Raw genomic sequence first — 50,937 nt, 5'->3', positions numbered from 1 at the left:
TTTACGGGAGGGGGCTAGGGGGTGGGCTGGACGTCGCGACAGCCCACCCCGCTGCGACTAACGCGCTGCGCGCGCAAGTCTCGCTGCCCCTCCCGCAGGCGGGAGGGGAATGGCCGCTCTCCACCCAAACCGGCCACCCGCACTCCCGTGCCTGACTATTTCAGCAAAATGCCGCTGACCGATCCGTTGCGGACCGAGCAGACGAAGGGCATGTCGCCGTCGGCCGAACCCACCACGCCTTCGACCTCCCAACCGGTCGACATGGTGCTCGCGCGGGCAGGGCCGATCAGGCGGGAGGCTGGCCCCGCCTGATAGAGTGCCTTTTCCGCGCAGGCGTCGCGTGCGGCGGCAGCGGTGTCGATCGGGCCATAACCCGGCGCGGCATAGGGCGTCTGCCGCGCGTCGCGCTGCGCCTGACGGTCGGCCACGATGTCGCTGACGATCGCAGCCCCCACAACATGGCGCGGCACGATGACGACCTGCGCATGCAGGGGCGTGGTCAGCAGGACCATCGCTGCACCTGTCCAACTCGCTGTCGCTTTCATGTCGATCATCTCCCTGTCGTGCCCCGGCGTCGGTCAGGACAATAGCCTATTTGAACAGGCTGCCCAAGATGCCGCGCACCAGTTTGCCGGCGATCCCGCCCGACGAGGATTTGCGGCTCGACCCGCCGAACACGGCCTTGCCCAGCTCATTGGCGACCTGCCGCCCGACCGAGGAGCCGGCGGCGCGGGTGGCCGACTGGACCGCCTTGTCGAAGGCGCTGGGCTTGGCGGCCTCACGGGCTTCCGCCGCTTCGCGCCGGGCCTGTTCCTTCAGTTCCGCCTCGCGCTGCTTGGCCTCCACCTTGGCCTGCGCGGCGGCGGCCTTGTCGGCTTCGGCCTGCGCTTTAGAGGCTTGCGCAGCGGCAGCGGCGGCTTGCCCGCGCGCGGCCAATATCTCCTCTGCCGACTCCCGGTTGACGGCGGTGTCATATTTGCCCGCGACCGGCGATATCGACTGGATGATCGCGCGTTCCTTCGCATCGAGCGGGCCGAGGCGCGAACGGGGCGGGGCGATCAAAGTGCGCTGCACGATGCCCGGCGATCCATCCTCCTGCAACAGCGACACCAAAGCCTCGCCGACCTTCAATTCGGTGATCGCCGTCTCGACATTCAGCTCGGGATTGATGCGGAAAGTCTCGGCCGCCGCCTTGATCGCCCGCTGGTCGCGCGGGGTGAAGGCGCGCAGGGCGTGCTGCACCCGGTTGCCGAGTTGCCCCGCCACATCTTCTGGAATGTCGATCGGGTTTTGCGTGACGAAATAGACGCCCACGCCCTTCGACCGGATCAGGCGCACGACCTGCTCGATCTTGTCGGTCAGCGCCTTGGGTGCGTCGTCGAACAGCAGATGCGCTTCGTCGAAGAAGAAGACCAGCTTGGGTTTGTCCGGATCGCCCACTTCCGGCAGCGTCTCGAACAGTTCGGACAATAGCCACAGCAGGAACGTCGCATAGAGTTTGGGCGACTGCATCAGCTTGTCGGCGGCAAGGACGTTCACATAGCCGCGCCCCTTGTCGTCCACCTGCAACATGTCATGGATATCGAGCGCGGGTTCGCCGAAGAAATGGTCGCCGCCCTGCGATTCCAGTTGCAGCAATTGCCGCTGGATCGCGCCGACGCTGGCCTTGGTCACATTGCCGTAGCGGGCGGAGAGCGTGTCGGCATTTTCCGCGCAATAAGCCAGCATCGCCTGCAAATCGCCGAGGTCGAGCAGCAGCAGCCCTTCCTCATCGGCATATTTGAAGGCGATCGATAATACGCCTTCCTGCGTTTCGTTAAGGCCCATCAGGCGGGCGAGCAGCAGCGGTCCCATCTCGCTGACGGTGGTGCGCACGGGATGGCCCTGTTGCCCGTAAAGATCCCAGAAGATCGCCGGATTGTCGGCATAGCTATAGTCGGCGATGCCGACTTCGGCCGCGCGGGACACCAGCTTGTCGGCATTTTTGGCAGTGGGGGAACCGGCCATGGAGATGCCAGCGAGGTCGCCCTTCACATCCGCCAGAAACACCGGCACGCCAAGCGCGGAAAAGCTTTCGGCGATGCCCTGCAACGTCACCGTCTTGCCGGTGCCGGTCGCCCCGGCGATCAGCCCGTGCCGGTTGGCGCGGCGCAGGTTCAGCGTCTGGGGCACGCCGCCATCCCTGTCCGGTGCGCCAAGTCCGATGAAGATACCGTCGCTCATTGCTGCAACTCCGAAAAGAAAAACCCGTTCGCCCTGAGCCTGTCGATGGGCCTTTCTGTTCTTCGAGGGAAGAAGAAGGCTTCGACAGGCTCAGCCCGAACGGGTCTGATAGGCGCCCTCACTCTATCGCGTGAGGGCGGTTGGGCAAGCGCCGCTTACTTGTCGCGCAGGCGCACCGGCAGGAAGATCGCCGGCTGGCCGCGGCGCAGCACCTGCAACAGGATGGCGTTGCGACCCTGTGCCGCGACCGCCTTGGCCTGTGCATCCAGCTGTGCCTGGGTGGCGACAGGCTGGTTGTTGGCGCTGATGATCACATCGCCGCGACGCAGGCCCTTGGCGCCGGCATCGGTCGATCCGTCGACGGCGGTGATGACGACGCCCTTGGTATCGGCAGCGATACCCAGCTGGCGGATGATGCCGGGCGTCAGCGGGATCGCCGAAATGCCCAGCGCCTGCTGCGTTGCCTGACCCGGATTCTGGTCCTGCTGGCTGAAATCCTCGTCGCCCTGCGGCTGCGCGAAGTTGTTCAGCTCGTCTTCCGACGGGCGCTCGCCGACGATGGCGGTTACGGTCTGGCGCTGGCCGTTGCGGATCAGCACGATCGGCACCTTCGCGCCGATGCCCTGATTGGCGACGATCGAGGACAGATTCTGGTCGGCGGTCACTTCCTGCCCGGCGACGCTGACGATCACGTCGCCGGCCTTGATCCCGGCCTTCTCGGCGCCCTTGCCCGGCTCCACACCCTGCACGAATTCGCCGCGATTCTTGGCAAGGCCCAACGAGTCCGCCAGATCTTCGCCCAGCGGGCTGATCTGCACGCCCAGATAGCCGCGCTTGATCGCCTGACCCTTGCGCAGCGTCTCCACGATCGGGGCGGCCTGTTCCGACGGAATGGCAAAGCCGATGCCGACATTGCCACCCGAGGGCGAGAGGATCTGGCTGTTGATGCCGATCACATTGCCGCGCATGTCGAACATCGGGCCGCCGCTGTTGCCCTGATTGATCGACGCGTCGGTCTGGATGAACTTGTCATAGCTGCCGCCAGTGCCGCGATGCAGAGCGGAAATAATGCCCGCCGTGACCGTGCCCGAAAGCGCAAAGGGGTTGCCGATCGCAACGACCCAGTCGCCCACGCGCGCCTTGGTGCTGTCGCCGAACTTCACGAAGGGCAGGGGCTTGGGCGATTCGATCTTCAGCACGGCCAGGTCGGTCGCGGGATCGCGGCCGATCAGCTTGGCCGGGAATTCCTGCTTGTCGGTCATGGTGACCGTGATCGAATCGACGCTCGCGCCTTCGGCACCGGCCGACACCACATGGTTGTTGGTGACGATATAGCCATCGGCCGAAATGATGAAGCCCGACCCCAGCGACTGCGCCTGACGGGTCTGCGGCTGGCCACCGCCGCCCTGACCGAACAGGTCGCCGAACGGCGTGCCGGCGAAGGGGTTCTGCACCTTGACCCGCTGCTTGGTCGAAATGTTGACGACCGCGGGTTGAAGCTTCTCGACCATGTCGGCCAGACTTGCGGGGGCGCCTGCCGGGGCCGCCGCCGTCAATCCTTCATTCTGCGCAACCTGTGCGCCGACATTGGAGCTGGTGGTGACGGCGATGGCGGTGCCGCCGAGCAGCAGGGCGCCGGTGATGGCATAAGCGTAACGCACTCGTGACGGTCCTCTTCAAAGCTTCGGGAATAAGGAAGGCGGGACTTTTGGAAAGTCCTCAGATGCTCCGCCTTGCCTTAACCCTCATTGAATGACGCTGGTTCCGTAATGATCCGGGGGGGATCATTACGAAAGTTTAACGGCGCCCCTGAAATTGCCGCAGGAACTCATTGTCCGGCGACAGGATGATGTTGGTCTGGCCCGGACGGTCGGGCGCGAAGGTGTAGCGATAGCTCTGCATCCCGCGATAGAAATCGTAGAAGGACGGGTCTTTCCCAAAGCTCTCGGCATAGATGCGCGCGGCGTTCGCGTCGGCCTCGGCGCGGATGATCTGGGCCTGCTTGGCGCCCTGCGCTTCGATCGTCAGCGCCTCCTGCTTGCGCGCCGTGCTCATGCGATTGAAGGCGCTTTCCAGCGGCGTGCCGTCGGGCAGGTCGGCGCGCTTGATACGCACGTCGACGATCTCGGCGCCATATTGGCGGGCGACGCGGTTGAGGCCGGTTTCGATATTCTGCATCACCTGACCGCGTTCGGGGCTGAGCAGGGCGGCGAAGGGCCGCTTGCCCAGTTCGTTGCGCAGGGCGGAACCCAGGATCGGGCGCAGGGCGTCGGACACGCGCTCCTCGCTGCCCGCCGCGATATACATCAACAGCGGATTGACGATGCGATAGCGGGCGAAGGCATCGACCTGCAAACGCAGCTGGTCGGTCGACAGCACCTGCTGCCGCTCCATCTCCACCGACAGGACGCGCTTGTCGATCCAGACGATCTGGTCGACGAACGGCACGCGCATGATGATGCCTGCCCCGGTCTGGCCGAAGCTTTCATTGGGACGATAGCTGTTGATGATTTCCTTGGGATCGCCAAAGCGGACGATCACGCCCTGCTTGGTTTCGGGCACGATCGCGACGGTGCTGCCGAGGATGATCAGGAAGGCCAGGATGGTCAGTGCGATAGCTACGGGATGACGCATGTCACTGGCCTCCCGCGCTGGCGGCGGCATCCTGCGCCGGGGTCGCCTGCGCCCGCTTCTTCAATTCGGGCAACGGCAGGTAAGGCGTCACATTATTGCCTTCGACGATGGTCTTGTCGACGTTCGACAGCACGCCCTCCATGGTTTCATAATACATGCGGCGACGGGTCACGTCGGGCGCCAGTCTATATTGTTCATAGACCTTGTCGAAGGCCGCGGCCTCACCCTGTGCCTTGGCCGTCACCTGCTGGGCGGCGGCCCGCGCCTGATTGAGATAGGTCTGCGCGGTCTGCTGCGCGGCGGACACGGCCTTGAACGCATCGTTGACGGCGGCCGGCGGGTCGGCCTGCTTGATCGCGACGCCCTGGATGCGGATGCCCGACTTATAGCTGTCCAATATCTCCTGCATGCGCAGCTCGACCTGTTGCTCGATCGCGGTGCGGCCCGCGCCCAGCGCATCGTCGAGGCTGACACTGGCCAGCACGGCGCGCATGGCGCTTTCGGCGACTTCGCGCACGCTGGCGTCAGGTTCCGACAACTGGAACAGGTAAAGCTCCGGATTGCGGATGTTCCAGCGCACCGAATAGGCCAGGTCGATGATGTTCTGGTCGCCGGTCAGCACCAGATTTTCCTTCTCGGCGCTCACCGACCCGATGTCGATGGTGCGGATTTCCTCGACATCGACCGTCGTCACCGCCTCAAACGGGGCAGGCAGCGTCAGGCTGATGCCGGGCGTGAGCGTGCGGCTATATTTGCCGAGGAAGGTCACGACGCCGCGTTCCTGCGGACCGACGCGATGGAAACTGGTCAGCACCACCCACAGGATGACCACAAGGCCGATCGCGATGGGCCACAAGGCCCGGCCGGCCGCGCGCGGGGGCAGGCCGCCAAAGCCGCCACCACCATTGCCGCCACCGCCCTGGCCAAAGCTTTCGCGGCCGCGACGCAGCAATTCCTCGATCGCCGACGGCCCCTTCTGGCCGCCGGACGGCTTGCCCGGCTGGGTCCACGGGTTGCGCGGGCCGCCATCGCCGCCTTTCTGTCCGTCCCCGTCGGGTCCGTCATTCTTGCCCCCCCAGGGGCCTTGGACCATCGCTGCGATCGCGGGCATCCACCCGAATTTTCTTCTCATACTGTCTTCTATAGGAAGGCTCTTCTCCGAAAAACAGTGCAAATGGCCGCGATTATTTCCTACAGGGCTTCGTCATGACCGATCTTGCCGATTTCACCGCCCGTCTGACAGCTCTCACCGATGGTCGCGCCAGCGCGCCGCGCATCAAGGATGGGGTCATGACCCTGGCCCTGGACGTAGGCGGCCTGTCGCCCGAACAGCGTGACGGACTGGCCGCCGCGATCCGCGAAGGCGGCCTGACCGTGCCGGACGTCATCGACGTCCGCATCGCCATGACGGCGGAGCGCAAGCCGGTGGAAGAACGCAAAACGCTGCGCATATTGGCGGTCGCTTCGGGCAAGGGCGGGGTCGGCAAATCGACCCTGTCGGCCAATCTGGCCGTCGCGCTCCACCGTCTCGGCATCAAGGTCGGGCTGGTCGATGCCGACATCTACGGCCCGTCGCAGGCGAAGCTGATGGCGAGCGAGGACCAGAAGCCGGTCGCACGTGACAAGAAACTGGTGCCGGTCACCGGTCCGATCGGCATCCCGATGCTGTCGATGGCGCATCTGGTGGAACCGGGCAAGGCGCTGGCCTGGCGCGGGCCCATGGCGGGCAATGCGCTCAGCCAGTTGATCGATGCCGAATGGGGCGACGCCGAACTGCTGGTGGTGGACATGCCGCCCGGCACCGGTGACATCCAGTTGTCGATGGTGCAGAAGCACAAGCCTGCCGGCGCGGTGATCGTGTCCACGCCGCAGGATCTGGCGCTGATCGACGCGACCCGCGCGGTCAGCCTGTTTGCGCAGGCTGGCGTGCCGATGGTTGGGCTGGTCGAAAATATGGCCGGCTATGCCTGCCCCCATTGCGGCGAAATTTCCGATCCCTTCGGGCACGGGGGCGCGGAAAGCGCGGCGGGCGACTTGTCCATGCCATTCCTGGGCCGTATCCCGCTGGCGATCGACATTCGCCGCCAGTCCGACGCGGGTGATCCGCCCGCAGCGGGCGAGGGTATCCATGCCGACGCCTTCCGCGCCATCGCGCAGAAGGTGGCGGACTGGCTGAAGTCCGCCTGATTACAGGCGCAGATGCAGGAACTGGCTGAAGCCGTTCACCCGATAGGCGCCGAACGGTCCGCCATCGACAAAGCCGTGGCGGCGATAAAGGGCGAGCGCGGGGCCGAAGGCGGTGCCGCGCCCGGTTTCGAGGCTGAGCAACGTGAGGCCGCCCGCCCGCGCGGCGTCGATGATATGCCGCAGCAGGGCGGTGCCGACGCCGCGCCGCAAATGATCGGGATGGGTCCGCATCGACTTGATCTCGCCCCGTTCGGCATCGAGCAGTCGTAATGCGCCCACGCCGGCAATCGCATCCCCGTCCCAGGCCGACCATAGCCTGATATCCGGCGCTTGCAGGCCCGACAGGTCCAGTGCAAACACGGCGTCGGCTGGCGAATGGTCGTGCATGCCGGACAGGTGCAGCGCCAGCAGTGCGCGGGTTTGCGGATCGGTCAGATCATCGGGGCGGATCGCGAACATGGGGCAGCCTAACCCGATGATGGCGCGATGGGAACGCCTTGCATGCCGTCGCGTCCTCCCCATGTCAGCACGGAAGGAGACAATCATGCCGCTCACCGCCCCGCAGGATATCGCCGCTTTGCTCAGCCGCACCCGCACTATCGCACTGGTCGGCATTTCCGATCGCCCCGACCGGCCCAGCTATGGTGTGATGAAATTTCTTCAGGACCATGGCTATCGCGTGCTGCCGGTCAATCCGCAGATTGCGGGCGAACATGTCCATGGCGAATTCGTCTGGGGCCGCCTGTCCGACATCGGCGTGCCGATCGACCTGGTCGATATCTTCCGCCGCAGCGAGGCGGCGGGCGAGGCGGTGGACGATGCCATCGCGGCCGGCGCAAAGGCGGTGTGGATGCAACTGGGCGTCATCAACGAGGCGGCTGCCGCCCGTGCCGAGGCCGCCGGATTGCAGGTCGTGATGGACCGCTGCCCGGCGATAGACATCCCGCGGCTGGGCATCGCGCCGATCACCGCCGATTAGCGCATAAGCCGGTTTGCCGCGTTTTCCGGGGCGGCAGGCTTCACCTGCCTTGAAAACGCTCTAGGCATCGCGCTTTTCCGCCTCTATCAGGCAGGCATGGCGCGCGCACCGCGGAAGCAATCCGGCCCGAACTTTTCTGGTACGAAAACAGGCATCAACCGCCGTACCCTTTTGGTGGGTGGGGGCGCGGCGGCAGGACTGCTGATTGCCTGGGGCATCTGGCCGCGCAGCTATGAACCCAATCTCAATGCCGGCGCGAACGAAACCATCCTCAACGCCTTCCTGAAGATCGACGCTTCGGGCCAGATCATCGTCATCGTGCCGCAGACCGAAATGGGGCAGGGGGTCACGACCGTCCTGCCACAGATCTTGGCGGACGAACTGGGCGCGGACTGGCGCACGGTGGCGGTGCAGAGCGCGCCGGTCAGTCCGCTCTACGCCAATACATTGCTGGCGCGCGAATGGCTGGCGAGCGACTGGACGCGGCTGCTGGGCGGGGCGGGCGACTGGGCGCTCAACCAATATGCCACGCGCGGCGCGCTGATGCTGACCGGCGGCGGCACCTCCATCCCCATGTTCCGCGACGCCTATCGCGATGCCGGTGCGGCGGCGCGCGTGCTGTTGTGCAAGGCGGCGGCAGCGCGCTGGAACATCCCCTGGGAAAGCTGCGATATCGCCGACGGCATCATCACCGATGGCGCCGCCCATCGCATGAAGATCGGCGATATCGTCGCTGACGCCGCGCGCTTCGACCTGCCCGACATATTGCCCTATCGACAGGGGCAGGATGGTCGCCTGTCGGGGCAGGATCTGCCGCGCCTCGACACCCCGTCCAAGATTGACGGCAGCCATAATTATGCCGCTGACATCCGCCTGCCCGACATGGTCTATGCCTCGATCCGGCAAGGGCCGATCGGGGACGCCCTGCTGGCCGGGGTAGACGAAAAATCGGCTGGCGGCGTCACCGGTTTTCTCCGGCTGATACGGCGGGACCGCTGGGTCGCGGCGATCGCCAGCAACTGGTGGGCCGCCAACAAGGCGCTGGATCTGGCCGACCCGGTCTTCACCCTGCGCGGGCCACAGGTCAGCAGCGGCAGTATCGATGAAGCGCTGGAAACCGCTTTCGAGAGCGACGCCGGCCGCCGCCTTTATGCGCAGGGCGACCTTGGCCCGGTGTTCGAGGGCGCGACGATCCTGGCCAGCGAATATCAGGTCGATGCCAGCCTGCATCTGGCGATCGAGCCGCCTTGCGCGACCGCGCGGGTGACCGAGGATGGCGCGGAAGTCTGGATGGCGACGCAGGCGCCGGGCCTGGCCCGCGCGGCGATCGCCAATGCGCTCGGCCTGTCGGAGCGGGCGGTGACGCTCTATCCGCTCCATGCCGGCGGTTCCTTCGGCCGCGCGATGGATTGGGACGTCGGCGTGCAGGCGGCGCTGCTCGCGCAGGAGATGAAGCGGCCGGTGCAACTGCTCTGGTCGCGGCTGGAGGATGTGATTCAGGATCGCCCCAGCGCGCCCGCCCATGCCCGCATGGCCGCGAAGCTGGGCCGGGGCGGCGCGATCGAGGGCTGGTCGGCGAAGGTCGCCGCGCCCTGCGCCATGACCCAGACATGGTCACGCATCGCGGACGGGAAACTGCCGCATGAAGCAGCGGCCGATGCAGCGGGCAAGACCACCCGGCTGGCGGTGGCCGGCATGGTCCCGCCTTATGCTATTCCGAATTGGGCGGTCGATCATTTCCCGACCGATGTCGGCCTGCCGCTCGGCTTCGTGCGCGGCAATGCGCATCTGCATGGCGTCTTTTTCACCGAGAGCTTCATCGACGAACTGGCGCATCTGGCGGGGATGGAGGCGATGTCCTTCCGCATCCAGATGCTCGGCGGCAATCCGCGCCTCGCTCATTGCCTGTCGACCGCCGCGTCGATGGGCGGCTGGCAGGGCGGCATCCCCGGCAGCGGGCAGGGGCTGTCCACCCATATGATGAACGGCGCCTATGCTGCGGTCATGGTGGAAGCGGCGATGAATGGCGACGCGCTCAGCGTCAACCGCATCGTCGCGGCGGTCGATGCCGGCGATCAGGTCAATCCCGACATCGCCCGGCAGCAGATCGAAAGCGGCCTGATCCATGGCCTCGCCTATGCGATGGGCGCCGCCGTCCCCTATGAAAAGGGCATGCCGACCCGCGCCATCCTTGGCCGCATGAACCTGCCGCGCCTCGCCGATATTGGCGAGGTTACGGTGGAACTGATGCGCAGCACCGCCGATCCCGCCGGCGTCACCGATCTTGCCGCGCCGCTGGTCGCGCCCGCTATCGCCAACGCCCTCTATACATGGACAGGTCAGCGCCTGCGCAGCCTGCCTTTGGTAGGAACCGCATGACCCTGCCTGCCGATCATCCCGCCCTTCCTGCGCCGAAGGTCGGCGTGCTGCTCATCAACCTCGGCACGCCGGACGCGCCGGACGTCAGATCGGTGCGCCGCTATCTGGCGGAATTTCTGTCCGACCCCCGCGTTGTGGAAATCCCCAAGCTGGTCTGGCAACCGATCCTGCACGGCGTGATCCTGACTACCCGGCCGAAGAAATCCGCCCATGCCTATCGACAGGTATGGACGGCCGAAGGCTCGCCGCTCGCCGTCCATACCCGCGCCACCGCGCAGGCGTTGCAGCAGGCGATGCCGCATGTCGTGGTTGACTGGGCGATGCGCTACGGCAATCCCGCCATCGCCGAAAAACTCGCGGCGATGAAGGCGCAGGGTTGCGATCGCATCCTGCTCGCGCCGCTCTATCCGCAATATAGCGGCGCGACCACGGCGACCGCCAATGACGCCGCCTTCGCCGCGCTGGCGGCGATGCGCTGGCAGCCGGCGGTGCGCACGCTGCCCCCCTATCATGACGACCCGGCCTATATCGCCGCATTGAAGGCGTCGATCGACACCCATGTCGTCATGCTCGACTTCGTGCCGGAGGCGCTGCTCGCCAGTTTCCACGGCATGCCCGAACGCACCCTGCATCTGGGCGATCCCTATCATTGCCAGTCGGTCAAGACCGTCCGCCTGCTGCGGGAAGCGCTCACTCTGCCGGTCCATATGAGCTTCCAGTCGCGTTTCGGCCGGGCCAAATGGCTTGAACCGGAAACCGAAGCGACGCTCGCCAAATTGGTACAGGATGGTGTCCGGAATATTGCTGTCGTAACACCCGGTTTTTCGGCAGATTGCCTTGAAACCCTGGAGGAAATCGCGCTGCGGGCAAAAGAGGTGTTTTTGCGCCATGGCGGCGAAAATTTTGCCTATTTGCCCTGTCTAAATGCGTCGGCGGAAGCTATCACTCTCTATCAGAGGCTGATGAGCCGCGAGCTTTCGGGTTGGATGGACTGACCCTGTTTGGGAAGAGGACGCTTTTATGTCGAGAGTGGCGATCGTGACGGGCGGAACGCGGGGTATCGGCGAGGCGATCAGCCTGGCGCTCCAGGAACTGGGTTATACCGTCGCCGCCAACTATGCCGGCAATGAGGAAAAGGCGAAAGCCTTCACTGAAAAGACCGGCATTGCCAGCTTCAAATGGGACGTGGGCGACCATCAGGCCTGCCTCGATGGCGTGGCCAAGGTTACCGAAGCGCTCGGCCCGGTCGACATTGTCGTCAACAATGCCGGCATCACCCGCGATGGCGTGCTGGCGAAGATGAGCTTCGACGACTGGAATGAAGTGATGCGCATCAACCTTGGCGGTTGCTTCAACATGGCCAAGGCGACGTTCGGCGGCATGCGCGAACGCGGCTGGGGCCGGATCGTCAATATCGGCTCGATCAACGGGCAGGCCGGCCAATATGGCCAGGTCAACTATGCCGCCGCCAAGTCGGGTATCCATGGCTTTACCAAGGCGCTGGCACAGGAAGGCGCGAAGTCGGGGATCACCGTCAACGCGATCGCGCCCGGCTATATCGACACCGACATGGTGGCCGCCGTGCCCCCGGCCGTGCTGGAAAAGATCGTGGCGAAGATTCCCGTGGGCCGTCTGGGTCAGGCGCATGAAATCGCGCGTGGCGTGGCGTTCCTTTGCAGTGAGGATGGTGGCTTCGTGACCGGCAGCACCCTGTCGATCAACGGCGGCCAGCATATGTATTGATGGACGCGGGCGACCCTGACCAAGGCCCCGATGGGCCGGAAGGGTCGCCCTTCTCCCCGCCGGTCAAGCGCAGCGTGACCATTGCGGGGCACCAGACCGCCATCAGTCTGGAACCGATTTTCTGGGACGCCCTGCGCGCCCATGCTGTCCAGCAACAATTGCCCGTCAACGCGCTCGTCGCCCGCATCGATGTGGAGCGGCTCGCCGCGCCGCATCCACCCAATCTGGCGAGCGCCATCCGCTGCTGGTTGTTTCTGCAACAATCTTGCAACACCGGTAATAATTAGTCGCAATAGCGTTGACACTGCGAGGGACTCTCAATAGCGGCCTGCCCCAACTACAAAAGGGGATCTGTTATCATGTCGAAGTCCGGGAATATGACGTCCTTTCTGGCGTTGGGCTGCGTTGGCGCCATGGCCTTTGCCGCAGGCGCGCAGGCGCAGGATGGCCAGCAGGGTGCGCGGCTTGGCGGCGTGACCGTCACCGATACGGCGATCGATGAATCGGCGATCAAGGTCGAAAAGGCGGAGTCGCCCAAATATACCCGGCCGCTGCTCGACACACCGCAGACCATCACCGTCATCGACAAGGAAACGATCCAGCAGCAGAATCTGCTCACCCTGCGCGATGTCCTGTCGACCGTGCCGGGCATCACCTTCGGCGCGGGCGAGGGCGGTTTCGGCTATGGCGACCGCATCATCCTGCGCGGGCAGGACGCCAAGAATGATGTGACGATCGACGGCGTCCGTTCGGGCGCGTTCCTGAACCGCAACGAAGTCTATAATATCGAGCAGGTCGAAGTCACCAACGGCGCCAACTCGGTCATGAACGGCGGCGGCTCGGTCGCCGGCACGATCAATCTCGTCAGCAAGCGCCCGCTGGCCGACGACCAGACCATCCTGAACGCCGGCATCGGTACCGATCAATATTACCGCGCCACGATCGACGCCAACAAGCGTGTGAACGACCTGATCGCCGTCCGCCTGAATGCCGTCTATCACAAGAATGACGTGCCCGGCCGCGACGTGGAATATTATGAGCGTTATGGCTTCGCCCCGGCGATCACCATCGGCATCGACGGCCCGACCAGCCTGACCGTGCAGGGCGAATATCTGCACGACGACGCCATGCCGCAATATGGCCTGCGCTATTATCCGCGCGAAGGCGGCTTCCTGAAGGAATTCGACCGGTCGGGCTATTATGGCTTCGCCAATCTGGACCAGCAGAACAGCAAGACCCGGTCGCTTCAGGCGATCTTCAGCCATCAGTTCAGCGATGCGGTCAAGATCCGCAACCTGACCCGCTACGAACATATTCGCCAGAACACGATCACCAGCCAGCCCAACGGCACCTTCTGCCTCGCCTCGACCGGGCTTCAGCCGCCCGACGTCAATACCGGCGTCGCCGCCGCCTGCACCACCACCGTCAACGGCGCGGCCTTCACCGTGCCGGCCGGCTATTATCTGCCCACCGGCGGCCGCGGCGTACAGCGCTTCATCAACAACACGACCGCCTATAACCAGATCGACCTCAGCGCCGATTTCGACACCGGCGGCGTCGGCCATACGCTGGTCATCGGCGCATCGGCGCTGTGGGAACAATATCGGCAGGAACAGGGCGCACTACCCCGCAATGCCGATGGCTCGACCCCGCTCTTTCCGCTGGTCAGCATCTCCAACCCCGGCGAAGTGGTGCAGGGGCCGGCCGGCTACAGCTATGGCAACAATGAATATACTGGCCCGATCAACTTCATCCGCGCCAGCCGCGCGCTGGGTGAACAGACCAGCTATGCCGCCTATCTGTTCGACACGCTCAAGTTCAGCGATTTCTTCGAGATCAACGGCGGCTTGCGCTATGAAAATGTGAAGGGCCTCAGCCACAGCTTCGCCTACAACACCACCGCCGGTTCGCCGACGCTGGGCCAGTTGACCACGGCGACCAGCTTCCCGCGCACTGACGACAATCTCTTCTCCTACCGTGTTGGCGCGGTGGTGAAGCCGACGCCGGACACCAGCCTTTATGTCGCCTATGGCAACAGCAAGCTGCCATCCAAGGCCTCGGTCGATGGCACCTGCACCGTGGCCAATGCAGCCGGCGGCAGTGGCACCTGCTTCGTGAAGCCGGAAACGACGAAAAACTATGAGATCGGTGCCAAGGCCGACCTGTTCGACAAGAAACTGCTGCTGACGCTTGCCGCCTTCCGCAATGACCGCGACCAGATCAAGGTGCTGTCGGGCGACCCGACCCTGCCGGATCAGGCGACCGACGGGCATCAGCGGGTCGAGGGCATTTCCTTCGGCGCGTCGGGCAATATCACCAGCAACTGGACGATTTCCGCCAACTACATGTACCTCAAGTCGAAGATCAAACAGGGCGTGTCGGACTATTGCATCGACAATCCGGGCGAGACCGATCCGGCGGCCGGCACTTGTGCCAACAGCGCTGCCTTCCCCGATCCGACGGCGGGCTATGCACTCACCAACACGCCGAAACATTCGGGCAGCCTGTTCACCACCTACCGCTTCGACTTCGGTCTGGAGCTGGGCTACGGCCTGACCTATCAGGGCAAGTTCCTGCTGAACCAGCCGACCCTGGCGCAGCTGACGGCCGGCAACTATGTCGCTTATCATGTGCCGAGCTACACTATCCATCGCCTGATGGTGAATTACCCGATCACGCCGAACCTGAAGGCGCAGGTCAACGTCCAGAATTTCACCAACGAGAAATATGTGACGACCGTGCGCAACGCGGTAGGTGGCAGCTGGGCGCAGCCGGCGCCGACGCGGTCTGCGGTGTTCAGCCTGAACTATCAGTTCTGATCCCAAAAGTCCCCGGCTCGTCCTGGCCGGGGGATGGACGGGCGGCGACAGTCTCTCCTCTGATCGTGGCCCGTCCGAATGTCCAAACTGTTTCTGGTGCGCAATTGATTCGCATTAGTCTTCGCGCTAAGGGCGAGGGGAGGGAGGCGCTTTCATGTTGCAAGCTGCAAGTCTGCTGATCGACGACGACGATACCGCATCGGCGCAGTTGGTTCAGCCTGCGCCGGTCCCATCTCCGTCGCTGGTCGCATCCGGCACCATAGCGGCTAGCCGCTATGGTGCCCGATCCCGCCCCAACCTGACCGCTATCGCCGCTATCCTTGCGATCCATGCGCTGGCGATCGGCGCGCTCATCCAGGTGCGCCAGCATGTGCAGCGTGCGGAAGAAGCGAAGCTGACGGTGGTCAACCTGACCCCGCCGCCACCGCCCCCCGCCGCCGAAGCGCCCCCGTCACCGCCATCCAAGCCCGAAGTCGTGGCGCCGCCACCGATCGTGCAGACGCCGGTGCCGCCTGTCCAAACCGTGCAGACCACGCCTGATCCGTCGCCGGTGCCGACGCCCGCGCCGGTCACTGTCGCGGTACCGGGGCCGCCTGCCCCCGCCGCGCCGGCGGCGGCGCCCAGCATCGTGCAAGGCGGCGACCTCGGCGCGCAGATGGTCGCGGGCAAGCCACCCCGCTACCCGGTAGAAAGCCGCCGCAAGCATGAGCAAGGGACCGTGCTGCTTAGCCTGATCGTCGGTCTGGACGGCGCGGTCGAAAGTATCAACGTCGCGCAAAGCAGCGGTTCCTCCCGGCTCGACAATGCTGCCCGCGACGCCGTGAAAGGCTGGCGCTGGAAACCGATCCTGCGCAGCGGCCAGCCGGTGCGGGTCAAAGGCGTGGTCGAAATTCCCTTCATCCTGCGGACCGACGCCGCCTGACGGATACGCTTTTCCATGTTGATTGCCATACCCGACCTGATCGACGCCGCCGGGGTCGCCGCCATCCGCGCCGTTATCGACGCTGCCGACTGGGTGGATGGCAACATCACCTCCGGGCATCAGTCTGCGCTCGCCAAGCGGAACCTGCAACTGCCGGAGGACAGCGACGCGGCGCAGCGAGCGGGGCAGATGGTCCTTGATGCGCTCGGCCGATCGCCCCTGTTCATCGCCGCCGCGCTGCCGCTCAAGATATTTCCACCCCTGTTCAACAGCTATGCTGGCGGCCAGAATTTCGGCGTCCATGTCGATAATGCCGTACGCATTCAGGCGGGGACGGGCTTTCGCGTCCGCTCGGACCTCTCCATCACCGTCTTTCTGGAGGCGCCCGACGCCTATGATGGCGGCGAACTGACGATCGAAACCAATTTCGGGGTGCAGCAGGTCAAGTTGCCGGCGGGTCATGCGGTGCTCTATCCCTCCTCCTCGCTGCATCGGGTGGAACCGGTAACGCGCGGGCGGCGTGTGGCCAGCTTCTTCTGGCTGCAATCGATGATCCGCGACGATGGCGCGCGCCAGATGCTGTTCGACCTCGACCGCAGCGTACAGGGCGTCGCCGTTGCCATGGGGCAGGACCATGACGAGGTGATCCGCCTGACCGGCGTCTATCACAATCTGCTGCGCCGCTGGGCGGACGCCTGATGCTTCTCGCGTCGGCTTGAGTATTACTCAATAGCGGCAGCGCGAGCCCATGCACATGATGCGCCGGAAATGGAGCGCATATGAGCAAGCAAGCCATCATCGTCGTCGATCTTCAGAATGAATATCTGCCGTCTGGCAAATTGCCATTATCGGGTATAGAGGCGGCAACCGCCCATGCGGCCCGCGTGATAGCCGCCGCCCGCGCACGGCAGGCTCTCATCATCCACATCCGGCATGAAATCCCCGATCCTGCTGCGCCGATATTCGCGACAGGATCGGCTGGCGTGGAGATTATCGCCGATGTCGCACCACTCGAAAGCGAGGCGGTGGTAGTGAAACAACATCCCAACAGCTTCCGTGACACCGGGTTACAGTCTTTGCTGAACGAACATGGGATATTATCCGTGGTGATCGTCGGCGCGATGAGCCATATGTGTATCGAGGCAACGGCGCGCGCTGGCGCCGATCTGGGGTATCAGGTCACGGTCCAGCACGATGCCGCCGCCACGCGCGATCTGGATTTCGGGGATGTTTCCGTTCCCGCGCAGCAGGTGCATGCCGCGTCGATGGCGGCGTTGGCCTTTTCCTATGCACAGGTCATTTCCGTCGAGGCGTGGCTGGCGGATCTGGAGGGCTGAAGCGAGGCGCGGCTGTTTTCTGTCCTACACCAGGCTTTTCAGCTACAGACGGTCCAATGCGCTTCATTCGGCGCGCATGGACATATAATTTCCAAATCTTGTAATGAAATGTCAAAATTGGCGGGAAATGTGAGAAGTTAAGCGCGGAATATCCTATTTCCGTTCATTCCAGCATCGCGGCCATGGCCGGCGTCATATATTCCTGCGCGCCGCTGTCTGTCCGCATCACCAGCCGGACAGCGAGGCCATGGCGGGTGGCGAGGTGCATGCCGCGATCCTGCCCCATCACCGTGATGGCGGTCGCCCAGGCGTCGGCCAGCATGGCCTGATCGTGCAGCACCGTCACGGAGGCGACGCCTTGCGCGATCGGCTGGCCCGTCGCGGGATCGATGCTGTGGGACAGGCGGGTGCTGTCCTCCATGCGGAAGCGGCGATAGTCGCCGGATGTGGCGACGGCCATGTCGCACAGCGCGATGCGCAGCGTGGGGACGGGCAGGTCGGTCGGCGGTTCGACATCGACCCACCATGGCTGAAGGTCGGGCTTCACGCCATCGCCACGCAGTTCGCCGCCAATCTCGATCAGGAAGTTCGCAACACCCATGTCGCGCAATTCTTCCGCGACGGCATCGACGGCAAAGCCCTTGGCGATCCCGGAGAAATCGAGCGCCACATCGGCCAGCCGGCGGGCATGGCCGCGTTCCACTTCGATCCGGCTCCAGGGCCGGGCGATGGCATAGGCGGAGGAACTAATATTCGGCCCAAAGCCCCAATGATCGACCAGCCGGCCGATCGCGGGGTCGAAGGCACCGTCCGACAGCCGGGCCATGTCCAGCCCCGCGCGCAGCACCGTCAGCATCTCCGGCGGGAGCGGCATCCACTCGCCGATCGGCGCGCGGTTGAAGCGGCTGATGACGCTGTCCGCTTCCCAATTGCTCATCTGCCCGATGATGCGCGCCAGCACGTTTTCGATCGCAGCGGCGCAGTTTGCGGGCGGCGCCACGATTTGTGCCGACCAGCTGGTGCCCATGGTCGGTCCGCCGAACGAGACGACGGCGCCCGGCTGCTGTCGCCCGACCATCTGATCGGGTGACAGGCCGGGCGCAATCGCGACGCGGACGCCGTGGGACGTAAGGCTGGCGATCAGCCCTGCACCTCGATCGTCATGGCATAGGTGGCGCGGTCCTGCGGCGGACCCATGGGCGGGCGCGGGGTACCCTGACCCTCACCACCGCCTTGCGGCGCGGGGGCACCGGCGCCCGGACCGCCGGGACCACCTTCCGGACTGCCGGGACCGCGACGGCCACCGGTGCTGACACTGACCCAATACATGCCGGCATCCGGCCAGGTGAGCGTTACCTTACCCTGTGCATCGGTCTTGGCATCGATTTGCTTGAGATCCTGGCGATAGCGTACGCCGCCGGCTATGGCCGTCACGTCCAGATCGGCGGCGGGCTTGCCGTTGAGGAGGAACTGGAAGGTGGAGGCTTCACCCACGACGGCGTCATTGGGGTGGGTGACTGGCACCATCTCCAGCCCCTTGCCGGTCGGCTTGAAGACCGTCGTGGTCGGTTCCCCTGCACTGACGAAGGTTTCGATCCGGGTGGTGGCCTGCGCCGTCTGCACATCGGTCGCGCCCTGCGGCACGGCGGTGGCCAGAGTCGCAGGCGTGGTGCCGCGCGGCAGCATCTTGCGTTCGCCGTTCAGCATGAAGCTGCCCATGACCATGACGTTGGTGATGGCGATCTTGTAGCTGCCCTTGGCCGTGACGGGGACGTCGAACGTCTCGCGGAGCTTGCCGACGGTGCGGTTCTGCGCCTCCACGACCGATCCGTCGGGGGCGGTGATGACCGGCTCCCAGTTCTGGCCGGGATGGTCGAAGTAGAAAAGGTCGCTGGAAATGGCGGCATCGACCGTCAGCCATTCATTGCCGGTGCCGGCAAACATGGTTTCGGACGGTAGCATCCACGGGCGCGGCGCGGCATCGGCCATGGTCGGCAAGGCGAGCGCGGCCCCCGCCGCGAGCAGCAGCGTGCGGAACATCTTCATGATCTTGTCCTCCCCCTTAGCGTGACACGACGACATTGACGGCGCCCAGTTCGGCCGAGCCAGTGGCACTGCCCTTCGCGCCGGCCGCCGTGACGGTCAGGGGCACGCGGACGACTTCGCGGCCGCCGACCTCGCGCGCGGCTTCGACCAGGATCGTATATTTGCCCGGCGCCAGATTGGGCATCCCGCCCTTGCCAGCGGTGAAGCTGAGCTTGTGCGTGCCGGGCGGGCGGGTGGCGCCGCTGACGCCATCGGCGGGCAAGGTGAGCGACCGGCCCGAAGCGCGCCACCAGCTGCGCACGTCGCGCAGCCATTTGGTGCCGGCATTATTCTTCTTCCCCAGATCGTAGAGGATCGACACAGTGCGGGCGGGCGCGCCCTCCTTTTCGATCCAGATGGCGACATAGGGGCGGTGATATTCGGCGACCGACAGACGCGGCAGCGTGAAGGTGACGTCGAGCGTCTGGGCCGTCGCCGGCGCGGCGAGCGCAGTCGCGCTCAGCGCCGCGCTGCCCGTCAGGATGAGCGTGTGGCTGATCTGCATGAGCGAAATAATCCCCCGTTAATGGATGAAGATGATGGCGAGGATCGCCGGAATGGCGAGGCCGGCGGCGACCAGCGGCCATGTGGTCGGCCGCTTCTTGGCATGGATTTGCAGCAGGACGAGGCCGGTCAGCGCAAAGATGAAGCAGGCGATCGAAAATATGTCGATGAACCACTTCCATGCGCCACCAGCGTTGCGGCCCTTGTGCAAATCATTGAGATAGCTGATCGCACCGCGGCTGGTGCTTTCGCTGCTCACCGTGCCGTCATGCCGGTCGATCGACACCCAGCCGTCGCCGCCGGGACGGGGCAGAGCGAGATAGATTTCATCGGCGGACCATTCGGCAACGCCTTGCCCGGACTGACCCACCGATTTTTCGACCCAGGCCGCGACAGGGGCGGGCAGGGGCTTCTTGGCATCGGGCGCATCGTCGGCCGCCACCTGTTTCAGCAGATCCGCAGGCAGGGTAGCGCTTTTCTCGATCGTCTGCGGCGATGCTTCCACATCGGCGGCGTGATTGAGGGTGATGCCGGTAAAGGCGAAAAGCAGCAGGCCGATGAGGCTGATCGCCGAGCTGACCCAATGCCAGGTATGCAACTGCTTCATCCAGAAGGCCTTGGCGCTCTTCTTCCTGGGCTTCTGAATACGGGCGGTTCCGTGCATCGGGGTGAGTTGGTCCTGCGATAAACTATGCTCACCGCATAAAGCGAACGACTCGCAGTTGCAAACGAGTCGCGGCGGGAATTTTGTATCAAAATGTAAGCGGCTGCGACGAGCAGCCTTGGCGAGGGGATCGACGACCGGGCCTTGCTATTGACGATCCGGGCCACCACCTCTAGCCGCACTGTATGCCTGATGTAACACGGATTAAACATGTCCGGGACGTCATGGATTTTAAAGGGCGTTGCGGGGAGAGCGCGGGGCCGCTGCTAGGAATAGATTATGTTGGTGCCGGCCGTCGCTGCGGGAATGATGATGATGGGCGCGCAGGCGCAGGGTGCTGCGCCGCAAATGGCTGTGGCGGCAGAGGTCGCAGCGATGCAGGATGTTGCCCCGTCCGCCTCGCAGGTTCAGCAGCCCACCGCCACGCCGCCCGCAGTGCCGCAGGATGATGCTGCGCAGGATATCGTCGTCACCGGGGACAAGGGCGCACCCAAGGGCGATCCGCTGGAGCAGCTGAACGCCAAGAGCTTCGAGGCAGTGCAGTCGGTCGACAAGGCGGTGCTGGAGCCGGTGGCCAAGGCCTATAACAAGGGTCTGCCACGCCCTGTGCGCAAGGGATTGCGCAATTTCTTCTCCAATTTGCAAGACCCGGTGGTGGCCGCCGCCTATCTGCTCCAGTTCAAGCCGGGCAAGGCATTCGAGACGGCGGGGCGGTTCGGCATCAATTCGACGCTGGGCTTCGTCGGCCTGTTCGACGTGGCCAAGCGCAAACCGTTCAATCTGCCTCATCGCAACAATGGCCTGGCCAACACGCTGGGCTATTATGGCATCGGGCCGGGGCCGTATATGTATCTGCCGATCGTCGGGCCGACGACGCTGCGCGACATTGTCGGCGATACGGTGGACAAGATGATCCTGCCCTTCGCCGTGGGCAAGCCGTTCAACAAGCCGGCCTATGTCATTCCCGCGACGATCCTGAACCAGTTGGGCGAGCGCGCCGCGTTCGACGAAACCATTACGGCGATCCGCAAGGAAGACGACCCCTATACCGTCTACAAGACCATGTATCTGCGCCAGCGCAAGGCGGAGATCGAGGCGTTGCACGGCCGGGTGTCCGACGAGAAATTCGTGCCCATCTATGGCGAGGATATCCGCACGCCGGGCAAGAAGGACGCGCCCAAGCTGGTGGTGCCCGACCCCTATGGCGACGATGTCGAGGATGCGCCGGCAGCGGATACGCCGCCGCAGCCATGAACTTTACGCCCGTTCATCCTGAGTAGCTGCTGAGCTTGTCGAAGCGGCGTATCGAAGGATGTGCCCTTCGATATGGGCCTTCGACTTCGCTCAGGCCCTACTCAGGGCGAACGGACGTTTCTCTTTAACTGGAAAGGGGCGCCATCCGCATGGGATGGCGCCCCTTTTTATGGTGTGCAGACGATCAGCGGCCCAGCAGCCCGCGCGCTTGCCCGGCGATTTCCGCCAGCATCGCGACATTGGGCGTCGCGGCCGCCTTGGCGCGCTGGACCAGCGTGCGGAACTGGCGGACGCGGGCGCCCTTGGCCTGCAACCAGTCTTCGACATGGGTGGCGACGTCCTTGCCCTTGCCTTGGGCGAGGAAGTCGAGCCGCACCTGCTGCATGTCGCGGGCGACGCCGGAAATCAGCAGGCGCTCCCATGGATCGGTCGGTTCCATGCGGGCGGCGGCGGACTGGACCCAGTCGATGCCGACCGCTTCGCCCAGATGGGTGAAGGCGCGGGTCAGCGCGACTTCCTCCACGCTCATGCGGGCGGCGAGCGAGGCGATGCCGACGGCGCCGTCCAGCTTGAACAGGCCGGCGGTGCGCACCGCCAGCGTCTCCGGCGCGCCAAGGCCGATCAGTCGGTCGGTGACGGCAGCGGTGCGGCGCTGCGCCTCGCTGGTCAGCAGGTCGTCGACCTGATTGGCCAGCAAGCCGACGCCGGCGGCCAGTTTTGCATGCCCTTCGGCCGGCAGCGCACCGGCGGGCAGGGCGCGCAATATATCGGCGATCTGCGCGCGCATGCCGCTGGCAATGTCGCTGAAGAGCGCAAGCCGCGCACCTTCCGACATGTCCGCCGCGTCGATATCCGCCCAGAGCGCACCGATGTCATAGAGACGTTCGGCGATCAGGAAGGCGCTGGCGAGGTCGGCGAGCGAACAGCCTTCCTCCTCCGCCAGCTCGAACGGATGGATGAGGCCGAGGCGGTTGACGATGCGGTTGGCGACCTTGGTTGCGATGATCTCCTTCTTGAGCGCATGGCCGGCAATCGCGTCGGCTTCCTTCTTCTGCATGGCTTCCGGGAAGGCGGCCATCAGTTCGGCGGTCATGCTCTCGTCCGTGGCGAGGTCGCCATGTTCGATCGCATCCTGCAATGCCAGCTTGGCGGTGGAGAGCAGCACGGCCAGCTCGGGGCGGGTGAGGCCCTGACCATCCTGTCCACGGCGCAGCAGCTGGTCGTTGGCGGCCAGCCCCTCCACCTGCCGGTCGAGCCGGCCGGTTTCCTCGAACGTTTCGATCAGGCGCACATAGGAGGCGAGGTCGGCGGCACCGCCGGCTTCCGCGATGGAGAGGCCGAGCGCCTGAAGCCGGTTATCCTCCAGCACGATGTCGCCCACCGCGTCGGTCATGCTTTCCAGCAGCGTGTTGCGCTTGTCGAAGGGCAGGCGGCCTTCCGCCATTTCCTTGTTCAGCGCGATCTTGATGTTGACCTCATTATCCGAACAGTCGACGCCGGCGCTGTTGTCGATGAAGTCGGTGTTGATCCGACCGCCATGCAGCGAGAAGGCGATACGGCCCGCTTGGGTGGTACCCAGGTTCGCGCCTTCGCCAATTACTTTGACCCGCAATTGTTCGGCATTGACGCGCAGCCGGTCATTGGCCGGATCGCCCACATCGCCATGGCTTTGCGCGGCGGCCTTCACATAGGTACCGATGCCGCCGAACCAGAGCAGGTCGGCCGGGGCCTTCAGGATCGCGGAGATCAGCGCGGCCGGCTCCATTTCCTTGTCCGTGACGTCCAGGATCGCCTGCATTTCCGGCGTCAGCGGGATGCGCTTCAGGCTGCGGGAAAAGACGCCGCCGCCCTTGGAAATGAGCGCCTTGTCATAATCTTCCCAGCTGGAGCGGGGCAGGGCGAACATGCGGTTGCGCTCCTCCCAGCTTTTCGCCGGATCGGGCGCGGGGTCGAAGAAGATGTGGCGATGGTCGAAGGCGGCGACCAGCTTGATGGCTTTCGACAGCAACATGCCGTTGCCGAAGACGTCGCCCGACATGTCGCCGCAGCCCACGACGCTGACCGGCTCGCTCTGCACATCGACGCCCATTTCGGCGAAGTGGCGCTGGACCGAAATCCATGCGCCGCGCGCGGTGATGCCCATCGCCTTGTGATCATAGCCATTGGAGCCGCCGCTGGCGAAGGCGTCGCCCAGCCAGAAGCCGCGTTCCAGTGCGATGGCGTTGGCGACGTCGGAGAAGGTCGCCGTGCCCTTGTCCGCCGCGACGACGAAATAGGGGTCATCTCCATCATGCACGACCACTTCGGCCGGATGCTTCACCTTATTCTTCACGATATTGTCGGTGATCGACAGCAAAGACCGGATGAAGATGCGATAGCTTTCGGTGCCTTCGGCCAGCCATGCGTCGCGATCGGCCTGCGGATTGGGCAGTTGCTTGGGATAGAAGCCGCCCTTCGCGCCGGTCGGCACGATGACGGCGTTCTTCACGCGCTGCGCCTTCATAAGGCCGAGGATCTCGGTCCGGAAATCATCGCGACGATCCGACCAGCGCAGGCCGCCACGGGCGACCGGACCGGCGCGCAGATGGATACCCTCGACGCGCGGGGAATAGACCCAGATTTCCCGCCACGGCAGCGGCGCCGGCAGGCCCGGCACCAGCGCGCTGTCGAGCTTGAAGGCGATCGCCTCCTGCGCGGCGGGGGCGTAGAAATTGGTGCGCAGCGTCGCGGTGATGACGGCGCGCAGCAGGCGCAAAATGCGATCTTCGTCGATCGCCGTCACCTGCTCCAGCCCGGCGTCGATGTCGGATTGCGCCTGCGCGATACGGTCGGTGGCGCCATCCTGCGCGGCAGGATTATGCAGCGCGTCGAACAGGGTGATGAGGTTGGTGGCGATGCCCTGCGCCTTGCGCAGCGTATCGGCAAAGGTCACCATGCCATAGGCGACGCCCGCCTGCCGCAGATAGCGATAAAGGGCGCGGAACAGCACGACGGAGCGCGGCGCGAGGCCGGCGGTGACGATCAGTTCGTTCAACCGGTCATTTTCGGCCACGCCCTCCAGCACCTGCGCGATCGCTTCGGTCACGACCTCGGCGCGATCGACCACGACCTGCGCATCGTCGCCCGCCGGCAGTTCCAGCACGAAGCGCTGGACATGGCCCAGCGTGCCGCCCTCGGCCGCGGTGCCGCTGATCGCGGTGGTCATTTCCTCGATCACGCGGAAGCCGAAATTCTCGAAGGCGGGGACGACTTCGGACAAGGCGACGGTGACATGGCTGTACAGCTTCAGCCGCAGCCGCTCGGCGCTGTCTTCCGGATTGCGGTAGATGCGGATCGACTTGTCGCCATCCCCCGACAGGCCATGGATCAGGCGGATGTCGATCGCGGCCTCTTCCGGACCCGCGCCGTTGCGATAGGCGAGCGGGAAGCCGCCGCCATAGCGCTGCGCCATGGCGGCGGCGCGGCCCGGCTCCTCGGTGACGGCCAACGCCTCCTCGACCGCCGGAATCCAGCCGCGCACCATTTGCTTGAGCATCCGGTCCAGCGCGACGTCATCGGGTGCGACCCCGCCATCGCGCAGGTCGAGCGTGATGCGCAGCAGCGCCAGGCCGCCTTCCTCCAGCGCGATCGACCAGCTGAGCACGGTGCCATGGCTCTTGAGCGCCAGCATGTCCTGAATGCTGACGCGGCGGGCGGTCGACAGCTCGTCGCGCGGCAACCAGACGAAGGCATAGAGGTGGCGCGCCAGCGCGCTGGTGGCCAGCGCCAGCTTGGGACGCGGCCGATCCGTCAGCGACATGAAGGTCAGCGCCAGCCGTTCCAGCGTCTCACGGTCGAAGCCTATCGTGATGTCGTGCGGCAGCGCGGTCAGCGCATGGGCCAGCGTCTTGCCGGCATGGCCCAGCGGATCGAAACCGAACTTGTCCATCAGCGTCGAGAGCGCGGATCGCAGCAGCGGCACCTTGTCCGGCGTCGCCGACAGGCCCGAACTGGTCCACATGCCGGCGTGGATCGACAGGGCCTTGACCGTCTTGCCCTCCCGCACCGGGATGATGATGAGGTCGAGCAGTACAAGACGATGGACGCGCGAAATGCGGCTGGACTTGATGATCAGCGGGGTGCGCTTGCCCTCCTCGAACCAGGTGAAGGCGGCCTCCAGCGAGGCGGGCGCGATCAGCGGCTTGTCATGCCGGGTGCAGATGCCGAGCGGCGCGCTGCTGCTGCCGTCGCGGCTGACGATTTCATGGCCGGTCTGGGTGAAATGGCGGGCGAGGAACCAGCGCAGCAGGGCGGCGCCTTCCTCGTCCGGCACCGCGTCGGCGTCGGCGGCCATGGCCGACTGCATCTTCGGCCAGTCGGCAACCGCGGCGCGCACATCGGCCAGTGTCTCCTGCAAGGATTTTTCCAGCGCCCGGCGCGCCTTGGAATCGGCGCGGTCGGTTTCGACATAGATCAGGGATTCGCGGCGTGCGCCGGACGCATCCTCCTCGAACACGCCAGTCAGCGTGCCGCCGCCATCGCGCGTCACGAACAGGACAGGGTGGAACAGGCGGTGGATGGTGATGTCGGCCGCCGCCAGCGCATTGGCGATGGAATCGACCAGGAAGGGCATGTCGTCATTGACGATGGCCAACCGCATGAAGCGGCCGTTGGCGCCTTCGCCCAGTGTTTCCATCGCGATCGCTTCATGGCCGGGCTTGCGGCCATTGGCGGTGCGGCCCAGAAAGGCGGCAGCGCCAGCCAGCGCGGCCTCGTCAAACCCTTCGCTTTCGCCGGGCAGGGCACCCCGGCTGAGCGCGCCTTCCAGCGCCTCGCGAATATTCTTGTCGACTTCCTTCGTCTTCGCTTCCGCCAGCGCCGTCATTCGCTCACCTCTTGCCACGGGTTCGTCCCGCATGGTTCATAACGGAGGAGGCGCTGGATCGCCGCCATGCGACTCCTCGGCTTTCAGGGCCGCCTATATGCGCCCGGCCAAGGGGCGGCTCAACCCTTTGCGAGAAATAAAATTTCTGATTCTTGAAATAATATGATGCAACGCAACATGGCCCGCGCGGGATGGGCGGGGCCGGTCGGTCGGGGCGACTATCGTCCAGCCCGCGCGGCATGTCGAGCGTGGATGCGCGTTGTCTGGACCTATTTTCTTACGTCTTGACGGCCGGTCACGGACGGACCTGCCGTGTCAGCGTGCGGCGGCGCTGATCACCCGCTGGTTGAGATCGCTGTCTTCCGGCAGAGCGGCGACGATTGCCAGCGTGCCATCGGCTTCGCGCCGGGCGATGACAACGGCCAGCCCGTCTGCGTCGGTGGCGACGGCGACCGGATCGAGCGCGACGGCGGCCTTCACCGTGTCGCGTGCCACCTGGCGGTGATCTGGCCTGGCCGGCATCTGCGACCGGCGCTGCGCGCGTTCCTCACGGACTAACGCCTTGAGGCCGCCGACATAGTCGGACAGATAGGCCGCCAACGACCCTACGCCCAGCCCTGCATTCATCGCATGATCGAGCGCGGTCGCATATTCGGTGATGCGCGTCTTGTCGTAGGTCGCGCCGAAGACCAGCTTGATCACGGCGGTCATCGGGCTTCGCGCCTGTGCCTTGATCCCATAATCATGCAGCAGTTCGGCATAGTCGTCCGGACGGACGCGCGCGACCTGCGCGAAATCATAGGAGAGGCTGACGGCGCGATAGAGGGCGGCATGGCTGCGCGCCTCGCTGATCCGCACGCGGGCGGCGCCATCGCGGGCGATGGCCAGCCAGTCGGCGAGCGGCGCATCCTCGGTCGGACATTCCATGCCGGCCAGGTCGAGTGCATCCTCCTCTTCGTCATCCTCTTCGATGCCGAAGGCCAGGCTGTTGCTCTGCTGGTCGGCGGCGGGACCGTCGGCCCAGATCGGCGCGGTGTCGCGCGCGGCCGGCGCGCTGCGCATTGCCTCGTCCACTTCCAGCTCCAGTGCGTCGGTCAGGCTGCGACTGGCCAGTTCCTTCCAGTTGATGACGCCGAACACGAAGTCGATCGTTTCGTCATCGGAGGAAAAGGGCATCAATATGCCGCGATACATGATCTCCGCGCCACGCTGGTTGATGAATTCGGCCTCGAACCCGATCGGCGCGGCATTGGCGATGATTTGCAGATAATGGTCGGTCAGGCGCGACAGCAAAGATCGGGCCGGCACATCGTCGATATAGCCGATCGTGCCTTCAATCTCGCACTCGGCGCGCAGCGCGGTGCCCAGATAGACGATGGCGGGATTGTCCAGGCCGACGCTGAAGTCGAGCAGTACGGAATAGGGGCCGAAATCCTCCAGCTGCTCAGGGACCAGATCCTCGATCGACGGCAGGGTGCGGTCGCCCAGCAGCGACGCCCAATAATTATAGGCGCGCACCTGCATGCGCCGTTCATCGGAAATGACAGCGGGCGGCGCATCCATCTGCGCGTCGCCGACATAGTCGAAATCGTCCTCGTCATTGGCGGCATCATGCCCCCGCAGCGTGTCCATTCGATCGTCCTACCTTGCGCTGAAAAACTATTCCGGGACTCGACAGTGGCACGGGATGGTAAATTTGCCGTAAACAGGCTGACCCCGATTGGGCGGGAGGGGGCCAGAATGGCGCAAGCGGAAAAAAGGGGGCAGCGGAGTAAAATGCCCGCTTGTCCAATTGCACAACCGCTGTTATCTGCCCGCCCCGACGCCGCTTTAGCTCAGTTGGTAGAGCACATCATTCGTAATGATGGGGTCACGTGTTCGAGTCACGTAAGCGGCACCAGCCTTTCAGTAGGAAATCCCTGAAATCCCTAGCGAAGTGCCTTTCGGCTGATGGCCGCGAGTTTGCCTAGTTTATGTGCCTTTGGATTGGTCCGTGTGGGTATCCTGTGGGTCGGGTGTGGGGCATGGGAACGCGGCTTCCCCAACGTAACCGATCATCAGCTTCACTTCTTCCGCATCGATTTCTCGATGGATAATATTTCCGTATCCGTCAGGTGATGCTTAACCAAGGCTTGCAGCGCTTCAGTCTCTCGCAACAGACCAGAGAATGTTTTGGCTGTAACGGTTCGGTCTACAAGTGCGCCACTTTCAGCGACAAGCCCCGGCACACCTTTGGTGGCCTCCAAAACCTGCTCAAAGCTGCTCCCGGATTTGGTCAAAAATCCTGTCGCAAACTTTATTATGGGTTTTGCGAGTTTTTGAATAGTAAGCGCATCGCGTCGACGTCGTTGTATATTTGTCATCCGAGATTCTGGAACGATGGCATCAAAAGATTCGTTAATATGGCGGATACGGGCGGCTATTTCTGTTTCGGTAGTTGATGCAGTAACTATTTGGTTTAGTTCTCTGATTTCTTTGCGTGACGGTTCGAGTTCGCTCCGCAAATCAGCGATTACCGTAGCTAAATCAACTCGATTGTTGAGACGGTCAAGGGTAATTGCCAATAGCGGCGGGACGGAAAATGTGCATACGATTTTAGGTATTTGTCCAACCGCTTCGTCCCAAGGCTGACGCACTCGTTTATAGAATTGCTTAGCAAAACCTTCACCTAAGCGCGTTCGAACAAGAGCGGGATGTGTCAAATAGGCAGGTATTCCATGCATTTCGATAGTAACATTTATCGCATCTTCGACGTTTTCGCTCCAATACGGGCGACCTTCCCGTAACTGGTCAGCCATCCTCCCGATAAGCGGACTTCCAGTCGAGGTAGATGAAATGACGCATCCGCCCTCAACGGTAAGAAACTCAGGAGCGACGAGGAAATCTCGCGACTTTGCGACACTCATTATTTGGAATGCAAGTTCGTTACGGGCGCCGATATCTTGACGGGCGTATGTCACGATGCCGGTGCCAAAATCGACTTTTGGTGCGTGAGTCAGGACATGGACATTTTCATGTAGGAGGAGCGCCTGCAAGGCCGTCTCGGCTGCCTCTAAATCGAGATGCGATCGCAATGCGCCTCTGTCAGCAATTTTCGCTAGCGCGGCGGCTGCATTTACGTCGGTTAGAGCAGCTCCTATTTCAGGAAGATTGCTGCTGTGAACCGAAATTGTGCGGTACTGATCGATCACGGTCGTAGCCGCGCCTAGAGTAGGAATTGGACTCCTAGGACCGCTTCCCATACCCCGCGTTTCGTCTGGGCGCGTAACAACATACTGCGTATTGTCCTGCGACAAAGTGGTATTCCTTCATCTGTCACCGCTAATGGTAAAATACCCACCTACGCAGAATTTACCATCTTATATGAATAGGCGGCAGCATAGCGCAAAGCTGCTTTAATCCCGGCAGTGTCATCGGGACGAACCTATTCGACACACCCAGCCCTCGGAGATTCCGGGGGCATTTTTTATGTCTGGAGAACTTCCATGATCGCCTTCTACGCAACCCCAGCGCAACCCTGCGTCATCGCTGATCCGTTGATGCAATCCGTCTGGGAAGCGCATCTCCCTCCAACCGGCGGCTTTGTGGTTATCGCCCAACCCGGCGATACGCCGGCCGACATCGAGCAGGGCATCGGCTTACAGATCATCGAGTGGGGTGAACCATCCTGGGAAACCATCGACGACCGTAACGGCATCTTCGCGGCTGTGTTAGATCGGTGCGACGACGATGGGTCTGCCTGCATCCTTCTTTTGCCGAACGACGAGCGCATTAACTCTGCTTTGCTGGCTCTTTGCCACCACACGTAAGGCTTAAACTTGGGCATCGCTGTTTTGGGTGGGCTGCAATTCCAGCAGTGATTTCGGTTCAATACCAAGCGCTTCGGCCAAGCGTCCCAATGCCCGAACCGATGGATTGCGTGTGCCACGCTCCAAATCGCTGACGTAGCTGCGTTCCATACCCGTATCTAAGGCGAGCTGCTCTTGGGTCATGCCCTTCAGCTTCCGATACCGGCGCACATTTGTGCCTAGAAGCTCGACCACATCCATCTGGCGAGATGGCCGCAAGGTCATACATTCGTCTGTATACCAATCGTGTCATTTTTACTGGCCTTGGCAGCATGTTCCGATAAATCTGATCGGGACGTGGATGCCGCAACGCGCCGTCGCTTTGGCGGTCATCTCCACGAAAGGGGAAATAGCATGAAGAACATCATACCCTTACTATGTCTGGCGCTCCTGACGCCGGGCATCGCGCACGCCGACGACATCGGCAGTGTCAGGAAGAAAGTGCCGGAGTTCACGGCATCCACCAAGCAGCGCCTTTATGATCTGGAGCGCTGCATCATCGACACCGACAATATTGGCAAGCCTTGGGTCTATCGCCAGCCGGACATGCCCGAACGGGTCATGCTGGTCTGGGAAAGTTCGGACCTTGGTGCCGCCACGGTGCTGGAAATGAATGGCCTGGACAACGCCCAACTCAAGTTCTGGGGCCGCAACAAAGTGTGGCGCAGGGTTCAGTCCTGCCTCGAATAATAAGATCGGAGAGAACCCATGCACAAGCAAATCATGATCGCAGCGTTGCTGCTGCTGGCAGGCTGCGGTGAAGCGCCGACATCCCAGGCGACAGGCGGCGAGGCAACGGCACAACCTGAAACATCCGGGGCGGTTATCTCGGACGTGCCGAAAAAGCCTCCAGTCCCGTTCGGAGTGGCAGGTAGCGGCAACGGTTATGAAATCACGATCACATCTGTCGAACTCCGGGACAGCGTAGGCAACGCGGTGGTGCACAAGGCAGGCCCGAAGGAAACCTATGTCGTCGTGCTCTATAAGCTGACCAACACGTCATCACGGCCTATGCTGAGTGATGAGCGCCCGGCCATAACGCTGATCGACGGCAACGGCCAAAGCTATGCTGACGACGGCGGGGCGCGCTTCTATTTCGCCGAAGACGGGCTGGGCGATGCTTCGCGAGACATGAATCCGAATACATCCGCGAACCGTGCAGCGGTGTGGAAGATTGCCAAAGACGGATTCGACAAGGCGATATGGCGCATCGCCGTGCAAATCGATCCGACGCTAACCCTCGCGTTGCAATGACCGGGACACAGGTTCCCATACCCGGCTTGCTACTGGCCTGCGCCGTCACATTCGGCGTGGGTTACTGGATGGCACCGCGCGAGATGCTGGATGAGGAAGTCCATTACGACGGAATCTTTCGTACCGACACCAGCAAGGTTCTTTCCACGACGGTCGAATCGTTGCGGCAGGAAAGCAAGCTGCTGGTGTTCACCTACAAAGGCAGCGCGCGTGTCTGGGCGGAACGAACGCGGTGGATCATCCTGCACGGTCGGCAAGAACTGTATGTCCCGGCCGTTGTCAGCTACCATGTCGATCTGTCTAGGCTTACGATGGCGAACGTCAGCTACGACGAGCAAGCCAAGCTGGTGAGGGTAAAGCTTCCGCCGCTGGAGGTGGGTGAAATTGCCTTCCAGCCGGAGAACGCCACAACGCTCAACGGTGGCCTTCTCACCTTCGATCAGGCGGAAATCGATGAACTGAATCGCCTTAATTACACCACCGCCCGGAAGACTATGGTGAAGCAGGCCCAGCAAGCCAGCCTCATCGACATGGCCAAGCGCCGGGCGCGTGAGAACATCACCAGCTACTTTGAAATACCGCTCCGTATCGCGGGACAACCGGACGTGAAGGTCGTAGCCACTTTCTGATCCGATCCACCATCAACCTATCTAGCCCCGTTGGTCCAGCGCCAGCGGGGTTTCTTTTTGTCCAGAAAGGATGGACCTCATGCACATCATACGCACATGGCCTGAACTGGCCGACTGGTCGGGCGACGCCGATATAGCCGCCTTGCTTCGTCTTCGTCGCGATCAACTGATCGATTGCGGCGACCTGCCAGATATCGGCACCTTCGCAATCGTGGAGGAGGGCGACACGCTGGCCGACATAGAAATGGCGCTGGGCCTTATCATCACGAACGGTTCGCCGGCATGGGAATGGGTCATACGCCACGGTTCAATCTTCGAAGCGCCCGTCATCGTTAGCGATGGCTTCGGCCATGTCCTGATCGTGCCGGATGCAGAAGGCATAGATCCTGACCTGCTCGCGCTTTGTCGCGATCACGCTTGAACCCATCATCATCAATTGCACAGGGCGCTCCGAGCGTCCTTTTTTGTGCCTGCTGGAGTTGCATCCATGCTTTCACTTTACGACGCGCCCGCCCTGCGGAACGCGCTTACCCTGCCGCTGCGCGCCGACATCAAGGCCTTATTGCACGAGCGCATCGCGCAAATTTTCGCAGATGGGCTGGAAGACCTTTCCCACATAGTCGTCCTGTGCCCCGGCGACACCGAAACCGCGCTTAAGACGGAGGTGCTGTTCTCACCGCTGGAACGGGAGGGCAAGCGCTGGGGCGATTCCGGCTTTCAGACGTGGTGGGATTGGCTGCACGATCACGGCGGCTGGTTTGAGATCGTCTATTGCACCGGGGATTCCGGCTTTGCCTTCGTCCTGTTCGTTGAGGATGCGGACGGTGACGGGCTGGCCGACCTGCTGGCCATGTGCCGGGCGGCGGGCCGGGACGAGGTCAGATTCTAGGTCTGCGTGCCGGGCGCGGAGCCGAGAGTCTGCGAAACTGGAAACTGCGCGGCGCGCTGAACATCAAGAAAAATGTCGTCGACTCTTGGAATCAATAATCGACCACCTATGTTCTGCTCATCCGTGACGGTACCGACCGGGGCTGTCACTATAACTGGTCTAACGACTTCTTCCTAACCGCTTCGCGGAATCTCGGTCTCAATCAGTATGTTGCTGACGGAAGAAGTGCGTGCATGATCCAGCGATCTGTCATTTAACAGACAAATCCCCATCGCTCTATGTGGCATATCCCTCGGGATGTGTATTCATCTTCATGGTCAGCATATCTATCAAAGGATATGTTGTGAATCTCGATTATTCAAAAGTGCAGTTCCACGCCAGGCACATATCTACGGCTGGATTTGGAGATGAGAACGCGGTCCCTTACATCCATAATCTCATTAACGCCGATACTTATATGATCGCGGCATACATCGTGAGGTTGATCAGTGCCTTCCCGATGACTGAATATGATGTCCGTGAGTATTTGACGAAAGAGGGCTTTGGAAACACCGCAATCGTTTCCCTCATAATCAATGCTAACCGCGAGGGCGCTTGTGATCGCCCCCTGTGGTTGCGAGATGAGGGGGGCATACTTCAGCCATTATAACGCATCCTTCGGGCGGTAGACATCGAAGCGGTGTCTGCCGACCCACCCACCTGAAATTTTCTTGATGTGGACGGCCTCGATACATGGGGCCGATGCGAGGCGCTATACTATGGACAATATTCGTTTTTGGATGGGGTTGGGATTTACCGCCATCCCACTGAAGCTGGCAGGTGATGCGCCAGCGATTGACGCGGCGGAATGGCTTGCCGCTTATTCTCCGGAAGCGGCGGAGGATCATTTTTCCCGCAATAAACTCCACCGCCACGGCGTCATCGTGCCGGAGGGCGTTGTCGGCTTCCGGGCAGTTGGCGCGGAACATCAAGACGCGTTGCGGACCTTTCTTCAAGACCTGGATGCAATGCCGGTGCTGTGGCCCGACAATGGCCCTTCCTTCTATCGCTGTCGCAGCGGCGATGCATGGGATGCAGCCGTTCCTGATGGTGTCGAGGCGGTTATGGCCGGTCACATCATCCTCGCTCCGGCAATAGAGCCAGACAGGGTGCAGGCTCGCGGCATTGATGATCTCGAACTGCTGATGTTGCCTGCGGAGCCTCAACCGCTGGAGGGAATGGAGTTGGTGAAGACGCCACTCGCGTGCATGAGCGTTCGGGGACAGGCGGCGCTATTTGAGGAGCGCGCCATCAATATCAGGCCGCTGCTTGGGAACGTCGCCATGATGGGGCAAGGAACCGTTTGGTATGCGCCTCCGAACTCAGGTAAGACACTGTTTATGCTCGCCCTTTTGATGCAGGCGATCGACGACGGCACGGTGCTGGCGGGCAACTGCTATTTCATTAACGCCGACGATAATGAAGCCGGGATCGCTCAGAAGCTTCGGCTGCTGGATGATGTCGGCGCGCACACGCTGGTGCCGGGCGAAGGCGGATTTGAGCCGTCGCTATTCACAGACCAGTTGGAAGCCATGGCGGAGAGCGATAGCTGCCGGGGCGTAGTGGTGATGCTCGACACTATAAAAAAGTGTGCCGACCTCATGGACAAGAAAGAGACATCGCGCTTCGCAAGCTCCGTACGCCGTTTCACCCAGAAGGGGGGCACCTTCATCGGTCTGGCACATACCCGAAAGAACCCCAGCGCCACAGGCAAGCTGGTGTACGGCGGTACGACCGATCTGACAGAAGACTGCGATGCAGTCTTCATGCTGAACAGCCCCTATGATTCCGCTTCTACGGGCGAGAAGATCGTAAAATTCGAGAGCCTTAAGAAACGCGGCGGGGGCGTGGAAGAGGCTTACGCCTTTGCCGCCGATGCCGAAAGCTATGATGACCTGCTGACATCGGTGCGGCTGGTCGATCCGGCGGACCTCGAAGGGCTTGGCGTCCGTGCCGAGCATGTCAACGATCAGAGCATATTCGACGCGGTCATCGCCTGCCTTCAGGACGGCCCCCAGATGAAAATGCCACTGGTGTCTGCCGTGGCGGTCCGCGCCAATGTGTCGAAACGGGCGGCACTGCGAATCATCGAACAATTCGGCGATGGCGGTGATGGGCAAGGTTACTGGTCCTACACCGTCCAGGCTCGCGGCGCGAAGGTCTACAGCCTGCCTCCGGGCGACTGACGGGCGGGGCGGCAGGTCTCAGTTTTTCACTTTCCCGCGTTTTCACCCGGCGCGGGAGGGTGCGAACCTGAAATCTGCGCCCCGGCGCGCCCGGTGGCTCACCCTGCCGGGCAATTCCGCCGCCGCTCCTGACAAAATCCGGTTTCGCCGATCGCGGGGCGCGCGATCCGGCCGTCCGGCTACCGCCCCCCCTCAACTCACCCGGCCGCGCTCCTGCGGCCCCAACCATCGATCCTTCGAAAGGAAACCATTTATGCCTGTAGAAAAATTGACAGCGCAATTCTGCCAGCTTGCCTACTGTGAGCCGGGCAAGAAGCGCACGGACTATTACGATACCGAAATCAAGGGACTGATACTGTCGTGTCATGCGTCGGGCAGCAAAAGCTTCTCGCTGCGCTTCACGGACGAATATGGCAAGCAGAAGGAAATGAAACTGGCCTCTTACGGGGATGCCCCATTGGGCGAGGTCAGGAAGAAGGCCCAGCAGTTGCGATCGGAAATTGTGCTGGGCGGCAACCCGGCGACCAAGAAGGCTGAGAAGAAGTCGGTGGCGACTTATGCCGCGCTGGCTGACCAGCATCTGGACTACGCAAAATCGTATCAGAAGCATCCGGCCAACACCGAACGCATCCTCCGGCTTCACCTGATCCCGCGCTGGGGTAAGCTGCGTCTGGATGAGATCACCCAGCCTGCTGTCGCAAAATGGTTTGCAGAAAAGGCAAGCGAGGGGTTGGCACCCGCGACGGTCGAAAAGGTCCGGGTCACGCTCAATCGTTCATTCGAACTCGCCATTCGGTGGGACATGTCCGGCGTCACCAAGAATCCGGTGAAGGGCATCCCGCGCAAGCCGATCGAGAATAAGCGTGAACGGTACGTCAGCGCGGCGGAGGCGAAGCGGTTGCTGGCCGCCTGCGAAACATCGCTGAATCCGCAGTTGAAGCACATTGTAGGGATGCTCCTTTTGACTGGGGCGCGGGTATCCGAGCTGCTGCACGCGGAGTGGCGGCATATAGACCTGGAGAAGCGGCAATGGCTGATCCCGACATCAAAGACCGGCCGAGCAAGGCATGTACCGCTGTCGCAACCGGCCATCGCGATCCTCAAGGCGGTGCCCCGGTTGAAGGACTGTTCCTATGTCCTGCCGAACCCGGAAACCCGAAAGCCGTTCGTGACGATCAAACACGCATGGCAGACGGCCCGGAAGGAAGCGGTGCTGCCCGACCTGCGGATTCATGACCTTCGCCATAGTGCGGCATCCTTCATGATTAACGCCGGTATCGACCTGTTCGCTGTGGGCCGAGTGCTGGGCCATGCCGATCACAAATCGACCATGCGCTATTCCCATCTTGCAAATGACACGCTGCTGGCCGCCGTCGAGGCCGGTGCGAAGAAGATGAAGGGCAGTCCCACCCTGCGCTGACTATCCGATCCCCGCTCATGCGATGGCCTTGCGGCTGGTGTGTGGGCGGGGGCCTTTCTCGCTTTATTTTTTGCCTATGGAAGAACCTGTATCGTCTTCACGGCTTCCACGTTCGATTGCCCCGGCAGGCAGGTGTCCGTCCCGAAGATGTTCATGGTGTTACCGTTGTAGAAGGCCGAAATGACCGTCGCGACCATGGCTTGTCCCGCAGGCGTGGATGTGTCGATGAACCACTGATTTTCTGCACCGGTGTGGCATGACGGTTTTGTTGTCCGAGTGCCGCTTCCTCGGAAATTATAGCCGTTGTCACCTGGAATGAGCTGCGTTCCGGACCCGACTGGCTGCTCGCATGGGCTTGCCCACAGATCGCCAAAGCGGCCGAAAAGCATAAGCTCCATGCAATGAACCGCATAGTTAGATCACCCCTGCAGACTGGTGGTCGCGTCGATCTTCGGTCAAATCTCAATCAGATTGATCGTGCAGTTCGTGCCAGTGACGGTGTAATCGACCCTTGCGATAGGCTGGCCGGTCGCCTGCGCAGTCAGCAGTAAAGCGTAGTTGGCCCGACCCGCATCGGTGTTTACCGCAATGTATAGGGTGTTGAAGGAGCACGTCGCGCTGGGGGCGACGGTGAATTGCACGTAGGCACTGCTGTTGGAGTTTTGCACGCCGACCCGCGAAATCGTTCGGTTGTTATCAATCACCGCAAAAGCTGGCGTTGCTGACGCAAGCAGCGATGCAAAGGCAGCGAAGCACAGCAGTTTCTTCATCCTAATTCTCCATTCACCAAGATAGGACAGCACGTGGCTATGATGGTGTGATGTCAAATTTCGTGGCTGTAGGAAAGATAGAAACTGGACGGCCAGATCACACAAATTCTGTATACATTTGATGAGCGAAATTTTTCAGTTGCAATGTAGGATTTTGCTTTTCATCATCAAGTTAACAACGGGGTTTCAGGGTAGATTGGCTTTATGTCCCTTCATCATTTGAAGGGTGATGGTGCACGTCTTCGGCATATGGAGGGGCGGATGAAATTTTTACGAATTGCCTGCGCATTTTTGTCTGCGCTCTCTGCTCCCGCGTGGGCAGCATGTGGCACCAACGCATGTAACAACGTTACTATTGTTCGGCTATATGTCAGCACTGACAACAATATTTACGTCAAGATTTCGGATAATATCACGCCGCTGAATTGTGCGCCTCTGCAAGATGAATATCTGACACTGCGGCGGTCTGAGCCTAACTCCGATGCGATTTATTCCATGTTGCTGACGAGTCAGGCCATGAACCGCATTCTCACTCGCATCAGGATAGTAGAAGGCAGTGGCGGATGCACTGTCGCCTATGTTTGGCAGGATTAACGCGATGAAAGCTCCCTTAATTCTCTTTGCATTGGGCATGTCGCTCCCGGCGCACGCCTCCAGCACGACGACCTACACCTATGACGCGCTGGGGCGGTTGATCCAATCCAGCACGACCGGGAACGTTAACAATGGTGTGCAGATGAGCACGACCTATGACGCCGCTGATAATCGCGAAACCTACAGGGTGACCGGCTCGAAGGACAAAGTCGTGGTCTTGCCTCTGAACGGTTACACGGTCATCCCTCTTAAAGAGGACTGACCACATCTCAGCATTTCAGCTAATCAGTTCAATGTGGAGCATCGGCGTGCGACATCTGTTTGCTTTGCTTGTTATCGGCCTATCTTCGTTGGTTGGAGGGGCGGCGATCGCGCAATCGGTTGATCCAGTCGCACCAAATCTTTCGGCGCCCATTTTCGAGCAAATCGATGCGAATGGGATCGACCTGATTAGCGGCTATCCACGCATTTCATCGCCAGCCTTGAGTGCGGGCACCGCTGATTATCCATTCTCCTTCCGCCTAGATTGGGGTGGCCAGTCATGGATACCCAATGTTCCGGCGATGTGGGTGGATGATGATAACCACTTCATTTTCGGCTATAACGGACATTCAGATGAGTTTCGTGGCTTTGGTGGCAGTAGTGGCCTCACGCAGGTCAAACCCGGCAAAGGCGCGATTATCACGCAGTGCGAGACATGGTCGGAGTCTAAAAGCTCGATAAAAGTATGTAACTACATGGATCGGAACGGCAGGCGGTTCTTTTTCAATGGACCTGCTAGCCCAATATACCCTCCGCCATCCGGTGATTATGCAATGCTACCAGGTGGAAATCTTTTCCTGTGGTCATCGTCGGCACAAGATCCGGGTGGCGTATCGGTTGGATATAACCTCACAAGTGGAAGCATTAACGGCGGCGGTGGCACTTTTCGCGTAACAAGTCAGCAGCGCTATCTGAAAGATTCTACCATAAGTTTGCGGAATTCAGCTGCGCCCTCCGTCACGCTTTCGAGCATGACGATAAACACTCCAAATTTCTCGGGCACGAATGACAACGACACTTTTCTGCGACCCAGAAGCACGACTCAAACCATAACTGATATTCTGAATCGTGCATGGAAATTCACATTCAACTCTGATCGAGAAATGATTGCCTATCAGCGGCCGACATCGTCGGGTGTGAACAGTGCTACGCTCACCTATTGGGGCAGTCACAAGGTCAAGGCCTTCGGGAATGGGCAAGCGACATGGAACTATAGCTATTCGACATCAGGTAGCATCGGAACGACCACCGTTATCGACCCGCAGGGCGGCGTCACCGTAGTCAAGTATCACAAGGATTATGGTTACGCGACTTACGTCAAAGATCCGCTGAACCGGGTGACGACCTACACCTATGACAGTACCGGACAGATGACCGCCATGGCGCTACCTGAGTGTAACGCTTTGCCAGTTCCGTGCACATCCATGGCTTTCGAATATGACAGTCGTGGCAACATTACTAAGAAAACCACCTATCCCAAGCCGGGCTCGACTCTCGCTGCCATCGTGATCGAAGCCGGGTACGATCCGACATGTGGCAATCAGTTGACATGCAACAAGCCCAACTGGGTAAAAGACGGTTTGTTGAAGCAGACCGATTACCAATATCATGCAGAGACAGGTCTACCGGAGCTTGTCACGTTGCCTGCCGCTCCTGACGGGACAAGGCCGCAGACATCAAATAGCTACACCGAGATGTTGAACGCTGGTGGTTATCCATCCGGGCAATGGCGTTTAACGGAATCGAAATCTTGCCGCCTGACGGCCTCATGCTCGGGAACTGCGCAAGAAAGCAAGACGACGATCGCCTACAACAACGACTGGCTGCCCACGACTGTCACGGTTGCGGCAGGTGACGGGTCCGTTTCATCGACCACAACGACGACCTATGACGGCCAAGGCAATGTGCTCAGCGTCGATGGACCGCTGCCGGGCACCGGCGATACGACCTACTATGAATATGACGCCATGCGGCAGATGACCGGGACCATCAACCCTACGGCCAACTCTTCCACAACCAGCAGAACGGCCACCCGAAACACATATAATGGCGATGGCCAGATAACGAAGGTCGAGAATGGGACGACCACGACGCCCAACCTGACGACTTTCTCCCCTTATCAGGAAACGGTGACGGCCTATGACACGCTTGGACGGAAGATCAGGGAGTCGGTCGCAAGCGGGGGGTCCACAGAAGCGCTGACGCAGTTCAGCTACGACGTTCTCAACCGCCTGACCTGCACCGCAGTTCGCATGAACAAGGCAAATTTTGGGTCTGTGCCTGCGAACGCCTGCGCTTTGGATATGACCCTTGTCGGCGATTTCGATCGGATTACCAAAAATCAGTATGATGAGGCTGGTCAGCTTTTGCAGGTTCGCCGTGGCATGGGCACGCCAGTCGAGCAAGCTTATGCCACTTATGCGTACAGTCTCAACGGCAAGCAGACGACGGTGATTGACGCCAAGGGTAACCGTGCGACGTTCACCTATGATGGCTTTGACCGACAGAGTGACTGGTATTTCCCAGGGACTGCAACCGTCACGGGATTCAATCCCGCTGACGCTGCCTCGGCTCTGGAAACCGCCCCTGCCGCCAGCATAGGCGATTTTGAACGCTACACCTATGACGCAAACGATAATCGCAAGACGCTGCGTAAGCGTGACGCACGGGTCATTACATACAACTATGACGCGTTGAACCGGGTCACATCGAAGATCATCCCGGATAATTGCGTCGCGGGCTATGTCTGCACGCAACCCCCTGCCAGCGCTGTTCGCGATGTTTTTTACGCCTACGACCTGTTCGGGTTGCAGACGGAGGCACATTTCGGATCGCTTACCGGCGGCGACAAACTGGTCACCGACTATGACGCGCTCAAGCGGCCGATCACCTCGACGCTTACGATGGGCAGTCAGGCCCGCAAGCTTTCCTATCAATATGATGCTGCGGGCAACCGGACGCAGTTGACCTTCCCGGACAACGTGTCGTTCACCTATAGCTATGACAATCTGTATCGGATGGTGAACATCAAGGACAGTGGTTCGACGGTGTTGAGCGGCCTGACTTATGACAATCAGGGACGGCGTTCCGGGCTGTCGGGAGGTGGTTCGAGCAGCTTTGGCTATGATGCCATCAGCCGTCTGAGCTCGATCTCTCACGGCTTCAACAACAGTGGATACAGCGTCTCGCTGGGGTTCCCCCAGTATAATCCGGCCAATCAAATCCGGCAGCGCATCCTCAGCAATGACCTCTATGCGTTCCGCCAGCAATTCAACACGGACCGCAGCTATCAGGTTAATGGCCTCAACCAATACACAACGGCGGGATCGGCTGCTCCGGGGTACGACTCCAACGGCAACCTGATTTCCTTGCCCAATGCGGGCTATGGCTACGATGTCGAGAACAGGCTGATTTCCGCCACGGGCAGCGTGCCTGCAACGCTTATCTACACGCCTACCGGCAACCTCTACCAGACGGCCAGCCCCTCCGGCACGATACGCTACCTTTATGACGGAGATGCGCTGGTGGCTGAGTATGATAGCGCCGGTACGCTGCTGAACCGCTACCTTCATGGTCCTAATGTCGATGAACCGCTGGTTTGGTTTGAGGGCGGCAATCGGCGGCATCTGCGCGCCAACCATCAGGGCAGCATCATCGCCGTTAGCGATAGCGCTGGCAATGCGATTGCGACCAACAGCTATGACGAGTATGGCGTTGCGGCATCGGGTAACATGGGACGGTTCGCCTATACCGGGCAGATTGCCCTGCCCGACCTGTCGATGTATTACTACAAGGCGCGGGTCTATGCGCCTCGTTTGGGTCGGTTCATGCAGACCGACCCGGTCGGATATGAGGATCAGGTAAACCTCTATGCTTACGTTGGGAATGACCCTACGAATGCTTCCGACCCCAGCGGCAATCAGGGCTTTTCCGGCTGGTTTTGGGGTGGGATAGATGCTCTAAAACAGGTGCCTCATGATCTTGGAAACCTAGCTGAAGGAATTTCTGAGGGAGAAATCGGTTGGGCAACAGGCAATCTGCCGCCCACGTTAGGTGGAGGCTTGGGTAGTTCAGCGGCGTCGTTAACTACAAGTGGGCTGGCAGCAGCGTCGCGAGCAGTAACGAGTACCAGCAGCACTGTTTGGAAACTCAACCCATTTCAAAGAGGGCAAGCTATTGAGCAGGCTCTTGGGCATAACCTTCCAAGCAATTTTCCCACTATAGACCGGTTCGAAAAAGGAATTGCGACTAGTATAAAAAGTATGGATCTAAACGCCTCAACATATCAAAGTGCCTCTGCAATGAGCAGGACCCTGAAAGGTTACGTAGATTCTGTCGCTAGCTTCCAAGGGCGTAATTGGGCAGGAGTTCGAATTAGGGCGCAAGATATTACAGCACGTGCATTGGAGCTGGCAGTTCCGCACAGTGGCTCTGCAGCACAGCAAGCGGCAATTAGGCAAGCAGCACAGTATGGTGCGTCTCGTGGCGTTTCAGTTCACGTGATTCCGTTTCCGTAGTTTTAGAGGGAATTTATGAAAAGTTGCACGCTATATGAAAGATATGGGAAAATAATAACATGCGGCATGTCAAGAACAAATTCTGGAATTTGGATAGTTAATGGATTTATTCTTTCATGTAATGCTAACGAAATTTCAAATTTGGACGTGAATATATCTAGATGTTTGAATTCATCCCAAGATGATGTTCAACATCCGAAATCATTCGCCGACATATTTAAGCCGGTTTTAGAAGCTTATGGAGTTAAAAGTTTTAAAACGTTTATGCAGAATTCTAAATGTGTTGAAATCGAAAGGATGGGAAACACAATTTCTTTTATAGCTACAAGAAATGAAGGTCATAAAAACGGTTTTGTTACGATAGATAATTTAAAGAATACAATTACTATTGGACAGTATTCTCTTGGAGAAACGGCAATGGCATGTTTAAAATCGTCGCTTTGACATTATATGGACTTAGCAATCTATGGCGGTTTGATCATTGGGTGAAGCGCTTCGAGTGGTTGGGGCGGCGCCATCCGGTTGCGCATCGCCCTCCAAAGCGTTGCAACGCTGGTTAGCAAGGCTGCAGCATCATTGTGGACTGGCGTATGGAGTGGGTGACGGTATCGGCCTATGATCCGAATGTGATTGAGCCGCCTATGCCACCAAGGTTGCCACTATTTCCTGACCTCGACCGATGGGCAGCTTAGGCGTGATGCTGGTCGGCCATCAGTGCCTGTAGGCGTCTGGCAACTTCCTGCCACATTGCAACGCCTTCAGCTTCGCCAGCCACTGCCAGCGCGCCCAGCCGTTCCGCAACCTTCACCGGAGCATCCTGCCCGTGGCGATTCAGCATCATCGACGCGACGCCCCAAAGTTCCTGATCCCGCGTCATACGGGGCCAATGCGATCTACCGCGATGAGGTCAAAGCCATCGCGTGTGCCGCTAAGCCGGACTCTGGTGCCAAACAGATGCCGATGCCGTTGCACTAGCTCCAGCCGCCATTCCCCGCCATCATCCACGCGCAGGACGGGATAGGGAGTGCCTTCCAGCAGCAAGCCCGTCAGATCGTGATGGGTGCCCCTGGGCATGTCATTTGTGCTTGTCGTCGGGGGTGGTGAACACCCAGTTCAAATAGGCCGCGATGCGAACACCGGCACGCTTGAGGCGATCGTCCATTTCTGCGCGGTGCTGATACGCATAATCCCAAGATAGGGCAGGATCGGAGGGATAGATCGTCTTGCGCAGGGCGATGCTTTCGTGGACCCATGTCGAAGGATTGACGTCATTCCACGCGATCGTTTGCTGGGGCGTGATCGCCCTGGACAGCCATCCAGCATACTCCGAGTAGGAAAGGGACCGCTGTTCGATCATGGCGGAGTCCCAGACGGAATGTAGATTGGTTGAGCGATTGAACCACGTCACCTTGAGGTCATTGCCGCCGCGATCATCGCCACCACCGGCATGAAGCGGCTGGTGCAAATCGCCGATGATGTGGACGATGAACCGGAGGGCTAGGCGCTTATCCTCGATTGATGCCTTGGGATCGCGCAGGGTAGCGGTGAACCTTGGCAAGGCCGACATGGCATCGCCTTCGGCTGGCGCGTCCGATAGCTTATACTCGTCTCCTTCGCGAACCGTGACATAGTGCCACGGGCTGGCTTGCTTCTGCCAGTAGGGCGAAGGATCGGATTTCATATCGTCCGCCCATGTCGCCGCTTCAGCCAAGTCCTCGACACCCAACAGCAGGCGCACATTGGCGCGGGCAAGGCCGCTCAGGTTTTCATCAGCGATCGCGCCGGTGATGCGATGACCGATTGGTCCCCATGCGTAGGCTGGGGAAGAGGCGCAGAGAAAGGCGGCGGCAAGAATCGGAATACGCATGATGTCCACATACAAAAATCGCGTCCGAAGGTATTGAATTATTACAGGGTTATTTATTTGAAATGCCTTCCCGAAATGACCTAAGCGCCTGCGGCGCGTTTTGCGTAGACGGGGGATTTCCAAATGAAGAATTACTCGGGCGTCGCGTTTGCGGCGGCTCTTGCTATCCAGTGTGTGCCAGCATCAGCAAATGGCATCATGCTCGAAGCCAACGGCGCTCGTGCCCAAAGCCGCTGGGGCGGTGAGTTGGGTGTTGGCTACTCGTTCTCGGCCGGTGGCTTTTCGCTCCGACCCATTGCCGGTGCCTTTTTGCACCGGGGCGATAACGACCGCTACTACATGGATCGTTTCCACAACGGGCAAGAGCGTTGCCGCGATAGCGAAACCGGCCATTTCGCCAAAGACAGTGAGTGCGATAATCTGGCTGTAAAGGCGTATGCAAAGATCGAGGCGACCTATTCCATTCCGTTGTTAGCAGAGGTTGGCGGCGGCGTCCGCTTTAGCGGCGACAAGGTGCGCCCTTATGGCACTGTTGCGGTGCCGCTTGCGCCCAAGATCAGCCTGAAGGGCAATGCCGGGCCAAAATACTACGCGTTGGGCCTGAAAGCTGGCTTTTGACGGTCAGGGGCTGAGTCGGATTTCTGGCTCAGTCCCCTCCTTCGCCAGCATGAGACCTTCTTTGCTGGTGGAACGATTTGCCTTTGTGTGGGCAGCCCGTTTCACGGATCAGCTTTCGGCGCTATTTCCACGTTGCTGAATGCGTTCGCAAAGCGCGAACAATCCGGGATGAGCGAACTCCCTGATGCCCAGTATCGAGAAGGCCGTATAGACATCTTCCCAAGGCAGGTGGTCCGGTACGGTCGTCGCCTCAAAGCGCGCAAAGTCGAACATTACAGAACATTGGGCATTGATTACCGTGCATTGCAGCAGGTACACGTCCACGTTGTCACGGATGCCTTGGTGCGGCCCTTCCGGTTCCATTGCCAGTTCAGTTTGCAGACCAAACATGCGAGCATTGAGGAGTTGAACCTCGCCGACCATTTTGCGCAGCATCCGCAACACATTTGCATCATCGGTTGCCTCGATCATGCTGCCAATCTCGGCAATAAGGTTCTTGGGAACCTTTGGTGGCGTAATCTGTGGGACCGCTTGTTCGCCGTACAGATCGAGTCCGAGTGGTATGCACATCAGGCAACTGGCACTTTCGCGCGCATAGTCAGACATACCGCTGAGCGTCAGCGGGAATAGTGACCGTACCGCATTGAGCCGTCTATTGTAACGGACAGTCTCTTGCGCATCCGCAGCGGCAATTTGAGCGCGAACTATCTTGCCAGCATACCAAGCAGCGCCGATTGCGACGAGGCCACCAATAAGGGTTTGCCAATTGTATATGCCCGAAACGATGCAATCGGAACTGAAACAGTAGTTCCAGTCAACAATGGGTGGTCCATTCATGCGTCGAGCCTTTTATGCTGTCCCATCAAAGTTCCGGCCAGCGGCTCAGTAACCTCGCTCCTTATTGGCCGCGCAATATTGGGCTGGTGTCATTGTCGTGACCTCCACCGAATTGGAAATTCCGCCCGAGCCTCCCGAACCACGATAGACAACTGTTCCTACACGGCCATCAAATGTCACCGCGCGCATCGCAACCGACTTGTTCGCGCCATTTCCGATCGAACATTCCTGCGTCAGCTTCAATTTCGGCCCGCTCAGACTTTGGACTCCGAATGAGCAACCGGAAAATCCTTCGCCCAGACAGATGTATTTTCCCATGAACTCGTCGTTGGTGAAGCCCGGTTCGATGGTCAGCAATGTCGGCCCCCACTTGGAGTTGCCTTCGGTCGAAAGTTCTATGCTCCAAGCGAGTTCTTCCCACGTTTGCCGCAATACCTTTGATGTCACCCCATTTGCTCTTAGCCGGGCATAGCCTGAACGGGATGGATTGCCGTGTTCGTAATCGATTCCTTCTGTGACCCAGCGAACATTAGGCCCCTGTAGATGGTCCCAAGCCATCCGATCGCCATTCGGGATTGCCTCCGCGATGAAGTCGCTAAGCGAAATTGGACTGGCTGCTGCTGCTCCACGCGGCCAGACAGGAAGCAAGGCTGGCTTTTTAGCAACTGCGGTCGCCGCAGTTGCGATTGCCAGCAATGCAGCCAAACAAATGCCGACCGGAGTACGCATTTTTCCCCTCACCTGTTAGGTGCATACCTCTAAAGAATTATGGAGGCTTGTGTCTACCCGGTCGATCTCCAGAAGATCGGGAGCATCTTGGTAAGGTCATCCGCATGGACGATCGCTGCGTAACCTAGCAGCAACGGGACGATCAGCACCACACACACGGTCGCAAAGGCCAGCTTCGTGCTACCCTGCTCGTTGAATGATTTCACGATTTCGACAAGCGCCTGCCAACGATTCATACCTACCTCGCCAAACATAAACATCAAAAATCAAATTAGATTTCCGATTGGATCGTTGGTCAGTGGGTAGGTTCTCCAAGTTGGGATTTAGGCCTTTAAGTCCTACGGACTATGAACACATAATTCGGGGTCGATGTCAACAGGGCGACACACCTGTCAGGGAAACAAACGGTGGACATCCAGTGGTTCGTCGCAAATCCGATTCGATCCGTTGTATCCTCGCCGCCCTCGGTTCCAGCATAACCTATTGCCGAAACGCGAGAAATTCCTGATCTACGCCTTCTATTGCCCGTGGGTCACAGATTGTACGGAACGCCCGCGCAGCGCCCAAGACCCTTGCTTCATCTGCTTGTCAAATACAAACCACACCATTGACTGAGGCAGTCCCACACGTTGTTCACCCCGCGCCCAGCTTAAAATGATGGTTCAGTTGTCGGTGTGCTTGGAAATGTCGTATTACCGTTTCTGCGCCATTCGTCCGCTAACATCCAACTACCATCTGGTAGGAGAAGATTCCAATCCATCCAGCCGTTTCGACTCGTGTTGGTCAATCCAGCAGACGCAGCGGAGAACGATCGGAACGAAGAATTGAGGCTGTCTACTAGTAACGCACCGTCGGAGATCCGGCCTTGGTGGACTTTTCCGCCATAGGTGAATTGGCAAACCGTGCCTTCCGGTGGGAAAATGCGCTTTTCGGCCATCGCTGCTGAAAAGGATAGATTGCCGGTGTACGTCGTTTCGGCTCGATTAGGGCCGCCCCAAATCTTGCAGGCGACCTCAAACAGTGCGGTACCGCGCTGAACGATGCTGGCATCATCCCAACAGTCGAGGCCGTTTAGTTCCCGATTGAGGGCCAAGCTAGAATGAGCGCGAACGGCAGGCATCTTCACCGAGAATGAGCCGTTTGAAACCGAAGAATTCAAAGGTTGTGTCAACAGCGTAAGGTTACCCAACTTATTTATAGCTGCATCACGAACGAGTTGTAGGTTGATTAATTCTTGATCGAATTCATCTTCGCCAACAGAATCAAACCCAGAAATTGGCCAAGATAACTTCCATTTCTGAGGCATTATATGCTCGATGCTCAGGCTTGACTTTATCTCGATCTCTTCGTTGAGCTTGGACCGCTTTGCCTTTTCTATCATTTCGAACAGATAGCGAAGCCTTGCCTGCCGAGCTGACTTATATTGATCTCTGTCCAGCCAAGCCGAACGCCACTCATCATCGTTGGGCCATCTGTCGTTATCAGATGAACGTGTGGACAAATAGGCTATGAGTTCATCGACTTTGTCCTTTTCTGTGGACCTGAGCCGGTCAATGATGCCGACGAAAAATCGATTATAATTTTTCGTACTGAGGCCGCAAATGTCGCGCCGAAGGATGTAGCTTTCTAGGGCAGCGAGGGCCTCCGGCAAACGCTCTTGTATAGCTGGCTCTGTTGCAAGATATACGACGAGCGGCATCGCCGTAGAAACATCGAAAGCATCAGCAAATCTGCCGAAGTTGCCGATTGCGTCTGTTTTGGATTGTTCGAACAGCCGCTTTTCCACGCTGGCGGTTGCCGTGATCGCTTCCAGTTCTTCTGGAACATTGGCGAACGGGTTTGTGTCGAAAATCCAGCGCCGATATTTTTCAAAAAGCGTTTCGACGGACACGATGTCGCCCACGTGCATGGATAGGTGATCGGTAAGCATCCAATCCAGGCGCTGCTTCGCCTGTCGCCCACGCGATGCGGGTTGGTTCCAAAACGCCCGATCCAGTGGCAACCAGTGCTTTTCGTACAGTGGATCGATATTGAGGGTGCCGTCGGTCTGCCCCAATCCCTTGGCTCTCTGGAATATGAAATTGCGCAGTAGGTCGGCTGCTGTCAGGTCCACCCCTCGACTGTTGAGAGTTTCAAAGATTGTCTGAGGGTCATCACCGCCTTCAAGCTCGATCGATACGATTGCAAGACCTTCTTTCAGCGCTTCGAAAAGGATTTCTAGCCTCTCCTCCGGGTTGTCTTCGTGCCCATGGATATGGCCATCTATGCGCTCTCTGAAATAGGCGTGAGCAGCGGTGGACCTGCGAACTATCCCATCCTCATCGGTAGGTGGAGGAGTGATGGTATCGAGGTCTGCGGAACTATCTATCAGCGTTGCCAATGAACGCCGATCGGTGAGCGAGGGCCACACTTTGTATCGTTCGATCAGCGGAGTTTCCATGACCCCGTCGTTGAGGAGGTATTTCTGCAATTCGTCGGCGTATTTCGAACCAATCGCGTGGGCTGCATCTCTGAGCGCCGCGAGCAGGAGCTGAAATGTGGTCAATCGCTGTTGACCATCGATCACCTCAAAAGCCTGAACTTGCTTCCCGAATGTTTTAATCTGGGCGATAACAATCGCGCCCATAAAATGCGGCGACATAGATGCGCGATCGGTATTGATGCGACGGACGGCGCGCTCGATATCTTCCCAAAGTAATTCGAGCTGTGGAGACACCTTCCACGCATATTGCCGCTGATAGAGTGGGATCAGATAGCGTTTTTTTCCGTCGAACATTTCAATTATAGAACGTGTGTACGGCTTCATTTCTAAATGCCCCCAGATCGAAAAACAGCAATAGCAATAGGTTGGCTGTTCTGGAAGGGGGAAGCAGTTGCATGGCGTTGTCAGTTTTGCCGTGGAGCCTGTTCGACGCTCGGACGCTCCGCCCTCTGCGGACGTCGGAAAGTTTGATAACTGCCCTTATGTTTAGCGGGACGCAATCCGGCTAAGCGCACCGTTGGGACGAGATTTGCCCTCCAGATTCTCACCACGCTTGATCCGCCCCACGGCGTGGCGTCTCCTGCGTGCCCCGCGCTTATCGGGTCGGGGTCCCCATCATGCGGCCTTCTGAAGGTCGGAAATCTTTTGAAATTCGCTGAGCAAGTCGGCGTGAAATTTCGCAAGGTGCCGTACGATCCGAACGTTGCTAAGTAGCCGGTGGACATAACCAATAGCCAAAACCAGGTCGAGATGGTCTGCGCCGTAAGTCTGTTCAATCCGCCTAAACTCTCGATCTAATGCAGCGGTTTCGCGCTCCATGATCGATATCTGGTCCTCTGTCAGGCCCTTGGAGATTTTCTTACGTCCCTCGACTATTTCTTCATTAGCCGTAGCAGCTACAATCGACTGCACATAGGAAGTGGAATAGCGATTCATCGCAATCATCATTTCAGCAGCGACAATTTGTCGGAGGGGCTTCATTCGCCGGAGCTCGACAAACGCATTGAGCGGGACAAACTTGTCGCGAAGTAGCTCAGCTGCCTCCTCACATATGCCTACTAGCAAATTCCGCTTTTTCCGAATACTTGATATGTCGACGTTAAGCGCGCGGGCAAGACGTTCTTCAGATACGCCCTTTTTTACTGCGTTCAGGATCATCTTGTGTTCTTGAATGATCGCTATTCGACAAATTCTTCGATTGTAGGTCAAAGCTTCATCTTCGATTGCAATTAAGCATACGACTTCTTTCTCACCTCGATCGCGAAGAACATCAAGACGTAGATGTCCGTCCAGAAGGTGAAAGGTTGAGGGAACGATGCCGTCGCGGATGACCACTGGTGGCTCGATGATGCCGACCTCAGCTATCGATGCGGCTATTTGACCATATTTAACTGATTTACGGACTGAGGTTGGTACTTCCCGCAACGGCAATATGTCATGAATTGCAATGCGTAGCGTCGAATCTTCAAACGCTTGCTGGACGATAGGGGTGCGTTTAGAGCGTTTTTCGATCATTCCAGATCATACCCGCACGAACTGAAGTAGTTGGCACATTCCATTGGCTGGAAGATATCGACGAGTTTGCCGATCAGGCCCCACAGTCCGCTGACGGTTCTTTCTTC

General features: G+C 60.3%; 49 protein-coding genes, 1 tRNA gene and 1 pseudogene. 26 read left to right on the top strand and 25 right to left on the bottom strand.

The genetic code is table 11. The features are described from left to right. Positions 1–155 precede the first annotated feature (155 nt). The 5 genes from RQH62_RS21630 to hflK all read right to left on the bottom strand — a co-directional run bounded on the left by RQH62_RS21630 (position 156) and on the right by hflK (position 5,968). Positions 156–545 carry a hypothetical protein gene (locus RQH62_RS21630; RefSeq protein ID WP_311270717.1) on the bottom strand — a complete coding sequence of 130 codons (390 nt, stop codon included), beginning with the start codon at positions 543–545 and terminating at the stop codon, positions 156–158. A gap of 46 nt (positions 546–591) precedes the next feature. Beyond that, positions 592–2,223 (bottom strand): helicase HerA-like domain-containing protein, encoded by a 1,632-nt coding sequence (locus RQH62_RS21625; RefSeq protein ID WP_311270716.1) that lies wholly within the window; start codon positions 2,221–2,223, stop codon positions 592–594. Between the two features lie 155 nt (positions 2,224–2,378). Then, positions 2,379–3,884 carry a Do family serine endopeptidase gene (locus RQH62_RS21620; protein ID WP_311270715.1) on the bottom strand — a complete coding sequence of 502 codons (1,506 nt, stop codon included), beginning with the start codon at positions 3,882–3,884 and terminating at the stop codon, positions 2,379–2,381. Between the two features lie 136 nt (positions 3,885–4,020). Further along, positions 4,021–4,857 carry a protease modulator HflC gene (locus RQH62_RS21615; RefSeq protein WP_311270714.1) on the bottom strand — a complete coding sequence of 279 codons (837 nt, stop codon included), beginning with the start codon at positions 4,855–4,857 and terminating at the stop codon, positions 4,021–4,023. 1 nt (position 4,858) lies between these two features. Next, a complete protein-coding gene (hflK, locus tag RQH62_RS21610) occupies positions 4,859–5,968 on the bottom strand; it encodes an FtsH protease activity modulator HflK (protein ID WP_311270713.1) in 1,110 nt (369 codons plus the stop codon). Between the two features lie 293 nt (positions 5,969–6,261). On the opposite strand from hflK, the gene RQH62_RS21605 reads away from it, so the two are divergent. Then, positions 6,262–7,044 carry an Mrp/NBP35 family ATP-binding protein gene (locus RQH62_RS21605; RefSeq protein WP_405053580.1) on the top strand — a complete coding sequence of 261 codons (783 nt, stop codon included), beginning with the start codon at positions 6,262–6,264 and terminating at the stop codon, positions 7,042–7,044. On the opposite strand, the gene RQH62_RS21600 is transcribed toward RQH62_RS21605, so the two are convergent. After that, positions 7,045–7,503 (bottom strand): GNAT family N-acetyltransferase, encoded by a 459-nt coding sequence (locus tag RQH62_RS21600; protein WP_311270711.1) that lies wholly within the window; start codon positions 7,501–7,503, stop codon positions 7,045–7,047. 85 nt (positions 7,504–7,588) lie between these two features. On the opposite strand from RQH62_RS21600, the gene RQH62_RS21595 reads away from it, so the two are divergent. The 9 genes from RQH62_RS21595 (at position 7,589) to RQH62_RS21555 (ending at position 17,223) form a co-directional block, all read left to right on the top strand. Beyond that, a complete protein-coding gene (locus RQH62_RS21595; protein WP_311270710.1) occupies positions 7,589–8,023 on the top strand; it encodes a CoA-binding protein in 435 nt (144 codons plus the stop codon). A gap of 96 nt (positions 8,024–8,119) precedes the next feature. Continuing rightward, complete coding sequence (locus tag RQH62_RS21590) at positions 8,120–10,402, top strand: molybdopterin cofactor-binding domain-containing protein (RefSeq protein WP_311270709.1); 2,283 nt, start codon at positions 8,120–8,122, stop codon at positions 10,400–10,402. Continuing rightward, positions 10,399–11,397, top strand: a complete 999-nt coding sequence (gene hemH, locus RQH62_RS21585; protein WP_311270708.1) for a ferrochelatase — start codon at positions 10,399–10,401, stop codon at positions 11,395–11,397. Before RQH62_RS21590 ends, hemH begins: the two co-directional genes overlap by 4 nt. Positions 11,398–11,422: 25 nt before the next feature. Continuing rightward, positions 11,423–12,145, top strand: coding sequence for an acetoacetyl-CoA reductase (gene phbB / locus RQH62_RS21580; protein ID WP_311270707.1), 723 nt, complete (start codon positions 11,423–11,425; stop codon positions 12,143–12,145). Then, positions 12,145–12,432, top strand: a complete 288-nt coding sequence (locus RQH62_RS21575) for a ribbon-helix-helix domain-containing protein (RefSeq protein WP_311270706.1) — start codon at positions 12,145–12,147, stop codon at positions 12,430–12,432. Before phbB ends, RQH62_RS21575 begins: the two co-directional genes overlap by 1 nt. Before the next feature lie 72 nt (positions 12,433–12,504). Next, positions 12,505–14,964 (top strand): TonB-dependent receptor domain-containing protein, encoded by a 2,460-nt coding sequence (locus tag RQH62_RS21570; RefSeq protein WP_311270705.1) that lies wholly within the window; start codon positions 12,505–12,507, stop codon positions 14,962–14,964. Positions 14,965–15,118: 154 nt separating this feature from the next. Further along, on the top strand, positions 15,119–15,886 hold the full coding sequence (locus RQH62_RS21565; RefSeq protein WP_311270704.1) for an energy transducer TonB: 768 nt from the start codon (positions 15,119–15,121) through the stop codon (positions 15,884–15,886). Between the two features lie 15 nt (positions 15,887–15,901). Next, positions 15,902–16,585 carry a Fe2+-dependent dioxygenase gene (locus RQH62_RS21560; RefSeq protein ID WP_311270703.1) on the top strand — a complete coding sequence of 228 codons (684 nt, stop codon included), beginning with the start codon at positions 15,902–15,904 and terminating at the stop codon, positions 16,583–16,585. Between the two features lie 80 nt (positions 16,586–16,665). Continuing rightward, entirely contained in the window at positions 16,666–17,223 is a 558-nt protein-coding gene (locus RQH62_RS21555) for a cysteine hydrolase family protein (protein WP_311270702.1), read from the top strand. 163 nt (positions 17,224–17,386) lie between these two features. Here the strand turns inward: RQH62_RS21555 and RQH62_RS21550 are convergent, their stop codons facing one another. From RQH62_RS21550 to RQH62_RS21535, 4 genes are all read right to left on the bottom strand, one after another. Continuing rightward, positions 17,387–18,250, bottom strand: coding sequence for an FAD:protein FMN transferase (locus RQH62_RS21550; protein WP_311270721.1), 864 nt, complete (start codon positions 18,248–18,250; stop codon positions 17,387–17,389). Positions 18,251–18,363: 113 nt separating this feature from the next. Then, positions 18,364–19,263 (bottom strand): DUF4198 domain-containing protein, encoded by a 900-nt coding sequence (locus RQH62_RS21545; protein WP_311270720.1) that lies wholly within the window; start codon positions 19,261–19,263, stop codon positions 18,364–18,366. Between the two features lie 22 nt (positions 19,264–19,285). Further along, positions 19,286–19,813, bottom strand: a complete 528-nt coding sequence (locus tag RQH62_RS21540) for a DUF2271 domain-containing protein (protein ID WP_311270701.1) — start codon at positions 19,811–19,813, stop codon at positions 19,286–19,288. Positions 19,814–19,831: 18 nt separating this feature from the next. Then, on the bottom strand, positions 19,832–20,476 hold the full coding sequence (locus RQH62_RS21535; protein WP_311270700.1) for a PepSY-associated TM helix domain-containing protein: 645 nt from the start codon (positions 20,474–20,476) through the stop codon (positions 19,832–19,834). Positions 20,477–20,755: 279 nt separating this feature from the next. Between RQH62_RS21535 and RQH62_RS21530 the strand changes: the two genes are divergently transcribed. Beyond that, positions 20,756–21,730, top strand: a complete 975-nt coding sequence (locus RQH62_RS21530; protein WP_311270699.1) for a VacJ family lipoprotein — start codon at positions 20,756–20,758, stop codon at positions 21,728–21,730. Positions 21,731–21,914: 184 nt separating this feature from the next. On the opposite strand, the gene RQH62_RS21525 is transcribed toward RQH62_RS21530, so the two are convergent. Beyond that, positions 21,915–26,594, bottom strand: a complete 4,680-nt coding sequence (locus RQH62_RS21525) for an NAD-glutamate dehydrogenase domain-containing protein (protein ID WP_311270719.1) — start codon at positions 26,592–26,594, stop codon at positions 21,915–21,917. A 315-nt stretch (positions 26,595–26,909) separates the two neighbouring features. After that, entirely contained in the window at positions 26,910–28,226 is a 1,317-nt protein-coding gene (locus tag RQH62_RS21520) for a hypothetical protein (RefSeq protein ID WP_311270698.1), read from the bottom strand. Between the two features lie 192 nt (positions 28,227–28,418). On the opposite strand from RQH62_RS21520, the gene RQH62_RS21515 reads away from it, so the two are divergent. After that, positions 28,419–28,494, top strand: a tRNA-Thr gene (locus RQH62_RS21515). Between the two features lie 163 nt (positions 28,495–28,657). Here RQH62_RS21515 and RQH62_RS21510 read toward each other — a convergent pair. Then, positions 28,658–29,785 (bottom strand): hypothetical protein, encoded by a 1,128-nt coding sequence (locus RQH62_RS21510; RefSeq protein ID WP_311270697.1) that lies wholly within the window; start codon positions 29,783–29,785, stop codon positions 28,658–28,660. A gap of 294 nt (positions 29,786–30,079) precedes the next feature. On the opposite strand from RQH62_RS21510, the gene RQH62_RS21505 reads away from it, so the two are divergent. Further along, positions 30,080–30,403: a hypothetical protein gene (locus RQH62_RS21505; RefSeq protein WP_311270696.1), complete on the top strand. Its 324-nt coding sequence runs from the start codon at positions 30,080–30,082 to the stop codon at positions 30,401–30,403. A gap of 3 nt (positions 30,404–30,406) precedes the next feature. Here the strand turns inward: RQH62_RS21505 and RQH62_RS21500 are convergent, their stop codons facing one another. After that, on the bottom strand, positions 30,407–30,643 hold the full coding sequence (locus RQH62_RS21500; RefSeq protein ID WP_311270695.1) for a helix-turn-helix transcriptional regulator: 237 nt from the start codon (positions 30,641–30,643) through the stop codon (positions 30,407–30,409). A gap of 153 nt (positions 30,644–30,796) precedes the next feature. On the opposite strand from RQH62_RS21500, the gene RQH62_RS21495 reads away from it, so the two are divergent. The 8 genes from RQH62_RS21495 to RQH62_RS21460 all read left to right on the top strand — a co-directional run bounded on the left by RQH62_RS21495 (position 30,797) and on the right by RQH62_RS21460 (position 36,859). Further along, a complete protein-coding gene (locus RQH62_RS21495) occupies positions 30,797–31,132 on the top strand; it encodes a hypothetical protein (protein ID WP_311270694.1) in 336 nt (111 codons plus the stop codon). Positions 31,133–31,150: 18 nt separating this feature from the next. After that, the gene (locus RQH62_RS21490; RefSeq protein ID WP_311270693.1) at positions 31,151–31,696 is read left to right on the top strand and encodes a hypothetical protein; all 546 of its coding nucleotides are present in this window, start codon (positions 31,151–31,153) and stop codon (positions 31,694–31,696) included. After that, the gene (locus RQH62_RS21485) at positions 31,693–32,325 is read left to right on the top strand and encodes a DUF4230 domain-containing protein (RefSeq protein WP_311270692.1); all 633 of its coding nucleotides are present in this window, start codon (positions 31,693–31,695) and stop codon (positions 32,323–32,325) included. The genes RQH62_RS21490 and RQH62_RS21485 overlap by 4 nt, the downstream gene beginning before the upstream one ends. Before the next feature lie 79 nt (positions 32,326–32,404). Next, positions 32,405–32,746 carry a hypothetical protein gene (locus tag RQH62_RS21480; RefSeq protein ID WP_311270691.1) on the top strand — a complete coding sequence of 114 codons (342 nt, stop codon included), beginning with the start codon at positions 32,405–32,407 and terminating at the stop codon, positions 32,744–32,746. 66 nt (positions 32,747–32,812) lie between these two features. Further along, positions 32,813–33,214 carry a hypothetical protein gene (locus tag RQH62_RS21475; RefSeq protein WP_311270690.1) on the top strand — a complete coding sequence of 134 codons (402 nt, stop codon included), beginning with the start codon at positions 32,813–32,815 and terminating at the stop codon, positions 33,212–33,214. Between the two features lie 229 nt (positions 33,215–33,443). Next, positions 33,444–33,863: a hypothetical protein gene (locus RQH62_RS21470; protein ID WP_311270689.1), complete on the top strand. Its 420-nt coding sequence runs from the start codon at positions 33,444–33,446 to the stop codon at positions 33,861–33,863. A 109-nt stretch (positions 33,864–33,972) separates the two neighbouring features. After that, positions 33,973–35,439: an AAA family ATPase gene (locus RQH62_RS21465; protein WP_311270688.1), complete on the top strand. Its 1,467-nt coding sequence runs from the start codon at positions 33,973–33,975 to the stop codon at positions 35,437–35,439. 253 nt (positions 35,440–35,692) lie between these two features. Beyond that, entirely contained in the window at positions 35,693–36,859 is a 1,167-nt protein-coding gene (locus tag RQH62_RS21460) for a tyrosine-type recombinase/integrase (RefSeq protein ID WP_311270687.1), read from the top strand. A gap of 74 nt (positions 36,860–36,933) precedes the next feature. Here the strand turns inward: RQH62_RS21460 and RQH62_RS21455 are convergent, their stop codons facing one another. Next, the gene (locus tag RQH62_RS21455; protein ID WP_311270686.1) at positions 36,934–37,248 is read right to left on the bottom strand and encodes a hypothetical protein; all 315 of its coding nucleotides are present in this window, start codon (positions 37,246–37,248) and stop codon (positions 36,934–36,936) included. A 66-nt stretch (positions 37,249–37,314) separates the two neighbouring features. After that, positions 37,315–37,629, bottom strand: a complete 315-nt coding sequence (locus RQH62_RS21450) for a hypothetical protein (RefSeq protein WP_311270685.1) — start codon at positions 37,627–37,629, stop codon at positions 37,315–37,317. 261 nt (positions 37,630–37,890) lie between these two features. Between RQH62_RS21450 and RQH62_RS21445 the strand changes: the two genes are divergently transcribed. From RQH62_RS21445 to RQH62_RS21430, 4 genes are all read left to right on the top strand, one after another. Next, positions 37,891–38,223: a hypothetical protein gene (locus RQH62_RS21445; protein WP_311270684.1), complete on the top strand. Its 333-nt coding sequence runs from the start codon at positions 37,891–37,893 to the stop codon at positions 38,221–38,223. 4 nt (positions 38,224–38,227) lie between these two features. Continuing rightward, complete coding sequence (locus RQH62_RS21440; protein ID WP_311270683.1) at positions 38,228–38,485, top strand: hypothetical protein; 258 nt, start codon at positions 38,228–38,230, stop codon at positions 38,483–38,485. Positions 38,486–38,516: 31 nt separating this feature from the next. Further along, positions 38,517–42,782, top strand: coding sequence for an RHS repeat-associated core domain-containing protein (locus tag RQH62_RS21435; protein WP_311270682.1), 4,266 nt, complete (start codon positions 38,517–38,519; stop codon positions 42,780–42,782). 66 nt (positions 42,783–42,848) lie between these two features. Continuing rightward, positions 42,849–43,226, top strand: coding sequence for a hypothetical protein (locus RQH62_RS21430; RefSeq protein WP_311270681.1), 378 nt, complete (start codon positions 42,849–42,851; stop codon positions 43,224–43,226). Between the two features lie 244 nt (positions 43,227–43,470). Here the strand turns inward: RQH62_RS21430 and RQH62_RS21425 are convergent, their stop codons facing one another. The 3 genes from RQH62_RS21425 to RQH62_RS21415 are packed head-to-tail and all read right to left on the bottom strand — an operon-like array spanning position 43,471 to position 44,649. After that, entirely contained in the window at positions 43,471–43,659 is a 189-nt protein-coding gene (locus RQH62_RS21425; protein ID WP_311270680.1) for a DUF6961 family protein, read from the bottom strand. Next, the gene (locus tag RQH62_RS21420) at positions 43,656–43,856 is read right to left on the bottom strand and encodes a DUF5818 domain-containing protein (RefSeq protein WP_311270679.1); all 201 of its coding nucleotides are present in this window, start codon (positions 43,854–43,856) and stop codon (positions 43,656–43,658) included. The genes RQH62_RS21425 and RQH62_RS21420 overlap by 4 nt, the downstream gene beginning before the upstream one ends. Position 43,857: 1 nt before the next feature. Next, entirely contained in the window at positions 43,858–44,649 is a 792-nt protein-coding gene (locus RQH62_RS21415; protein WP_311270718.1) for a S1/P1 nuclease, read from the bottom strand. A 123-nt stretch (positions 44,650–44,772) separates the two neighbouring features. On the opposite strand from RQH62_RS21415, the gene RQH62_RS21410 reads away from it, so the two are divergent. After that, positions 44,773–45,267: a hypothetical protein gene (locus RQH62_RS21410; RefSeq protein WP_311270678.1), complete on the top strand. Its 495-nt coding sequence runs from the start codon at positions 44,773–44,775 to the stop codon at positions 45,265–45,267. Between the two features lie 108 nt (positions 45,268–45,375). Here RQH62_RS21410 and RQH62_RS21405 read toward each other — a convergent pair whose 3' ends face one another. From RQH62_RS21405 to RQH62_RS21380, 6 genes and pseudogenes are all read right to left on the bottom strand, one after another. Then, positions 45,376–46,104, bottom strand: coding sequence for a hypothetical protein (locus tag RQH62_RS21405; RefSeq protein ID WP_311270677.1), 729 nt, complete (start codon positions 46,102–46,104; stop codon positions 45,376–45,378). A 45-nt stretch (positions 46,105–46,149) separates the two neighbouring features. Next, the gene (locus RQH62_RS21400; protein WP_311270676.1) at positions 46,150–46,833 is read right to left on the bottom strand and encodes a hypothetical protein; all 684 of its coding nucleotides are present in this window, start codon (positions 46,831–46,833) and stop codon (positions 46,150–46,152) included. A 53-nt stretch (positions 46,834–46,886) separates the two neighbouring features. Next, on the bottom strand, positions 46,887–47,039 hold the full coding sequence (locus RQH62_RS21395; protein ID WP_311270675.1) for a hypothetical protein: 153 nt from the start codon (positions 47,037–47,039) through the stop codon (positions 46,887–46,889). 443 nt (positions 47,040–47,482) lie between these two features. Then, positions 47,483–49,639, bottom strand: a complete 2,157-nt coding sequence (locus RQH62_RS21390) for a DUF262 domain-containing HNH endonuclease family protein (RefSeq protein WP_311270674.1) — start codon at positions 49,637–49,639, stop codon at positions 47,483–47,485. 291 nt (positions 49,640–49,930) lie between these two features. Next, positions 49,931–50,830 (bottom strand): plasmid partitioning protein RepB C-terminal domain-containing protein, encoded by a 900-nt coding sequence (locus tag RQH62_RS21385; protein WP_311270673.1) that lies wholly within the window; start codon positions 50,828–50,830, stop codon positions 49,931–49,933. Further along, positions 50,827–50,937: pseudogene (locus RQH62_RS21380) on the bottom strand (IS630 family transposase); the annotation flags it as partial. The pseudogene RQH62_RS21380 and the gene RQH62_RS21385, both read right to left, overlap by 4 nt.

It is taken from the genome of Sphingobium sp. WCS2017Hpa-17 (assembly GCF_031843765.1).
Taxonomy (GTDB): domain Bacteria; phylum Pseudomonadota; class Alphaproteobacteria; order Sphingomonadales; family Sphingomonadaceae; genus Sphingobium.
Note: the sequence above shows the minus strand (reverse complement) of the source record. Positions and strands in the feature narration are given on the sequence as shown.

Coding starts and splice junctions, on each gene's coding strand:
- RQH62_RS21390 (WP_311270674.1), bottom strand. CDS start 49,639: ATGAAGCCGTACACACGTTCTATAATTGAAATGTTCGACGGAAAAAAA.
- RQH62_RS21630 (WP_311270717.1), bottom strand. CDS start 545: ATGAAAGCGACAGCGAGTTGGACAGGTGCAGCGATGGTCCTGCTGACC.
- RQH62_RS21605 (WP_405053580.1), top strand. CDS start 6,262: ATGACGGCGGAGCGCAAGCCGGTGGAAGAACGCAAAACGCTGCGCATA.
- RQH62_RS21520 (WP_311270698.1), bottom strand. CDS start 28,226: ATGGACACGCTGCGGGGGCATGATGCCGCCAATGACGAGGACGATTTC.
- RQH62_RS21440 (WP_311270683.1), top strand. CDS start 38,228: ATGAAAGCTCCCTTAATTCTCTTTGCATTGGGCATGTCGCTCCCGGCG.
- RQH62_RS21460 (WP_311270687.1), top strand. CDS start 35,693: ATGCCTGTAGAAAAATTGACAGCGCAATTCTGCCAGCTTGCCTACTGT.
- RQH62_RS21590 (WP_311270709.1), top strand. CDS start 8,120: ATGGCGCGCGCACCGCGGAAGCAATCCGGCCCGAACTTTTCTGGTACG.
- RQH62_RS21525 (WP_311270719.1), bottom strand. CDS start 26,594: ATGACGGCGCTGGCGGAAGCGAAGACGAAGGAAGTCGACAAGAATATT.
- RQH62_RS21615 (WP_311270714.1), bottom strand. CDS start 4,857: ATGCGTCATCCCGTAGCTATCGCACTGACCATCCTGGCCTTCCTGATC.
- RQH62_RS21430 (WP_311270681.1), top strand. CDS start 42,849: ATGTCAAGAACAAATTCTGGAATTTGGATAGTTAATGGATTTATTCTT.
- RQH62_RS21535 (WP_311270700.1), bottom strand. CDS start 20,476: ATGCACGGAACCGCCCGTATTCAGAAGCCCAGGAAGAAGAGCGCCAAG.
- RQH62_RS21600 (WP_311270711.1), bottom strand. CDS start 7,503: ATGTTCGCGATCCGCCCCGATGATCTGACCGATCCGCAAACCCGCGCA.
- RQH62_RS21595 (WP_311270710.1), top strand. CDS start 7,589: ATGCCGCTCACCGCCCCGCAGGATATCGCCGCTTTGCTCAGCCGCACC.
- RQH62_RS21505 (WP_311270696.1), top strand. CDS start 30,080: ATGATCGCCTTCTACGCAACCCCAGCGCAACCCTGCGTCATCGCTGAT.
- RQH62_RS21425 (WP_311270680.1), bottom strand. CDS start 43,659: ATGACGCGGGATCAGGAACTTTGGGGCGTCGCGTCGATGATGCTGAAT.
- RQH62_RS21385 (WP_311270673.1), bottom strand. CDS start 50,830: ATGATCGAAAAACGCTCTAAACGCACCCCTATCGTCCAGCAAGCGTTT.
- RQH62_RS21575 (WP_311270706.1), top strand. CDS start 12,145: ATGGACGCGGGCGACCCTGACCAAGGCCCCGATGGGCCGGAAGGGTCG.
- RQH62_RS21500 (WP_311270695.1), bottom strand. CDS start 30,643: ATGGATGTGGTCGAGCTTCTAGGCACAAATGTGCGCCGGTATCGGAAG.
- RQH62_RS21530 (WP_311270699.1), top strand. CDS start 20,756: ATGTTGGTGCCGGCCGTCGCTGCGGGAATGATGATGATGGGCGCGCAG.
- RQH62_RS21475 (WP_311270690.1), top strand. CDS start 32,813: ATGCTTTCACTTTACGACGCGCCCGCCCTGCGGAACGCGCTTACCCTG.
- RQH62_RS21400 (WP_311270676.1), bottom strand. CDS start 46,833: ATGCGTACTCCGGTCGGCATTTGTTTGGCTGCATTGCTGGCAATCGCA.
- RQH62_RS21420 (WP_311270679.1), bottom strand. CDS start 43,856: ATGCCCAGGGGCACCCATCACGATCTGACGGGCTTGCTGCTGGAAGGC.
- RQH62_RS21450 (WP_311270685.1), bottom strand. CDS start 37,629: ATGAAGAAACTGCTGTGCTTCGCTGCCTTTGCATCGCTGCTTGCGTCA.
- RQH62_RS21490 (WP_311270693.1), top strand. CDS start 31,151: ATGCACAAGCAAATCATGATCGCAGCGTTGCTGCTGCTGGCAGGCTGC.
- RQH62_RS21485 (WP_311270692.1), top strand. CDS start 31,693: ATGACCGGGACACAGGTTCCCATACCCGGCTTGCTACTGGCCTGCGCC.
- RQH62_RS21435 (WP_311270682.1), top strand. CDS start 38,517: ATGTGGAGCATCGGCGTGCGACATCTGTTTGCTTTGCTTGTTATCGGC.
- RQH62_RS21550 (WP_311270721.1), bottom strand. CDS start 18,250: ATGGGCACCAGCTGGTCGGCACAAATCGTGGCGCCGCCCGCAAACTGC.
- hemH (WP_311270708.1), top strand. CDS start 10,399: ATGACCCTGCCTGCCGATCATCCCGCCCTTCCTGCGCCGAAGGTCGGC.
- RQH62_RS21405 (WP_311270677.1), bottom strand. CDS start 46,104: ATGAATGGACCACCCATTGTTGACTGGAACTACTGTTTCAGTTCCGAT.
- RQH62_RS21565 (WP_311270704.1), top strand. CDS start 15,119: ATGTTGCAAGCTGCAAGTCTGCTGATCGACGACGACGATACCGCATCG.
- RQH62_RS21480 (WP_311270691.1), top strand. CDS start 32,405: ATGCACATCATACGCACATGGCCTGAACTGGCCGACTGGTCGGGCGAC.
- RQH62_RS21415 (WP_311270718.1), bottom strand. CDS start 44,649: ATGCGTATTCCGATTCTTGCCGCCGCCTTTCTCTGCGCCTCTTCCCCA.
- RQH62_RS21555 (WP_311270702.1), top strand. CDS start 16,666: ATGAGCAAGCAAGCCATCATCGTCGTCGATCTTCAGAATGAATATCTG.
- RQH62_RS21625 (WP_311270716.1), bottom strand. CDS start 2,223: ATGAGCGACGGTATCTTCATCGGACTTGGCGCACCGGACAGGGATGGC.
- RQH62_RS21570 (WP_311270705.1), top strand. CDS start 12,505: ATGTCGAAGTCCGGGAATATGACGTCCTTTCTGGCGTTGGGCTGCGTT.
- RQH62_RS21540 (WP_311270701.1), bottom strand. CDS start 19,813: ATGCAGATCAGCCACACGCTCATCCTGACGGGCAGCGCGGCGCTGAGC.
- RQH62_RS21495 (WP_311270694.1), top strand. CDS start 30,797: ATGAAGAACATCATACCCTTACTATGTCTGGCGCTCCTGACGCCGGGC.
- RQH62_RS21445 (WP_311270684.1), top strand. CDS start 37,891: ATGAAATTTTTACGAATTGCCTGCGCATTTTTGTCTGCGCTCTCTGCT.
- RQH62_RS21465 (WP_311270688.1), top strand. CDS start 33,973: ATGGACAATATTCGTTTTTGGATGGGGTTGGGATTTACCGCCATCCCA.
- RQH62_RS21545 (WP_311270720.1), bottom strand. CDS start 19,263: ATGTTCCGCACGCTGCTGCTCGCGGCGGGGGCCGCGCTCGCCTTGCCG.
- RQH62_RS21455 (WP_311270686.1), bottom strand. CDS start 37,248: ATGCTTTTCGGCCGCTTTGGCGATCTGTGGGCAAGCCCATGCGAGCAG.
- hflK (WP_311270713.1), bottom strand. CDS start 5,968: ATGCCCGCGATCGCAGCGATGGTCCAAGGCCCCTGGGGGGGCAAGAAT.
- phbB (WP_311270707.1), top strand. CDS start 11,423: ATGTCGAGAGTGGCGATCGTGACGGGCGGAACGCGGGGTATCGGCGAG.
- RQH62_RS21560 (WP_311270703.1), top strand. CDS start 15,902: ATGTTGATTGCCATACCCGACCTGATCGACGCCGCCGGGGTCGCCGCC.
- RQH62_RS21410 (WP_311270678.1), top strand. CDS start 44,773: ATGAAGAATTACTCGGGCGTCGCGTTTGCGGCGGCTCTTGCTATCCAG.